This window comes from Kitasatospora sp. NPDC096128, assembly GCF_040303105.1.
Classification (GTDB): Bacteria; Actinomycetota; Actinomycetes; order Streptomycetales; family Streptomycetaceae; genus Kitasatospora.
In genome coordinates this window covers 1-56,022 of the sequence record NZ_JBEOSP010000030.1, presented here as the reverse complement: position 1 = coordinate 56,022, position 56,022 = coordinate 1, and the positions used below count along the sequence as shown (strand labels likewise).

Below are 56,022 nucleotides of genomic sequence, written 5' to 3'. Positions count from 1 at the left end.
CTGTGCATGGCTGCGGAGCCTACCGGTGGGTTTCGGGCGCGGTGACGGGCCGGGGTGTTCAGTGCTGGTGGTCGGCGGCGGGTGCCTCGGCGTCCGTGGTGGCGGTGAAGGCGGCGGTGCGGACGGTGCCCTGGTGCTGGAAGTCGAGGAAGAGGCGGTAGCTGCCGCTGCTGGGGGCGGTGGTGGTGAAGCCGATCCCGGGGCCCGGGGTGGTGGTGTCCGGGTGGACATGGAGGTAGGCGAGGTCGCCGGCGCGCAGGGCGACCAGGTGGCCGTAGGTGCCGAGGTAGGGCTGGAGGTCGGTGACGGGGGAGCCGTCCTTGCTGACGGTCAGGGTGAGGTGGCTGCTGCGGCCGGGGGTGAGGTCGCCGCCGAGGGTGACGGTGTAGCCGTCGGCGGTGACGGTCCGTCCGGTGTCGGGCAGCGGGGTGGGGCGCAGGTCGCCGGCGGCGTGGAGGTCGGCGCCGAGGGTGAGGCCCTCGCTCGCGCCGGCCGGGGTGAAGTCGGCGAGGACCCGGTACTCGCCGGCGGCGGGGACGGCGGTGGGGGCGCTCCAGGTGCCGTCGGCGGCCAGGGTGGGGTGCAGGTGCTGGAAGGTGGAGAGGTCGCGCGGGGCGACGATCAGGTGGAGTTCCTTGTCGTGCTGCTGCTGGTAGGCGGTGACGGGCCTGCCGTCCGCGTCGAGGATGCGGAAGCGCAGGTCGGTGGGGGAGCCGGCGGTGACGAAGGGGTGCTCGACGCTGAGGGTGTAGCCGCGCTCGGAGACCTGGAGCCCGCCGGGGAGGTGGTCGGCGGCGGCCGGCTCGCCCCCTGAGTCGTGTCCGGCGTCGTGCCCGGTGTGCCCGGCGTGGGCGGCGGCTGGCTCGGGCGCGGCGGGGCCGGTGCCGGTCGCGTGGCCGACGCCGAGGGCGAGGCCGAAGGCGGCGGCGAGGCCGGCGGTGAAGGTGGTGATGCGAAGGGCGGTGTTCACGGCGGTCTCCTTGGACGTTCGGGGGGAGGGGAAGGGCGGAGGGGCGGAGGGGGTTCAGGCCCGCATGAGCCGGGCGATGGTCTGGGAGGCCTCGGCGACCTTGGCGTCGGCCTCGGGGCGAGGTGGCCGTCGAGCAGATGCAGGGCCACGGACTGGAGGGCCTTGGTGACGGCCGCGACCTGGATGTGGCTTCCGGCGGGGGGGGTGAGTGCCATGAGTGAATACCCCGTGGGGGTATCACGTCAAGCGGTGGTCGCCGCCTGGAGAATACCCACTGGGGGTATTGGTCGGGGCTTGCTCCGGCTACCCCCTGGGGGTATAAATGAACCCGGCGCGGCTCGATACCCCTCCAGGGTATTGAGCCCGCCGGGCGGACCAGGTGGAACAACTCTCACGAGGAGCAACGATGACCACGCAGGCACCCGCCTCCACGGAGGTGGAACTCTCGATCGGCGGAATGACGTGCGCCTCGTGCGCCGCCCGGATCGAGAAGAAGCTCAACCGGATGGACGGCGTCTCGGCCAGCGTCAACTACGCCACCGAGAAGGCGAAGGTCACCTTCGAGGGCGAGGTCGGGGTGGCCGACCTGATCGCCACCGTCGAGGCCACCGGCTACACCGCCGCCCTGCCCAAGCCCCCGGTGACCGAGGGCGGCGCCGAACCGGCCGAGCCCGCCGACGGGTTGGCCCCGCTGCGCCAGCGCCTGGTCACAGCCCTCACGCTCGCCGTCCCGGTGATCGCGATGGCGATGGTGCCGGCCCTGCAGTTCGACAACTGGCAGTGGCTCTCGCTGACGCTCGCCGCCCCGGTCGTCACCTACGCCGCCTGGCCGTTCCACCGGGCGGCCTGGACCAACGCCCGGCACGGCGCCGCGACGATGGACACCCTGGTCTCGCTCGGCACCGGCGCCGCGTTCCTGTGGTCGCTGTGGGCGCTGTTCTTCGGTGACGCCGGGATGCCGGGCATGCGGCACGGCTTCGAGTTCACCATCGCCCGCAGCGACGGCGCCTCCAACATCTACCTGGAGGCGGCGGCCGGCGTCACCGCCTTCATCCTGGCCGGGCGCTACTTCGAGGCCCGCTCCAAGCGCACCGCCGGTGCCGCGCTCAAGGCGCTGCTGGAACTGGGCGCCAAGGATGTGACGGTGCTGCGCGGCGGAGCCGAGGTGCGGATCCCGGTCGCCGAACTCGTGGTGGGGGACCGCTTCGTGGTGCGGCCCGGCGAGAAGATCGCCACCGACGGCACGGTGGTCGAGGGCGCCTCCGCGGTGGACGCCTCGATGCTGACCGGCGAGTCCGTCCCGGTGGAGGTCGGGGCCGGGGACGGCGTCACCGGTGCGACGGTCAACGCGGGCGGCCGGCTGGTCGTCGAGGCGACCAGGGTCGGCGCCGACACCCAGCTCTCCCGGATGGCCAAGCTGGTCGAGGACGCCCAGAACGGCAAGGCCGCCGCCCAGCGGCTCGCCGACCGGATCTCCGCGGTCTTCGTGCCGATCGTGATCACTCTCGCGGTGGCCACCCTCGGCTACTGGCTGGGCACCGGTGAGGGCTGGACGGCCGCCTTCACCGCCGCCGTCGCCGTGCTGATCATCGCCTGCCCGTGTGCCCTCGGCCTGGCCACCCCGACCGCCCTGCTGGTCGGCACCGGCCGCGGCGCCCAGCTCGGCATACTCATCAAGGGCCCGGAGATGCTGGAGTCCACCCGCAAGGTCGACACCATCGTCCTGGACAAGACCGGTACCGTCACCACCGGCCGGATGGCCCTGCTCGCCGTGCACACCGCCGAGGGCGTCACCGAGGCCGAGGTGCTGCGCCTGGCCGGCGCCCTGGAGCACGCCTCCGAGCACCCGATCGCCCGGGCGGTCGCCACCGCGGCCGCCGACCGCCTCGGCGGGCTGCCGCCGGTCCAGGGCTTCGAGAACGTGCCCGGCCTGGGCGTCCAGGGCGTGGTGGACGGTCACGCGGTGGTGGCAGGCCGGGAGGCGCTGCTCGACGAGTGGTCGCAGCACCTGCCGGAGGCCCTCGCCGAGGCCAAGCGCGCGGCCGAGGCGGCCGGCCGTACTGCGATCGCGGTCGGCTGGGACGGTGCGGCTCGGGCCGTCCTGGAGGTGGCGGACGCGGTCAAGCCGACCAGCGCCGAGGCCATCGCCGAGCTGCGGGCCCTGGGCCTGACCCCGGTGCTGCTGACCGGTGACAACCGGCTGGTCGCCGAGGCGGTGGCCGCCGAGGTCGGCATCGCGGCGGAGCACGTGATCGCCGAGGTCATGCCGCAGGACAAGGTCGACACCGTCAAGCGGCTGCAGGCCGAGGGCCGGGTCGTGGCGATGGTCGGCGACGGCGTCAACGACGCGGCCGCGCTCGCCCAGGCCGACCTCGGCCTGGCGATGGGCACCGGGACGGACGCCGCGATCGAGGCGGGCGACCTGACCCTGGTCCGCGGCGACCTGCTGGCCGCGGCGGACGCCATCCGGCTCAGCCGCAAGACCCTCGGCACCATCAAGAGCAACCTGTTCTGGGCCTTCGGCTACAACGTCGCCGCCCTGCCGCTGGCGGCCGCGGGCCTGCTCAACCCGATGATCGCGGGGGCGGCGATGGCCTTCTCCTCGGTCTTCGTGGTCGGCAACAGCCTCCGGCTGCGCCGCTTCCGCTGAGGCCGTAGCCGAGGCCGTGGCTGAGGCCGTGGCCGAGGCCGTGGCTGAGTCCGCCGCCCGCAGGCTCCGGGGCCCCGGAACCGACAACCGGTTCCGGGGCCCCGGCGCGTCTTGGGCCGCTCCCGCACCCTCGGGGGTCGCTACCCAGCGTCACGAAGGCGAGGAGGTGAGGAGGCGCGCACGGAGTCCGGATCGCCTCCGGAGGTCGGCCACTACCAGCGCTTGGCGCTGGTTTTGCGGGTTCTTGGGGTTTCGCTCACCGAAGTCCTACCCTGTCGCGACCGGACCGAGATGTGACGCTCCGACACTTGTTAGGCAAGCCTTTCCTGCCTTAGGTTCTCGTGCCGTCGGGCCGTCGCCCCTCGTTTTCCGAGGGTGTCGGCGGCTGCTCCCTGCCCTTCCGGAGGACCCTCGCCATGCCCGGTACCGTTCGGCCCCTCGCCGGCCTGTCCCTCCTCGCCGCCTGCGCCCTGGCGCTCACCGCCTGCGGCAGCTCGGGCGGCGGCAGCGCCTCGCCCGAGGCCACCGGCACCGCCCTGGCCGGCCAGACCATCACCGTCTACAGCGGCCAGCACGAGCAGACCGTCAAGGCCCTGACCGAGGACTTCACCAAGCGCACCGGCATCAAGGTCGAACTGCGCTCCGGCGACGAGGCCGAACTGGCCAACCAGATCCTCCAGGAGGGCGACGCCTCCCCGGCCGACGTCTTCTACGCCGAGAACCCGCCCGCCCTCACCGTCCTCGACGACAAGGGCCTGCTCGCCAAGGTCGCCCCCGACACCCTCAAGTCCGTTCCGGCCGCCGACAGTTCCGGCAACGGCGACTGGGTCGGCGTCTCCGCCCGTACCTCTGCCTTCCTGGCCGGCACCGGCAAGGCCGCCGACACCGCGCCGCCCGCCTCCGTGCTCGACCTGGCCAAGCCCGAGTGGAAGGGCCGCCTGGGCATCGCCCCCAGCGAGACCGACTTCGCCCCGGTCGTCACCCAGGTCCTCAAGGCCAAGGGCGAGGACGCGGCCAAGCAGTGGCTCAAGGGCCTCAAGGACAACGCCAAGGTCTACGACAGCAACGAGAACCTCTCCGCCGCGATCAACAGCGGCGAGGTCGAGGGCGGCGTCATCGACCACTACTACTTCTACCGGATGCGCGACGAGAAGGGCGCGGCCGAGACCCACGCGACCCTGCACTACTTCCCCAAGGGCGACCCGGGTTCGCTGATCGACGTCTCCGGCGCCGGCGTCCTCAAGCACGGCAAGCACCAGGCCGCCGCCCAGGCCTTCCTCGGCTACCTCGCCTCCGCCCCCGCCCAGACCGTCATCGCCAACTCGGCCAGCTACGAGTACCCGCTGGTCGCCGGCGTCCAGGGCAAGCCCGAGCTGCCCGCCCTGGACGGCCTCGGCACCGTCGCCGACCCGGCCGCGCTCGGCGACGGCAAGCAGGCCCTGGCCCTGCTGCAGGACGCCGGACTGCTCCAGTGACGACCCCCCTGGCCCGGCGGCGGTGGCGGGCGGGCGGCCTGCTCGCCCCCGTCGCCGTCGCCGTCGTCGCGGTGGTCGCCGCACCGCTCGGCTTCGTCATCGCCCAGGCCGCCCAGGCCGGTTGGGACCAGACCCGGCGGCTGCTCGGCCGCCCGCTGATCGCCACCCTGCTCTGGCACACCCTCAGCCTGGCCGCCGCCGTCACCCTCGCCACCGCCGTCCTCGGCTTCGGCGCCGCCTACCTGGTCGAGCGCACCACCCTGCCCGGCCGCCGGGCCTGGACCGTCGCGCTCGCCCTGCCGCTCGCCGTACCGGAGTTCGTCCGCGGCTACTCCTGGGTCTCGCTGTTCCGCTCCGTCCACGGCTACTGGGGCGCGGTCCTGGTGATGACCTGCTCGCTCTACCCGCTGGTGTTCCTCCCGGTCGCCGCCGCCCTGCGGCAGGGCGACGCCGCCGCCGAGGAGGTCTCCCGCTCGCTCGGCCGCGGCCGGCTCGCCACCCTGTTGCGGGTCACCCTGCCGCTCACCCGGCCCGCGCTGGCCGGCGGCGTCCTGCTGGTCTCGCTCTACCTGCTCGGCGAGTACGGCGCCTTCGCGATGCTGCGCTACACCACCTTCGCCACCGCCGTGTTCACCCAGTACAAGCTCGGCTTCGACGCGGCCTCCGCCTCGCTGCTCACCCTGGTGCTGGTCGGCCTCGCCCTGCTGCTGGTCGCCCTGGAGGCCTGGGCGGGCCGCCAGGCGCGGATCACCCGGCACGGCGCCGTCGCCCGCCCCGCCGTACCCGTGCGGCTCGGCGGCTGGGCCGCCCCCGCGCTCGCCGCCCTGGCCGCGCTGGTCGGCGTCTCGCTCGGGGTGCCGCTGTACGCACTGGCGTACTGGCTGGTCAAGGGCAGCTCCACCACCCTGCCCTCGGCCTCCGTGCTCGGCGCCACCCTGGCCACCCTCGGGTACGCGCTCGGCGCGGCCCTGGTCGCGACCGCCGCCGCCGTCCCGGTCGCCCTGTACGGCTGGCGGCGCGGCACCCGGCCCGCCCGCGCGGTCGAGCGGATCGCCTACCTCACCCGGGCGCTGCCCGGCATCGCGGTCGCCCTCGCGGTGGTCTTCTTCGCCGTCCGTTGGGCCCGGCCGCTGTACCAGCAGCCGCCGATGCTGATCCTCGGCTACGTCCTGCTGTTCTTCCCGCTGGCCCTCACCGCCGTCCGCGCCGCCCTCGCCCAGGTGCCGCCCGGCGTCGAGGAGGCCGCCCGCTCGCTCGGCACCCGGCCGCTCGCCGTCCTCGGCCGGGTCACCCTGCCGCTGGTGCTGCCCGGCCTCGGCGCGGCCGTCGCGATGGTCGGCCTCACCGCCTCCACCGAACTGACCGCCACCCTGCTGCTGCGCCCGACCGGCACCCAGACGCTGGCCACCCAGTTCTGGGTCTACACCAGCGGCCTCGCCTACGGGGCTGCGGCGCCGTACGCGGCCCTGATGGTCGCGCTGTCGGTGCCGTCCGTCCTGCTGCTGACCCGCCGTAGCCTAGGGAGCACCCCGTGACCGGACTCTCCGTCGTCGACCTGCACGCCGCCCATGGACGCAGCCCCGTCCTGCACGGCATCGACCTGACCGTGCCGGACGGCGCCCTCGCCTGCGTCCTCGGCCCCTCCGGCTGCGGCAAGTCCACCCTGCTGCGGGTGCTGGCCGGCTTCCACCCGGCCGCCGCCGGACAGGTCGTGCTGCACGGCCGCGTCCTCGACGACGGCCGCGGCCGGCTCGCCGCCGAACAGCGGGGCATCGGCCTCGTCCCGCAGGACGGCGCACTGTTCCCGCACCTGAGTGTCGCCGCCAACATCGGCTTCGGACTGCCGCGTTCGCAGCGCCGGGCCCGGGTCGGGGAACTGCTCGACCTGGTCGGCCTGCCCGGCCTGGGGGAGCGCCGCCCGCACCAGCTCTCCGGCGGCCAGCAGCAACGCGTCGCGCTGGCAAGGGCGTTGGCGCCCCGCCCGCGCCTGCTGCTGCTGGACGAGCCGTTCGCCGCCCTGGACGCCGCGCTGCGGGCCGAACTGCGCCGCGAAGTCGCCGCCACCCTGCGGCAGTCGGGCACCACGGCGGTGCTGGTCACCCACGACCAGGACGAGGCGCTCTCCTTCGCCGACACCATCGCCGTCCTGCGCGACGGCCGGATCGCCCAGGCCGGCAGCCCGGACGAGCTCTACCACCGCCCGGCGGACGCCGCCGTCGCGGCCGTCCTGGGCGAGGCGAACCTGATCCCCGCCGAGGCCAAGGGAGTCGAGGCCCTGACCGCCCTCGGCGCGCTCCCGCTGGCGGGCTCCGCGGCGGGGTCGGCCGGTGCGCTGGCCCTGCTCCGGCCCGGCCAACTGCGGCTCACCGCCTCGCCGGTGGCGGGCGCCGTGCCGGCCAAGGTGCTCGGCAGCGACTTCCGGGGCCATGACCACCGGGTCGAACTCCGGCCCGAGGCGGCCGGGCTGCCGGAGGTCCTGATCGCCTCCGCCGACCGCCCCTGGCCGGTCGGCGGCGAGGCCTACCTGGCCGCCGTGGGCCCGGTCCACCTGCTGCCGGGGGACTGAGCCCGTACTCCCGGCCCGGCCGGCGGCGTGCTCCGGCCGGGGTCACTTGCCGGCGAGGCTCCACGAACCGTCGCCGGCCGCAGCCGTGTTGTTGAGCGCGGCCCACGGGGCGTGGTCGAGCGCGAAGGCGTCGAGGAGGTAGCCGGAGACGGCGTCGGCGACGAGGGCGACCCGGGCGGGGTCCTCGTCGGTGGTCTCGGCGACCGCCTCGCCGGCGATGCCGCCCAGGGTGTGCTCGCCCTCGGCGACGGTGAGCAGGCTCTTCGGGGACGGGCTGAGGTGGTAGGCGTCGGTGAACCACTCCGGCCCCCGGGTGGAGAGCTGCGACTGGTCCTTGCCGCCCGCGACGACCAGGGCGGGGGTGGTCATGGTGGAGTAGTCCGGCCGCATGAAGGGCAGGTGCTCGGCGGCGAACGGGGTGAGGGAGTCGCCGGTTCCGGTCGCGGCGAGCAGCGCGCCGGCCGAGACCGTGGGGTGGGAGAAGTCCTCGCCGGGAACGCCGTCGGCGTCGAGCACGCGCGCGCCGAGGACCGCGCCGACGGTCTGGGCGCCCCAGGAGTGGCCGACGGCCGCGACGCGCTCGCGGTCGGCGCGGGCCTCCAGGCCGCCGGCCTGGCGGAGGATGTCGCCGAGGTGGTCGAGGACGGCGTGGAGGTCGGCGATCCGCACGCGCCAGATGGTGGCGAATTGCGGGTCCTCCCACCCGATGCCGTTGCGGCGGGAGTCCGGGTGGGTGGGCTGCACCACGACGAATCCGGCCGCGGCCCACCGGTCGACGAGGGGCTCGTAGCCGTCGAGGGACCACGCGTTGCCGTGCGAGAACACGATCACGGGCAGGGCCCGGCCGGACAGCGGGGCGGTGACCTTCACCTGGAGGGCGGTGCCGCGGCCGGGTGCGGGGACGGTGATGGGCTTGACGGCGACGATCGGCCGGCCGGGGTGGCGAGTGGGCATGGGGGACCTACGCTTTCGCTCGCGGAGGGCTCTGCCATAATTTGGCGGAGCAGCGTTCCGTCAACTTAGCGGAACATTGTTCCGCGAGTAAAGGAGAAGCCCGTGCCGGAACAGGTCGGCGTGCGCCAGGCGCAGGCCCGGCGCACCCGCGACGGCGTGCTGGCGGCCGCGGCGGCGGTCTTCGTGGAGCAGGGGGTCCAGGCCCCCGTCCGGGACATCGCCGAACGGGCGGGCGTCGGCGTCGGCACGCTCTACCGGAACTTCCCCACCCGGGCGGACCTCGTCACCGCCGTCTACCGGCACCAGATCGACACCTGTGCGGCGCTCGCGCCCCGGCTCCTGGCGGAAGCGGCCTCCCCGTTCGCCGCCCTGACCGGCTGGGCGGAGGCGTTCGTCGAGTTCCTGGCGACCAAGCACGGCCTCGGCGCCGCGCTGGGCTCCGGCGACCCGGGGCTGGAGAACCTCCACGCCCTCATGCTCGACACCCTGGTCCCCGCCTGCACGGCACTGCTGGAGGCCTGCGCGGCTGCCGGCGAACTCCGTCCCGGCATCACGGCCTACCCGCTCATGCGGGCCATCGGGAACCTCTGCATCACCGGCCCCGACTACGGCCGGGCCGATGCCGGGCGCATGGTCGCCCTCCTCCTCGCGGGATGTCGGGGCGAGGGGTAGCGGCCGGAAGCCGGGCGGGGGTGGGCGGCCGGGAGGCCGGCCGCCCACCCCCGGGGCGTCAGGGCACGGCGAGCCGGTCCGCCAGCAGCTCCACCCCTCGTTCCGCCGAGCCGGCGGAGACGGCCCTCAAGGCCCCTCGGGCAGCTCCACCGCCTGCCACCGGTAGGCCGCGTCCTCCTGCCAGACCTGCAACTCGCCCTCCACCACCGCCGCCAGGCACAGCCGCCAGTCGTCCCCCATGGCGAGGGCGACCCGGGTGGCCGGGCGCAGGGTCGGCCGCCACCAGCGCGGCCGCCGGGAGGCCCCGCCGGGCGGCAGCCGCAGCCGGACGCCGCCCGCGCCGGCCAGGGCGACGGTGGGCCCGCCGCGGTGGCCGACCATGGCGATGCCGAGCGAGGGCTCCCCGTCGCCGATCTCGGTGCCCGAGGCGGCCGTCGGACCGAGGGTGTGCAACTGGGCGGAGCCGTCCGTCCGCAGGGTGGCGGCCTGCGGTCCGGCGGAGGCGCGGGCGAGCGCGCCGGCGCGCAGGGTGCCGGGCGGGCCGAGCGGGACGGGCGGTTCGCCGGAGCCCGGCCGCCAGAACAGCACCCGTTCGCGGTGCTCGACCAGGACCAGCCAGGCGCCGGGCCGCTCCTCCTCGGCGGCGAGCACCCGGTCGGCGGGGCAGCCGGGGTGCTCCTGGCCGGTGAGGGTGAGCCCGGGCGCCCAGCGGTAGGAGCGCAGGGCGCCCGCGGCGGCGGTCCACACGGTCAGTTCGCCGGCCGCGCCGACGGCTCCGGCCAGCCCGCTGACCCCGCGGGCGGCCTCCCACCAGCCGGTGGCGGTGCCCACCCACAGGGTGCCGGAGAGGTCCTCGGCGCAGACCGCCAGCTCGCCCTGGCGCCCGGCCCAGCCGGCCGTCAACTCCCGTACCGAGCCGGGCCCCTGGCCGGCGGGCAGCCGCTGGCCGGTGCGCCCGGGACCGGCCAGCGCGGTGCCGTCGGCGCCGGCGGTGACCACCAGCGGCCGGCCGGCCCGGTCGGGCAGTACGGCCAGGCCCTGGGTGCGCGCCACCGGGCGGTGGGCGCGCAGGAGTTCGCGGCCGCGGGCGGCCCACGGCCCGAGCGGGGCGGGGCGGCGGTCGGGCTCGCGGGCGAGCGGTTCGCAGGCCCAGCGCGCCAGTTCCTCGCCGTAGCCGGCCGCGAGCAGTTCGGCGCGGGCCTGTTCGGCGGCGAGCCGGTGGTCGAGCCGCCCGTGGTCGGGCAGCAGCAGGGTGCGGGCGAGGGTGCCGACCGCGAAGAGGTCCTTGGCGGTGGTGGGGAAGCCGCCGACCTGCTCGGCCTCCGGCGGCACGTGCCCGGGGGTGAACACGGCGACGGTCAGGGTGTGGTCGAGCGGGGCGAGGAAGGTCAGATCGATCAGTTTGACCAGGCCCTGGCCGTCCACCAGCACATTGGCGGGGGAGATGTCGCGGTGCACCCAACGCTTGCGGTGCAGCTCGTCGACGATCCGGCACAGCCGGGCCAGTACCTCGGCCACCGCGGCCGGCGCGCGTCTGCCGCGGGCCCAGGTGTGCAGCGGCACGCCGTCGACCCAGGGCGAGATCTGGTAGCCGAGCAGCCCGCCGGAGGGCACCGCGCCGGGCCGGTGCGGGGAGGGGCCGAGCAGGAAGCTGGGCACCACCAGGTCGTTGACGCCGAGCCGGTGGGCATTGTGCGAGACGTCGTCCCAGCGGCCGAGCCAGCGCCGCACCTCGGACGGGTCGCGCTCCAGCATGATCTTCGCGGCGACGAGTTCCTTGATCCCGTTGTGCCCGGTGCGCACCGCCCGCCACACCTCGGCCTCGCCGCCCCGGTGGTGGAACTCCAGCAGTTCGTACTGTTCGGGGTCGAACTCGGGCCCGAAGCGGAGCCCGGGCACCCAACGAGACTCGGACACACGACCCCCGACGCTTCCTCACCGCTGTGGACGCGCGACTGCCGTACAGCCTGCGCGCTGCCCAGGATAGTGCTCGTTCCTGTTCGTCCGCCCGGGGGAGGCCCTATTCTGATGGGCGCCCGAGCAACATCACGAAACAACGTCAACTCATGATCGTACGGGGAATGTTGATCATGACGTGGGACGACTTCAAGGCGCAGGGGGACGGTGCATGCTGCTGATCGCAGTGCTGCTGATCGTGGTGGCACTGGCCGGTGCGGCCGCCGTGCTGCTGGCCCGTGGGCGAACCGCCCTGGATCCGGCCGGAGTCGCCAAGGCCCTGGCCGCGGCCGCCGGACAGCTCGCCGCCGGCAAGGCCCCCCAGGCCCGCCGCCGCTACGCCCGGCTGGCCCGCCGACTCGCCACCGGGCCCGAGGAGTTGCGCCCCCAGCGCGGCCTCGCCCTGCTCGGCCAGGCCGAGGCCACCATCCCCACCGGCGACCAGCAGGCCACCCTCGCCCTGTATCGCGAGGCCTTCCCGCTGCTCACCGACCCGGCCCGGCAACTGCCCCGGTGGAGCCTGCGCCGCCTCGCCGAGGAAAGGATCCAGGCCCCGGACGGCGACCTCGGACCGGTCCTCGCCCACCTCCAGGCCGCCGCCACCGGCACCGAACCCGGCGAGGACACCGATTCCGCCGCCCGCAGCAGGCAGTGGCTCCAGCAGCTGTGCCGCGAGGGCAGCCCCGAACAGCGCGACCACGCCACCGCCCGGGCCCTGGCCGCCCTGCCCGGCCAGGACTGGCCGGTCCTCGCCCGGGCCGCCCTGCTGCGCGCCACCGGCCGCGCCGAGGAGAGCGAACCGCTGCTCGCCGCCGCGGCCCCCGGCGGCAGCGGCGAACTCTGGTTCCGCTGGGGCGCCCAGCTGTTCAGCGCGCACCGGGACGAACCCGCCGTCGCCGCCTTCGACGAAGCCCTGCGCCGCGGCCCCGGCGACCCCGGCCCCTGGGGCCGCGGCCCGGCCCTGCGCACCGACAGCCTGCTCTTCCGCGGCCTCGCCCGGCAGCGGCTCGGCGCCACCGACGCCGCCTGGGCCGACCTCGCGGCCGCCGCCACCGAGACCCCCGGCGACCCGCGTCCGCGCTACGCCCTCGGCCGGCTCGCCCTGCTGCTCGGCGCCGACGACCAGGCCGGCGAGCAGTTCAGCGCCGCGCTCACCGTCCAACCCTCCTTCGCCCCGGCCCGGTTCGGGCTCGCCCTGGTCCACGAACGGGCCCAGCGGCACGCCGAGGCCGCCGCCGACTACCGGGCCGGCCTCGACCAGGCCCCCGACTGGCGCCCCGCCCGGGTCCGGCTCGGCGCCGCCCTGACCGCCGCCGGCAGGCCCTCCGAAGCCGAGCCGCTGCTGCGCGCCGAGGCCGACAGCGAGCCCGACTCCCGCTGGAGCCGGATCGCCGCCTACCACCACGGCCTCGCCCTCGTCCGCGGCGGCGACCCGGCCGGCGCCCTCGCCCGCTGGGAACCGCTGGACGACCCCGAACTCCACGACCGCCAGGCCCTGGCCCGCGACCAGCTCGCCCGCACCCGGCTGGCCACCGACCCGGGCGCCGCCCGCGGGCTGTGGCAGCGGGCCGTCGCCGAACACCCCGGCGCCCCCGGCTACCGGTCCGCGCTGCGGGAGGCGGCCCTGCGCGAGGCCGCCCACCTGCTGGTCACCGGCCGCGACCGCGCCGAGGCACGCGAGCGGGCCGTCGCCGCGCTCGCCCTGGCCGACACCCTGCCCGGCGCGCTCACCCACCGGCAGTCCCGGCTGCGCGCCGCGCTCGCCCTCGCGGGCGGCGCCGACGGCGCCACCGCGCAGGTCACCGCCCTGCTCGACCCCGCCGCCGGACTCCGCGACCGCTACCACCTGGCCGCCGCCGCCCTGTTGGCGGGCCGTCCGGTGCAGACCATCGCCCTGCTCGGCCCGCTGCACCCCGATCCGGCCGGGGACCCGGCGCTCGCCCGGCTGCGGGCCCTGCTCGCCGAACGGGCCGGCAACTGGGCCACCGCACTGGACTGGTACCGGCACTTCCTCACCGCCCCTGCCCCCGCTGCCGCCGCCGACCCGGTCGGGGACTGCACGGCCTGCGCCCGCCCCGCCACCGGCTCCTGCGGCGGCTGCGGCCGCGAGGCCTGCGCCGACCACCTGCACGCCCCCGCCGGCGCCGACCACCTGCACGCCCCCGCCGGCGCCGGGACCCTTCGCTGCATACGCTGCGCCGGCCCCGCCCTGCGCGCCGTCCTGGACTGCGCCCGCCGGGCCGGCACCCCCGAACAGGCCGAACCCGTGCTGGCCGCCTGGGCCGAGGCGCTCGGCGACAGCGCCGACGCCGCGCCCGTACGACTCGACCTCGCCCTGCTGCGGGCCGAACTCGGCCGCCTCGACGAGGCCCTGGCCGATCTGCCGGAGGACGCCGAGGCCGCCCGGGCCGCCGTGCTGGTCCGAAGGGCGGGCGCCGCCCTCGCCGCCGGGGAGCCCGGCCGGGCCGCCGGTGACCTGCGCCGGGCCCTCGCCCTCGCCCCCGGCCACCCGCAGGCGGCCGGCGCGCTGGTGCTGCTCGGCGAGCACGAGGCCCACCAGCACGCCGTCGAAGGCCGTCACCGTGAGGCCTACCTGGCCTACCGCGACCTGCTGGTCAAGGACCCGGCGCACCCCCGGCTGCTGCACGCCCTCGGCCTGTCCGGCTACCGGCTGGCCGTGACCGTCGACGACGAGGACGTCTGGGCCTGGGCGATCGGCAGCCTGGTCGCCGCCCTGCACCAGCCCGACCTGTGGGACGAGAGCGCCCGGATCACCGGCCGCACCCCCGAACCCCAGCGGATGACGGCCGCCCGCACCGCGCTCGTCGACCGCCTGCGCGAGGACCTGCGGGCCCTCGACCGGGCCGCCGGGCGCGGCGGCGACGAGGTCGAGGCCTGGACGCTGCGGCTCGGCATGGAGGTGTACGCCGCCGACACCTTCACCGGACACGACGTCATGGTCGAGGTGCCCGGGCGGCCCGCCCGCCGCCTGGTGCTCGGCCCGCTGCTGCACGGGCTGCTCGCCGAGCAGCCCGGTCTCGTCCTCTGGCCGGAGATGTACGACAAGGCCGTGACCGACTACTGGGGTGACTGGCGCCGGCAGCCCCGGGGCCTCGAAGTGTTCGGCCGCTTCGGGGCGCAGCGCTACCTCCTGGCCCAGGGCCGGCCGGCCGTCGCCGTCGCCGCGCTGGACGCGGTGCCGGAGTCCGGGCGCGACTCGCGTTGGCGGGTGCTGCTCGGCGAGGCGCTGGTCAGCCAGGCCCGCGAGCACCACCGCAACCAGGACTGGCCCGAGGCGCTGGACTGCCTCACCCGGGTCCGGACCGTCCCCGGCGCGGAGCTGCCCGCCGACGTGGCCCGGATCGCCGCCGAGTCCGGCGTCCGGGCCGCCCGCGCGCTGTTGAAGGCCACCGCGGACGACCAGTCGGGCGCGGCCGAACTGCTGGAGAAGGCCTTCGCGTTGGCCCCGGACGACCCGGAGGTGCGCGGCGACCTGGGCGCGACCTACGCCCAGTGGGCCCGCAAGATCAACAACGAGGACAAGGACTACCGGCGCTCCATCGAGCTGCTGGCGAAGAGCCAGGAACTCGCCCCCGACGACCCGACCGCCCAGCGCTTCCTCCGGGCCGCCCTCGGCAACCTGGCCAGCCGGCTCAGCCACGCGGAGGCCTCCGACGCGGAACTCCAGGAGGCCGTCGGCCTGTGGCGGCGGCTGATCGAGCTCGACGACGACCCGGAGAACCGCCGGGGCCTCGCCTTCGTGCTGCGCCAACTGGCCCGCTCCGCCGCGTTCGCCGACGACACCGGCCGCGCCCTCGGGCAGATGATGGCGGCACTGACCTGGGACCCGGACTGGGAGGGCGACCCCGGGAAGGAGGCGGGGCGCCGGATCTCGGTGCTGCTCGCCAACCACGTCATCGACCACATGCAGAACAGCACCTTCCAGGCCCAGGCCGCGATGCTCCACAAGGCGAGGTCCTACGACGACTCGCCGGAGATCCGCGGCCTGATGGTCAGCGTCTGGCGCGGCCGGGCGATCTCGTTCTACGAGGAGCGGCTCTACGCCGAGGCGATCAGCCTGCTGCGGGAGGCGCTCGAACTCGCCGCCACGCCGGAGGACACCGCCAAGCTCAAGAGCGAACTCGGCATCGTCCTCAGCTCCTTCGCCGTCGCCCGGGCCAACGCCGGCAACCACCTGGAGGCCCAGGGGGCGATGGAACTGGCCCTCCAGCACAACCCCTACGACCGCGAGCTGCGCGCCCTGTCGGAGCGCATCAACAAGCTCGGCCGCCGCTACTGACCGGCCGCCCGGCAACCGCCGGGCGGCCGCCGTCGTCGTATCCCGTGCGCGCCCGTCCGGCCCCGCCGACCCGCGCACCGTCCGCACCAACCCCCGTGCCCCGTCAGGACCGTGAGGAGAGAGACCGCCCGCCATGCCACTGCACGAACCGTCGCCGTACGAGGTCCTGGGCATCCCGCTCACGGCCGGGGTGCGCGAGATCAACCTCTCGGTCGGGAAGGCGCTCAAGGCGGGCCGGTACAGCCGCCAGCAGATCCAGGACGCCGCGGCCCTGCTGCGCAACCCCGACCGGCGCCTGGAGGTGGACCTCCAGCAGCCGCTGCCGCCCGAACCGGTCGGCCAGGCCGCCGAGTTGCTCGCCCCCGCGCTCGCCGAACCGCTGCTGGTGATCGACCGCCCCGGCCTGCCGCCCGCTGCGGCCCTGCTCGCCCTCCACCGCGCCGAGGCCGCCGCCGACTTCGCCGAGCCCGCGCCCGGCGGCGCCGACCCCGAACCGCCCGTCCCCGCCCGCTACGCGGCCGACCTGTCCGTGCTGCCGCAGATCGAGGTCCCCGAATGACCGACGCACCGACCGCATCCCCGCTCGACGGATCCCCGATCGACGGCTCCCGGCCGGCCGGATCCCCGCCGGCCGGCCGCCGGCAACTGGAGGTCCCGCCGGGGGTGGAGGCCGTCGACCTGGAAGCGAAGTTCACCCAACTGCTGTTCCGGGCCTCACTGCTGGGCAACAAGCTGACCGAGCAGAAGCAGCAGGCGCGGGCCGAGCAGCGCGAACTGCTGGGCGTCCTGGTCGAGGTGGACGACGCGCTGGCCGCCCTCGGCCTGGACCGCGAGCTGGTGGCGCTCGGGCGCGGCGCCGGGCTGGAGGCGACCCGCCGACGGCTGCTCGGCCGGCTCGCCAAGGCCGGGGTGCGGCCGATGCGGCTGGAGGGGCTGGCGGCGGATCCGGCGCTGACCGAGATCGTCGGCACCGAGGTGCGGCCGGGGGTGGCGCCGGAGACGGTGGTGCAGACGGTGGTGACCGGGTTCTTCTGGGAGCAGGAGGTGCTGCGCCGGGCCCAAGTGGTCGTCGCCGCACCGGAGTCGGCTCCGGTTTCGACGGCGGAGCCGGCTCCGGTCGAGGATCCGCGGGTCGCGGAGCCCGAGTCCGCGGAGCTCAAGCCCGAGGAGCCGTCGGCCGACACGACCGACGCGGCCGACGCGGCCGACGCGACCGAGCCCGACGGGCCCCCGGCCAGGCCGGTTCCGCCCCGGGCCCGTCGGCACGCCAAGGCTCCGGGCCGGCCCGCCAAGCGCGCCAAGCGCAAGAAGTAGCCAGGACCACGAGGGGCAAGAGGGGAACGACATGTACCGCACACTCGGCATCGACCTGGGCACCACCAACTCCGTGGTGGCCCACCTGCGCCGGGGCGCGCCGGAGATCATCTTCAACCGGCAGAACCAGGAGGCCACGCCCTCCGTGGTCGGCAGCGGTCGCAAGGGCGAGCTGCTGGTCGGTTCGACGGCGCGCAGCCGGACCGCCATCGACGGCGCCAACGTGATCCGCTCGGTCAAGCGCTTCATGGGCCGCAAGTTCAAGGACCCGCAGGTCCAGGCGGCGCTCAAGGAGGTCGACTACAAGGTCACCGCGGGCACCGACGGGGACGTCAACGTCTGGTTCAACGGCCGCTCCTACACCCCGATCGAGATCTCCGCGATCATCCTGCACCGGCTCAAGCAGGACGCCGAGCAGCGCCTGGGCGAGCCCTTCCACCGGGCCGTGATCACCGTCCCCGCGTACTTCGGCGAGCGGCAGGTCGCCGCGACCCAGGAGGCGGGCCGGATGGCCGGCCTGCACGTGCTGCGGATCATCAACGAGCCGACCGCCGCCGCGCTCGCGTACGGGCTGGCGGGCGATGCCGGCGACGAGGGCCGCACCGTGCTGGTGTACGACCTCGGCGGCGGCACCTTCGACATCTCCATCCTGCTGCTGGTGCCCGGCTCGGTCTCGGTGCTCGGCATCGAGGGCGACAACCTGCTCGGCGGCGACGACTTCGACCGGGCGATCACCACCGCGCTGCTGGAGGACATCCGCGAGGAGTACGGCTCCGACTACCAGCCGGACCTGCGGGACCGTCCCAAGATCGCCTCCACCGCCGAGACGGTCAAGATCGAGCTGTCCAACCAGCAGTCCTCCGAGGTGATCCTGCCCGGCCTGGGCGCCGGACAGCTGGTGCTGGAGACGGAGTTCGAGCGCGCCCGCTTCGAGGAGCTGATCGAGGCCCAGATCGAGCGGACCATCGAGTTGACCCACAAGGCCATCATGCAGGCCAACCTGACCGTCGGGGACATCGACGAGGTGGTGCTGGTCGGCGGTTCGACCGCGATCCCGCTGGTCGAGCGGCGCCTCGGTGAGGTGTTCGGCACCCGGCGGATCAAGCGCGGCGTCAACCCGATGCAGTGCGTTGCGCTCGGCGCGGCCGTGCAGTCCGCCCTGGTCGGCGAGGTGGAGTGCCCGGAGTGCCGGGCCCCCGGGGACCTCTCGGCCTCCAACTGCGCCAACTGCGCGACCTCCCTGCTCGGCGGCGACCGGGTCTCCTGCCCGACCTGCCACGTCCCGGTCGAGGCCGGGGCCTCCACCTGCCCCAAGTGCGCCCAGCCGATGGACGGTTCGGCCGTCGGCGGGGCGGGCGCGTCCGCCGGCTCCGGTGCGACGATCCCGCAGCAGTCCCAGGCCACCACCGTGCTGCGGGTCGACAACTGCCCGCAGTGCGGCACCCCGGCCGCCCCCGGCGTCACCGCCTGCGAGTTGTGCGGCGAGGCCCTCAACTCGGCCGCCCCGGGCCACACCAGGATGTCCTCCACCGCCGCCGAGGACGTCGGCCTGCGCTGCGCCTCCTGCGCCGCGCTCAATCCGCCGGGCAGCGAAGTCTGCACGGGCTGCGGGGAGTTGATGCAGGTCACCAACCCCTTCGACATCACCCCGAAGAACCTCGGGATCGAGCTCAACGACGGCCGGCTGGCCGTCATCATCCCCAAGAACACCAGCTACCCGACCAGTTCGCCGGTCAGTCGGGAGTTCGTGGTCTCCGGCAGCGGCCGCCAGCGCCTGGAGATCGCGGTCTACGAGGGCGAGCACGAGATCGCCCAGCAGAACGAGCTGATCGGCCACCTCACCCTGCGCCTGCCCGAGGGCCTCGGCGGCCGCACCCCGGTGGAGGTCTCCTTCGGCCTGGACCGCGACCGCACCATCACCCTGTCGGTGCGGATCCAGGGCGGCGCCGAGAAGACCGTCAAGCTGGAGCGGGTCACCCTCGACCCCGAGCTGAAGGTGCAGGTGGAGGAGCAGCAGCGGCAGATCGAGTCCTTCACCGACCGCTGGGGCGGCGAGCTGACCGAGGCCGAGATGCGCGAGGCGCAGCGGCTGATGGACACCCTGGACGACCTGGCGGCCGGGCAGACCCGCGGCCAGTCGGTGGACGAGGCGCTGGAGCGGGCGCAGCGCCAGCTCAAGGCGCAGCGCTGGGTGCGCGGCTCGGAGGCGTACCTGAGCCTGTTCATCCACTACTGCGAGAAGCACCTGGACCCGAGCGACCTCGACCGGCTGCGCTCGGTCGCGGCCGAGCTGCGGTTGCGCCGGGAGGCGGCCGACTGGGAGGGCGCGATGCGCGCGGCCCAGAAGGCGGACGAGCTGTGCGACTCGCTCGGCCACACCTTCCGGATGCTCACCATGTGCAACGTCTACGTCAACCAGAACATGGTCTCGCCGGCCCTGGCGCAGCGGATCATGGCGGAGCTGCGCGGGCTGGACGAGGCGGTGGAGGCGCCCAACATGGAGGCGGTCAACACCCACATGTCGAACCTGCTGGCGCTGTACGCGCAGGCGCAGCGGGAGCTGGGCAACGAGCCGGCCGCGGAGTCGCTCGGCCCGGTGCGTCCGGAGGAGGCCGGTCCGCGATGACCACTCCCGCGAGGACCACTCCCGCGATGACCGCTCCCGACCTGCCGGAGGTCCGGTGCCCGCTGTGCAAGGTCCCGGCGGACCGGCAGTCGTTGGCCTGCCCGTCCTGCCGGGAGGACCTGAGCGCGCTGTTCCGGCTGCGTTACGCCGGTCGGATCGATTACAACCGGGCTCTGGCGGCACTGGAGGCGGGGGACGGGGCGTTCGCGCTCGGTCTGCTGCGCCGGGCCCTGGAGGCCGAGCCGGGGCTGGAACCGGCCCGGGAGCTGCTGGGATCACTGAGTGTGGCCGGGGCAGGCGGTGCCGCGTCCGGGCCGGGGGCCGGGGCGGGGGAGGGCGACACGCCCTCTTAGTGACCAATTCGGACGCTTCCGGCCTGCCGTGGAGTTCGATCGGTGCGAGTGTGATCGTCACACGGAGTTCCGCCACCCTCTCAAGGAGTGACGCAATGCGTATTCGCACCACCCTCGCCGCCACCGCGCTCGCCGCGGTCGCCGTCCTGGCCGGTGCCGGCACCGCCTCCGCCGGCAGCGCGACCGCGAACGGTGTCGCCTTCGGTTCGCCCGGTGTGCTCTCCGGCAACCAGATCCAGATCCCGATCAACCTCGAGGCGAACGTCTGCGGCAACTCGATCGGCATCATCAGCATCCTCAACCCGGCCTTCGGCAACACCTGCATCAACGCCTGACCCGCGCTCCGGGGCCGTCCGTCGCATCCGACGGGCGGCCCCGGAGCCGTGCCGGTACCCCCGTTCGGGGGTGGCGGCACGGGCCCGGGACCGCGACCATGGTCCCCTGTCCCGCGCCGTCACACCGCCGCACCCAGGAGCCAGCCCGTGCCGACACCGCCCGCCCCGCGCAGCTACGCCTCCGGAACCGCGGACGTCCCGCTGCTGGGCGACACCATCGGGGAGAACCTCGACCGCGCGGTGCGCGCCTTCCCCGACCGTGACGCCCTGGTCGACCGGCCCACCGGCCGCCGCTGGACGTACGCCCAATTCGCCGCCGACGTCGACGCGCTGGCCCTCGGCCTGCTGGGGCTCGGCATCGCCAAGGGCGACCGGGTCGGCATCTGGGCCCCCAACTGCGCCGAGTGGACGCTCACCCAGTACGCCACCGCCAAGCTCGGCGCGATCCTCGTCACCGTCAACCCGGCCTACCGGGCGCACGAGTTGGAGTACGTGCTGAACCAGGCCGGGATCCGGCTGCTGGTCGCCGCGGAGCGCTTCAAGACCTCGGACTACGCCGGGATGATCGGGGAAGTCAAGCCCCGCTGCCCGGAGTTGGAGCGGGTCCTGCTGCTCGGCAGCCCCGCCTGGGACGGTGTGCTGGCGGCGGGCCGCGCCGCCGACCCGGCCCCGCTGGCCGCCCGCCAGGGCGAGCTGGCGCCCGACGACCCGATCAACATCCAGTACACCTCGGGCACCACCGGCTTCCCCAAGGGCGCCACCCTCTCGCACCACAACATCCTCAACAACGGTTACTTCGTCGGCGAGTTGCTCGACTACACCGAGCAGGACCGGATCTGCGTCCCGGTGCCCTTCTACCACTGCTTCGGCATGGTCATGGGCAACCTCGCGGCCACCTCGCACGGCGCCTGCATGGTCATCCCGGCCCCCTCCTTCGAGCCCGGCGCGACCCTGGCCGCCGTCGCCGCCGAGCGCTGCACCTCGCTGTACGGCGTGCCGACCATGTTCATCGCCGAGCTCGCCGACCCGGACTTCGCCCGCTACGACCTGGGCAGCCTGCGCACCGGCATCATGGCCGGCTCGCCCTGCCCGACCGAGGTGATGAAGGAGGTCATCGAGCGGATGGGCATGGCGGAGGTGTCCATCTGCTACGGCATGACCGAGACCTCGCCGGTCTCCACCCAGACCCGCACCGACGACCCGGTGGAGCGCCGGGTCTCCACCGTCGGCCGGGTGGGACCCCACCTGGAGGTCAAGGTCGTCGACCCCGCCACCGGCCGGACCGTCCCGCGCGGTGAGCCCGGCGAACTGTGCACCCGCGGCTACTCCGTCATGCTCGGCTACTGGGACGAGCCCGAGCGCACCGCCGAGGCCGTCGACGCGGCCCGCTGGATGCACACCGGGGACCTCGCCGTGATGGACGGGGACGGCTACCTCGCCATCACCGGCCGGATCAAGGACATGGTGATCCGCGGCGGGGAGAACCTCTACCCGCGCGAGATCGAGGAGTTCCTCTACACCCACCCCGACGTCCTCGACGTCCAGGTGATCGGTGTCCCCGACCCCAAGTACGGCGAGGAGCTGATGGCCTGGATCCGGATGCGGGAGGGCGCCGAGCCGCTCACCGCCGAGGCCGTGGCCGCCTACTGCGCCGGGCGCCTGGCCCACTTCAAGGTCCCGCGCTACGTGCACGTGGTCGACGAGTTCCCGATGACCGTCACCGGCAAGATCCGCAAGGTCGAGATGCGCGAGCAGGCCGTCCGTATCCTCGGCCTCTGACGGCGGCCTCTGACGGCGGCCTCCGACCCGCGGACGGATCGACGGAGCCGTCGGCCGGTGAGCGACTCCTCCGGCCCTGTGCCGGAGGCGCACCGGGCAGGGGCTCAGGCGTCGGGGCTCAGGCGTCGGCGAGGCGCTCGGAGACGGCGCGGAGGATCGGGACCTGGTGGTGGATCAGGTAGAAGTGGCCGCCGGGATAGATGTCGAGCGAGTGGGCGCCGGTGGTGTGGTCGGCCCAGGCGGCCGCCTCGTCCTCGGTGACCATCGGGTCCTCGGTGCCGGTGAACACGTGCACCGGGCAGTTCAGCTTGGGGCCGGGCCGGTACCGGTAGGTCTCGGCCGCCTTGTAGTCGTTCCGGATGGCGGGCAGAGCCATCCGCAGCAGCTCCTCGTCGCCGAGCACCTGTTCGTCGGTGCCGCTGAGCTCCCGGAGCTTCGCGATCAGTTCGCCGTCGTTGCGGAGGTGGACGGTGCCGCCCTCGCGGAGGCGGGAGGGCGCGGTTCCTCGGCCGTGATCTCCGCATAGCGGCGGCGGAGTTCGGCCAGAACCGGGTGATCCATCACAAAAGGTACGGCGCCGATGGCGGAGATCGGCCGGACGCCTACGGCGGCGTTGGTGGCAAACGCCGCTTCCGTGGAAGGAAGGTGGTCCAGCATCACAGTCAGTAAAAAGAAGCTCTCATGAGCCTGCGTCAGCAGCGAATCGGTCACGCCGGGCAGGTGCTCCCCCTGCGGCCAGACCAGCCGGCGGCCGTCGAAGAAGCCCACCTTCCAGGTGGCTCCCTCGGAGATCCACAGCTCGTCACCGTGGAACAACGCGTCGTCTAAGCCCTTGAGTTGAGCCGCGCGTCGCAGGTGCCGGCTGTCGAAGAGCCCGGTGTGCTTCACCCCGGCCACCTGGCGCAGGTGCCTGACGGGCCGGACGCGCAGCGGTCCCTGCGGAGGTTCCGGTGCGGGCCGCGTGGTGACGAGGATCCGCGGTGCGGCCGGACCGGCCGGGTGAGTGAGGCTCAGATCCGGGTCGAAGACGGTGATCCGGGCGACGACGTCATTCTCATTGCCCGTCAGATCCAGTCTGCGGGACAGTTTTTGACGAACGTGGTCCACGTCCAGTTCGGTGCCGAAATCAGCCCGGCAGTCCCGGGCCAGCCGGGCGAAATGCAGTGCGAGTCCGCGTATTGCGCCGCCCTCGACGCGCATGGTTGTGAAATGGTCGTAACCGGTCAGTGTGAGCGAAGTGATCTCGTCGACACCCACCTGTCGCCCGTCGAGCTCTTCCATGGAGCACGGCGTCCCACCTGCGAGGTTTTCGACGGGAGTGATGATCATCACTCCCCGGGAAGGCATTGTCGCGGGCCGTGAACATCTGGCAGGATCACGACCGCTCGCCGATGAGTAACCGTCACCGGTGTCGGCGTTATCTCAGACTGGAACCGGGGGGGCATCAGTTGTTCGAGAAGTTCGAGCGCGCAGCCGAGGAAGCTGGTTTCGTTCTCGACGCCTCGCAGACCGCTGCGGCCGAGCGGCTTTCCGTACTCGCCGCCGAGTTGTCCGGCCGCCGCCGTTTCTTCGGCGGAAAACAGCCGCGCGGCATCTACGTCTGGGGACCGGTCGGGCGCGGCAAGAGCTGGCTGACCGGAGTCTTCTACGAGGCGTTGCCGGTGCGGAACAAGCGCCGGGTGCACTTCCACGAGTTCTTCCGCGAGTTCCACGCCGTCTACGCCCGGCACCGCAAGGAGCGGAACGCGTGCGACTTGGCCGTCGCCGAGCTGCTGAGCGACTGCCGGCTGCTGTTCTTCGACGAGTTCCACGTGCACGACCCAGGCGACGCCATGATGATGGGCCGCGTCCTGACCTCGCTGTTCGACCAGAAGGTCACCCTGGTGACCACCTCGAACTACCCGCCCGACGGCCTGCTGCCGAACCCGGTCTACCACCACATGTTCGAGCCGACCATCAAACTGCTCGAAGGCAACCTGGACGTCCTGGAGGTCGCGGGCCCGCAGGACTACCGGGCGGAGAGCACCGCCGGAGCGGCCCGTTCGCAGTTCCAGCGCGGCGCCTACATCTGGCCCGGCACCGAGCAGCAACTGCGCGACGCCGGACTCGAACCGCCGGCCGACGGCGAGCGGCAGCGCATCGACATCGGCGGCCGGGACCTGGTCGCCCGCGCCGTGCGCGACGACCTCGTCTGGTTCGACTTCCACGAGCTGTGCGACGAACGCACCTCGACCATCGACTACCTGGGCCTGGCCGACCGGTTCGGCACCTGGGTGCTCTCAGGGCTGCCGGAGCTCACGTCCGGCAGCAGGGACGCGGCGCAGCGCTTCGCCAACCTCGTCGACGTCCTGTGCGACCGGGACGCGAAGCTCTACCTCGTCGCCGACGGCCCCCTGGCCGACTGCCTGCGGGGCGATGCCCTGCCCATCGACATCAACCGGACCGCCAGTCGCCTCATGCTCCTTCCCGGCTCCGCCACGCCGGGTGCGACGCAGGCGACCAGACAGGCGTGAACGAGAGCCGGACGGCGGCCCGAGGCCGCCGTCCGGCTGTGGCGTTTCCCGTAGAAGGAGCAAGACCATGGCGGCTGAACAGAAGCTGCGCGACTATCTGAAGCGGGCGACCGCCGAGCTTCGCAACGTCCGACAGCAGCTCCAGGAGGCGGAGGACTCCGCCCACGAGCCCATCGCGATCGTCGGGATGAGCTGCCGGTACCCGGGCGGGGTCGGTTCACCGGAGGACCTGTGGCGACTGGTCGCCGACGGCACCGACGCGATCTCCCCCTTCCCGGCCGGGCCGGCATCGACGCGGCGACGCTGCGCGGCAGCCGAACCGGGGTCTTCGCCACGGTGATGTACCACGACTACGAGGGCCTGTTCGAAGGCCAGGACGAGCTCGCCGGCTACGTCATCAACGGCAGCGCCGGCAGCATCGCCTCCGGGCGCATCGTGAGCTCGCCGAGCTGATCGACGGGCTCGAAGATCCGCGAGTTCTCCGGCGGCGAGGACGTCGACATCGTCTTCGAGCACCCGGGCCGGGAGACCTTCGGCTACATGCACCAGTACGACAACCGCTACCTGTGGATGTCGCTCAAGCGGATCGTCGGCTCGCACTTCGCCAACTATCGCGAGGCCTTCGAGGCCAACCGCCTGGTCGCCAAGGGCGGGATCCACCCGACCCTGTCCAAGGTCTACTCCCTGGAGGAGACCGGCCAGGCCGCCCTCGATGTGCACCACAACAAGCACCGGGGCAAGGTCGGCGTGCTCTGCCTGGCCCCCGAGGAGGGCCTGGGCGTGCGCGACCACGAACTGCGCGCCAAGCACCTGCCCGCCATCAACCGCTTCCGCGAACACCCGCACGGATAGTCCCTCCCGCACAGGAGAGGGCCGCGAGCCGTGCCGAGCTCTACCGAGTCCTCGACGCCATCCAGAATCTAATACGGGCCTGGGCTCGCGAATGCCCCACCCGCGACCACGAGTCACCTGCCACCCGCTGGACAAGAGTCCGCTTCCGGCTGCCGCTGACGCGGGCCGGAACAGCAAGGACTGATGGCCGACGAGGATCTCCACCCTCGTCGGCCATCGCTGCTTGTGGTCACCGGCTAGTAGGTGCCCCATTCCTTGTCGGTGGAGACGATCTCGCGGCCGAGCGGCATCAGCGAGATCGGGATCATCTTGAGGTTGGCCCAGCCGAAGGGGATCCCGATGATCGACAGGAACAGCGGGATGCTGGTCACCAGGTGCCCGAGGGCCAACCACCACCCGGCGAAGACGAACCAGATCACGTTGCCGACGCAGGACGCCGCCCCGGCGTCGCGGCGCTCGACGGTGGTCCGCCCGAACGGCCACAGTATGAAGCCGGCGATCCGAAACGAAGCAATGCCAAATGGGATGGTGATGATGAGTACGCAGCAGATGATTCCGGCGAGCACGTAGGCAAGAGCCATCCAAATGCCGCAGAAAAGCAACCAGATGACATTGAGGATGAACTTCACTGCACTCATGCTCGGTACCTTCTCATGACCCGTGGTTGGACTACGACCTTGGCATGCCCGCTGACGAGCGTGTCCACCCCCTTAGGGGTGGATTCTCAGGGATCGATCCGGGTTGGCGAGCTGGAGATGGGAGTTCCTTCGGCCTCAACGCCGGCCGAGGACGGCCAGGTGCCCGACAACCGACTCGGAAAGACCGTCGAGTATTGCCTTCCCCTTCGTTGCGGTGCCGAGTGAGCAGTGTGCATCGTCGAATAGCAGGTCACGGGCCTGGTGTGCGTCGGCGTCGGGGTGCTCACGCTGGTTGCGGGCGGATGACTTCGGCGAAGACCTGGACCGGACCGTCGGCGGCCCGTGCGATCGCCAGGATCTTGCGGTAGTCAGCAGGCAGGGCGGCCTCGTCGGGGCTCTCGCCGCGGTGCGGAATCAGCAGCACCGTCCGCCCCGCCACCCGGGCAGGAACCGGGGCGGGTGTGACCGGGCCGGGTGCGGCGCCACTGGTGCATCTCAATGGCCGTTCCGGGTTGCGTGGTGTGGGGCGCACCTTTCAGTCTGGCAATAGTCCTTGTACGTACCGACTGTGGGGCTCAGCGTAACCGCGCACGCGTCCGCCCGAACCGCCGGCTCGGCGAACCCTTCCCGGCCGGGAATCGTCCCTCCACCGATCCCCGGGAACGTCGCGGCGGCCCGACCGGAGCGGCGACGCGGAGCGGCTGCGGCGATCGCCCCCCGCCCCGCCCCGAAGACCCCGGAGGTCCCCATGAAATTCACCCTGCCACGCCATGTCCGGTGGGCAGCGATGGCAGCCGCGCTGCTGGCACTCGCCGCCGGCACGGCCGCCGCCACGCCCGTCACCGCCTCCGCACCCCGAGGCGGGACCGCACGCCATGCCCCTGCGGAGGTCTTCGTCGGCCAGAGGTCCGACTACAAGACCTTCTCCGGCCTCTCGGTCGAGATCCCGCCGAACGGCTCCGCGTGGGCGGTCGCCTACTGCCCGCAGGGGACGCGGCCCTCCGGCGGCGGCGGGAACAGCGACGGGTACACCAGCGGGAACAACGTGTACCTGGTGACCTCCCTGCCGAGCATGGAGCTGGGCAGCTGGCACGTCCAGTTCGCCAACACCAGCCCGGACACCCGAGCGTACGGCTGGGCCGAGGCACGGTGCACGAACGCCGAGTCCTACGCGCACGAGGCGATGTTCCAGCTGGTAGGCGCCGGCCAGGAGAAGAGCATGACGAGCTGGTGCGCGCCGGGCGAGCGGCTCAGCGGCATCGGCTTCCGCTCCTACGACCCCTTTCTGCGGGTCCTCGACGCGTACCCGGAAGACGAGGTCACCGTGCGGGTGCGCAGCCTCAACACCAGCGATGACACGCTGGCCCGGATGAGTGCCGTGGCCGTGTGCGGCCGGGACAACTACATCGTGCACAACGCCTACACCACCCTCCAGTCGCAGGAGACGAGGCAGGTCGGTGCGAACTGCCCGCAGGGATGGACTCCCACCGGCGGCGGCGTCGTCTCGGGCGGCTCCGCCACCTACCGCCAGAGCAGCGAGCCGACCGCGTACGGCTGGCAGGCGGACGTCAGAAACACCAGCTCCTCCCAGGTCACCGTCGGCGCGTACGTGGTGCGCGCCGTGCCGAGCTGACCGCGATCCTGGTCCGCGAGGACAACGCCAAGCTCTCCGACCTCGTGGGCATCCACGCGGTCGTGATCGAACAGCCGGCGACCGACCTCGCCCAGATGACAGGGCACCTGGCCGTCCACATCGCCGGCATCCTCATCTGGGCTGCCCGGTGATCCACAGGAAACATTCCTGTTCCCTCCCTGGCTGCTGTTCTGCTGAGTCGATCCGTGGATGAAGGCTGTCGGGGGCCGTCCAGTGGCCGGCCCCCGACAGGACGGGCTATCGCTGAGCCGGTCCTGCAGCGACCGTTTCTCGCTGTTCAGGTCCTGGACAGTCCGGGTGAGGGCCGCGTGCTCCGTCATGATCCGGACTACGTCCTGCTCCTGCCACGGTGTGCTCAGGTCGCATGTCAGTGCTGCGGCACGATGGGCCTGCGGGCCGGCAGCTCGAGGCCCTCAACGGCCGAGGCCAGGTTGGATTACCAGCCGTGCAGGGCCTCGGTGATCAGGGCGCGGGCGCCGGGCCCGTAGACGGTGGACTCCTGGAGCAGCCGGAACGCCCGGTGGAAGAGGGCGACGCGCTTGGGGTCGGTGATGGTCTCGCATCCGCGGTAGCCCTCCACCTCCACGCGGGTGCCGTCGTGGATGCCGAAGCCGTCGCCGGGGTAGACGTGCAGGCGGGCTCGGGCCGGGATGATCCCCAGCCGCAGCCCCGGCGTGTCGAGGGAGGCCAGCAGGTGCTCGAGTTGGGCGCGCATCACCTCCGGTCCGCCGATGCCGGTCAGCAGGGCCTGTTCGCCGAGCAGGACGTGGTAGGTCCGGCCGTCCTGTCCGAGGTAGCGGGCCCTGGCGGTGCGTTCGGCGGCGCCGGCCGCCGAGTCGTCGGGGAACTGGTGCAGGTTGGCGACCATGCGCAGGACCTCCTGCGCGTACGCGGGGGTCTGCAGGTTGCCCCAGATGAGGTCGGGGCTGTGCCCGGCGTAGTCGCTGGTGGCGGCGGTGAGTTCGTGGAAGGCGCGCTGGATGTGCTCGGTGCCGCGCTCCAGCAGGTCCTCCCACGAAGGGGCGGCGGACGGCTGCGGTGTCTCGGACGGGGTCGGTGCACTCACTGGCTTCTCCCTGCTGGTCGGCTCGGATCGGCTCGGATCGGCTCGGATCGGATCGGGGACGGCCGGGCGGTCGGGTCAGGCGCCGGCGGTCGTCGGCGTGTTCTGGTGGGGCAGGCGGTCGCCGAGGTCGTACTGGGCGGCCTGGAGGAGGTAGGACTCGCGGTAGCGCGTGGCCGGTTCCTGGGCCATCAGCTCGGAGTGGCTTCCCTGCTCGATGAGGCGGCCGTGGTCGAGGACGAAGATGCGGTCGGCCTTGGCGGTGGCGCCGAGGCGGTGGGTGATGAGGACGACGGTGACGCCGAGGGAGGTGAGCCGGCGGATCTGCTCGAACGCCTCGACTTCGGTTTCCGGGTCCATCGCGGACGTCGGCTCGTCGACCACCACGAGGGCGGGGAGCCGGCCGTGGGCGTCGGGCGTGGTCAGGCGCAGGTGGGTGCGGGCGAGGGCGACCTTCTGCCACTGGCCGCCCGAGAGGCCGACCCCGCCTTCGAAGCCCTTGGCGACGAGGGTGTCCCAGCTGCGGGGCAGCTCTTCGATCACCGGGTGGAGGTCGGCGTAGTCGGCGGCGGTCTCCAGCTGCCGCTGGTCGCACGGGACTTCGGGGCGGCCGAGGAGCAGGTTGGCGCGCAGGGTGAAGGACCAGCGCTGGAAGTTCTGGGCGAGCAGGGCGACGCTGCTGAAGAGCTGGTCGCGGTCGGCGGTGGCGGTGTCGACGCCGTCCCACCGGACGTGGCCCTGGTGCGGCTGGTAGACCCCACACAGGATGTTGGCCAGGGTGGACTTGCCCGAACCGTTGGCGCCCACCAGGGCGATGACCTTGCCCCGGGGGATCGTCAGGGTGACCTTGTCCAGCGCGGGGGCGTCGCGGCCGTCGTAGGTGAAGGAGACGTCCTCGACAGTGATCGTCTCGGGTCGCTCGGGCAGCGGTGCGCCGCCGGTGGGGATGGCCCGGCGGTGGCCCTCGCGGCGCAGCTGGTCGAGGTCGCGGACGAACAGGCTCTCCTCGTACAGGCCGTTGATCTGGGAGACGAGGCCGCCGATGCTGGCCGAGCCGGTGCGGATGGCGACCACGGCGGTGCCGGCGGCGGCGAGCGGGATCGTGCCATTCATGACGAGCGAGCCCAGGAGGGCGAACGCACCGAGGAGGGCGGCGCCGGCCAGGGCGGCGGAGAGCAGGTCGGTGCGGGCCTTCGCTCCGGCGAGGCGGGCCTGCTCCTGTTCGGCGGCGCGGGCCATCTGCTCGTAGTGGTGGAGGATGAACGGCCCGGCGGCGTGCACGCGCTGCTCGGCTGCGGAGTAGGGGCGGATCAGCATGTCCGCGAGCAGGGTGCTGGCCCGGTTGTGCTGGATCCAGGCCCGGGTCGAGGCGTAGTGGCGGCGGGCGGTGCGTACCGCGCCCCATCCTCGCGGGGCGGCGATCAGCACCAGCATGGGCAGCAGGGCGGGGTGGAGGACGGACAGGACGCCGGCGGCGGAGACCAGGCCGAAGGTGGCGGTGAGGACGGAGGTGGCCTGGCCGATGATGCTCTGCAGCGACATCGCGCCCCAGCGGGCGCTGTCCACCTCGGCGAGGAACGCCGGGTCCTCGATGGCCTCCAGTTCGGAGCGGCTGACGATGCCGAGGAACTCCAGCGTCGCGCGGCGGAAGACCGCCGGCTTGAGGCGCTCGCCCGCCCAGCCCGAGGCTGCGGACAGCACCGAGGACAGGCCCGCGATCACCCCGACCGCGACGATCGCCGGCGTCGCGGCCCGCAGCACGTCGGCGACCTCGCCGGGAGCGAGCAGCGCCGTCAGCGCGTGGTTGGTGGCGATCAGCGCGACGGCGGCGGCCAGGCCGCGTAGCAGCTCGGCGCCGACCAGGGTCACCAGCGCCACACGGTCGGCGTCCCAGGCCATCCGCCCGGCCAGGCGCAGGAAGCCCGGCATCTGCCGCGCCACCGCCCAGAACGTCACCTTGCCGCTGGCCATCTCATGCTTGGCCCAGCCGTAGTCGTAGCGCATCGGCCCGCCGAACAACAGCTGCTCGCTGTCCGGCACCGGGCCCGTCGAGGACTTGGGCGTGCTGGTCACATACTCCCTTTCGCAGAGGGGGAATCGCGGTGGTCGGGCGCCGGTGCCGTCAGGTCTCGACGAGCCGGCGCCCGCCGGAGGCGGGGCCGAAGCCGTGGGTGGAGAATGCGGGCCCGCCGGCCAGGTATGCCTCCACCGCGGCCTTGGAGGTCGGGAACGCCGGGCTGGGCAGGACCTCGGCGGCGGGGTGCCAGCGCACCTCCAGGTGTTTGTCCGGTTCGACGTTGACCAGCTCGCCCGTGAACTTGCTGGTGGCGAAGACGAACAGCACGAACCCGCCGCGCCCGTCCCAGCCGTCCTTGGCCTGGATGGTGTGCACCAGGCGAAGGTCGCACGGCCGGGCGATGAGCCCGGCTTCCTCACGCAGTTCCCGGGCGGCGGCGTGGGCGATTTCCTCCCCGGGGTCGACCTTCCCGCCGGGGATCGTCCACGCCGGGCCGGGGGTCCAACTGCGCTGGCCGTAGTGGACGGTGGCGATCCGGTCAGTGTTCAGGTCGTGGGCGATGACGCCGGCCGACAGCCTGCTCGTCTCGTGCATCCGGGTGCTCCTGGGTGAAGGTTGAGGGGGAAACGGAGGGGACGCGACGGTCGGGCGACTGCTTCTGGGTGTCGCGCGGGGGCAACTCCGAGAGCGCGGTGTCGCGCATGATGCGCTCGACCGTGTCGTGGAGGGTGCTGTCGCAGCCGATGACGGTCTCGATTCCGCCGGGAAGAACGTCGTGCTCGCGGTACCAGTCGCGCAGATCCCGCTCGGTGACGGCCGCCGCCAGGTACTCGGGATCGGTTTTCGAGGCGTGGCGGACCAGCGTTTCGTCGATCGGGATGTCGAGGTAGTAGCAGCGGGTGATGCCGCGGTGGTCGCCCACCAGGCGTTGGAGCATCTCGCCATAGTGGTCGGCGCACAGGATGCCTTCGACGACGACGTGGTAGCCGGCGCCCAGCGCGTACCGGGCCACCGTGTCGATCAGGCCGATGTTCGCGCCGCCCGGCCGGTCCCGTTCGCGCAGCACGATGCGGCGCAGGTTGTCCTGGGCGACCACGGCCAGGCCCCGGCCGAACCGGTCCCGAATCCCCGCCGCCGCCGACGACTTGCCCGACGCCGAGTTTCCCCGGACGACAATGAGCCGGGTCTCCGCGCTCCCCGCAGGCGTCCCGGCGGCCGGGAGCCTCGGGTGGTTCGTGGTGCTCATGCCGGCCATCCGACGACGGACAGCGGGTGGCCGGCGGTGATCTGCGCGAGCGCGTCGGCGGTGTAGCCGACGATCGGCTCCGGAAGCCCGTCCAGCGGCCAGAAGCGCAGGTCGGTGCACTTGTCCGGTTCGCGGTTGGTGATCTTCCCGGTGTACGCGCGGGCGGTGAAGAACAGCTGGAGGCGTCCGGTCCCGTCGTCGGCGTCGAGGTGGTGGAGGGTGTGCACCAGGTCGAGGTCCTCCTCCCGGATGGTGATGCCGAGTTCCTCCTCGGCCTCGCGGGCCATGCCGGCGAGCACGGACTCTCCCGCTTCGAGGTGGCCGGCCGGCAGGTGCCACTTGCCGTTCGCGTAGGCGGTGTTGCGCCGCCGGCCGAGGAACACGGCGCCGTTGTCGAGGAGGACGAGGTGAACGCCGACGACCAGGGTCAGTGGATCAGTCCCGGACGCGGGGGCCGCGATGGCGGCCGGTCGGTGGGCGTCATCGAGCGGATTCATGCTGTCCTCCAGGGCAGGCCGGCCGCGTCGGCGAGCATCGGCAGGTAGTGCTGCATGTAGGGCGGGACCTTGAGGGAGAGGACCTCGTCGAGGGGGACCATGCGTACGGCCAGGCCCTCGTCGCCGAGCCGCAGGTCGCTCTCACTGAACCCGCTCCTCGCAGTCGAGGGCGGGCACGGCCGAACGGTAGGCCAGTACGGTGCCGATGGGGTTGTCCATGAAGACCTCCAGACACGGGTGGTGTTCGAGCACGCCAAGCCGCGCATCCGCCTCCATGTCAGGCAAGTGCGCTTTCAGGGAGTCGAGTTGAGATGCTGCGTGGAAGCGGAGACGACTGATGATGGTGCTGTTCGATTTCGCTGTTCAAGCGGATTTCCTCCGGGCGAGCCCGGGTCGAACGGGGACGTTTCGAGCACCTTCCGGGCATGGGTCAACGCCTCCTCCAGGAGGCTGCGCAGGGCATCCGGCAGGGTGGCCGAGCCCAGCGCGCAAGCGGCGAGAGCCCGGTCGAGAGCTGCCCGCCGGACCGGGGCGAGGTGCTGCCGGACGCCCTCGTGGCGGAGGAGGTCCTGTAGTGCGTAGCCGTCGCCGGATTCACCCGTTCGGCTGGTCAGCCGGGCGAGGAGGTTTCGGCTCTCGGGGGTCTCCGAGCCAGCCGCGTCGAGTGCGGTCAGCACGAGGCGGGTGGTGAAGACGGCCAGGCCATCGTCGGGTTCGAAGGCGAGGCAGTGGTCGATCGCCGTCTCGGCGGAACCGTCGCGGTGGCACAGCTCGCGCGCGCAGTCGGGAAGGCCGACGCCGGAGACGAGGAGGGCGGCCTGGTTGAAGACGGTGGAGGCCAGGACCGGGTCGGTCTGCCGGGAGGCTGTGTCGGCCGGCTGCTGGAGCCGGCCGACACGGGCGTCGAGGGGCCGGCACGCGGGCCGGATTCGGGCGACCAGCGGGAAGCGCCGGGCTATGGGTCCGGTCGGGTGCACGCGGCTACTCCCGGATGACGGTGATGGGGTGACTGGGGCGGTCCAGGACGAACCGGCCGGCGGCCGGATCGGCGACGGCGGGAGCGTCCGGAAGCTCGAAGCGGAGGGTCCGGTCACGGAAGCCGATCGGGCGAGGCGTTCCGCGGAGCGAAGGGGGCGTATCGGACCTTCAGCCTCCGGAGACTGTTGGGTGCATTCTTCGAGAGGGCCGCTCGGGCCCGGCTCTCTTGTTGAGGTCGCCGAAGCCCCTGGCCCCACGCTGGGGCCGTATCGCGGCTGCATTCGGGCAGATGACGGAACCGGCTCGGTGCGGCACGAAGGTGACGGACAGTCAATGAGCGTCGCGGCAGGGGCGGGTGGCGGTGCAGAGGGAGAGGGTGAGCGGTCGGCCGGTCGCGGGGATGCGGTAGTGGTAGGCGGCGAAGGTGACGAGGTGGCCGGCGCCGAGGTCCACGGTGCGGTGGCGGACGGGGCTGACCAGGTGGTCCGGGTCGCCGGAGACCGTGATGTCGCCGACCTGGCCGCGGTAGGCGGTGAAGGCGTAGGAGTCCACGCCCGCCGTGGTGTCGGCGGGCATGGGGGTGCGGGGGATGAGGTCCTCGATGGCGGCGAACCAGATGGTGGTGGGGGACTCGCCCCGGTGGTTGATGACGGCGTAGCAGACGTCGAGGTTGTCCACCAGCCAGAACGCCACCGCCCGGTCCTGGCCGTCGCTGTCGAGGACGGCCAGGGCCGGCAGGGTCGGCTTCGGGCACTGGGGCGGGGTGTTGAGCGTGGCGACGAGGTCCACGATCCACTGGGCGGACGCCGGGGCGGGTTCGGGGAGCGGGACCGGGTGGCGGTAGGTGCTGGGGTCGAGGGCCGGCTCGCAGGCGGTGACCGCGGTCAGCGCCGTCATCAGCGCCGTCGTCAGCGCCAACGCTGAGCAGAGGACCCCGAGGCGGCGTCTCATCGTCTCCCCTCCCTCTCGGTACGACGGGTGGGCCCCAGGATGCGCCCCGCCCCGGGCGGCGGCAAGGCTCCGGGGCTGGAAAGGCTCCGGCGTGGAAAGGCTCGGGCGCTGGACGCCCTGCTCCGGGAGAACAGCGTGACCCGGGCCGCCGAGCGGCTCGGCACCTCACCGGCGGCGGTGAGCCGGATGCCGGCCCGGCTGCGCCGCGCGGTCGGCGATCCACCGCCGGCGCGGGCCGGGCAGGGGCTGGTGCCGACCCCGCGGGCGCTAGAACTGCGGGAGGGAGGTGGCGGAGTTGCCGCGGGGCTGCGAGAACGTGCTGCCGCCCGGGGCGGGTTTCGACCCGGTGCACCTGGAGCGGACCTTCACCGTGCAGTCCGCCGACGCGGTGCTGCCGGCCCGGGACACCGACCTGGTGACGCTCGGGGCCGCGGACTGGCTGCCGGAGACCTTCCAGGCGCTGGGCCTGCGCGGCTTCCCGATCCCGCTCGAACTCCCGCCGCTGGAGCTGGGGATGGCCTGGCAGCCGCGCAACCCGGCTGACCCGGCGCACCGTTGGTTTCGCGCGCACCTGGCGGCGGCGGTGCGGCAGGAGTAGGGCAGGTGTGGCGGCAGGGGCCGCACCCGGTGAACAGGTACGGCCCCTGGACGCTTGCGCCGATGGCCGGATGGCCGGATGGCCGCTACTTGCCCGCGATGACCTGCCCCATCGCGGCGAGCGTCGGCGAGCCGTTGTTCCAGTAATCGGAGTGCCCCGCGTTGGGGTCGACGGGCATGACGTTCGCGCCGAACTGGGGGGTCGTGGTCTGGCGGCCGTGGATCAGGTGGTGGTCGCCGTCGCCGAAGCCGAAGTCGGACTTGACGTTGTCCCAGGCGTTGTCCGCCAACCCGCCCGGGTCGACGGCGGCGGCCATGCCGATCATGTCGGCCGGGCTCTGTGCCGCGTACACGTGGGACGGGTCGATGCGCAGGTCCTGGGCGGTGTCGACGCCGGCGCCGGGGCTGGCGATGAGGACGACGTTGTCGACCGGGAGCCCGTGGTCCTTCATGGTGTAGCCGATCGTCGTGGTGCCGTAACTGTGCCCGAGGATCGTGTTGTTGGCGATGTTCCCGTTGTGGGTGGCGTGCAGCCCGTTCTCGAAGCTGACCAGGTTCTTCTCCGCGTTCTTCGCGTACGAGTCGTCCGCGGCCTCGGGGACGATGTTCTGCGGGGCGTCGTAGCCGATCCAGGTGATGGACGAGGTGGTCTTGCCGGTGCCGGCGGCGTTGGCCGCGGCGACCATCGCGTCCGAGCGGCTGATGTCGCCGTCGACCTTGCCGAGCCGGGCGCCGGTGCCGGGGACGTACGTCGACACGTTGTCCGCGGTGTCCGGGTTGTTGATCGCGACGATGGCGTGGCCCTTGCCGTTGGTGTCGAAGCCCAGCAGGTACGCGGGCGGGTGGGCGGAGTCGACCTGGGTGCCCAACCGGCCCTCGATGGCGTTGATGCCGTTCATCTTCTCGGTGAGGTCGTCGTGCTTCTTCCGCCACTCGTCCAGCTTGCCGTCCTGGATCGGTATGCCGTTCATGTCGGCACCCGTCGGGATGTCGAGCGGCTCCGGACCGAGCGCGTCGAGCTGGTGCTGGATGTCCGTCTTGGCCCGGGCGAGGTTGATCCGGTTGGCCTGGTCCCGGCCGGTGGCGGGGATGCCGTCGAGGTTGCCGAGCTGGTCGGGGTGGTTGAGGATCATCCGGTGCTGCTGCTCGTCGGTGAGGCTGTTCCACCAGGCCTGCACGCTGTTCGGGTCGGTGCCCGCGGCGGGGACCTGTTCCAGCGCGTTCGCGGCGGCCGTGTCGTTGGTGGCGACGGTGGAGTCCAGGCCGGTGCCGTTGGTCGCGTTGGTGGTCAGGTGGGCGAGCCGGCTGCTGATCGTCCGGTCCGCGTGGTCGGCCTCGGTGAGGGCGGCGCTGATCCGGTCCCGGATGTCCTTGGCGTGTACGGGGGCGCCGTGCCCGGCGAAGGTCAGCGAGTTGGGGTTGTTGTCCCAGGTGATGCCGCCGTCGGGGGCGACGGTGAGCCCCTGGGCCTTGGCGTCGTCGAGGGCGCTGATCAGGTGTGCCTGGGCGGCGGCGAAGCCTTCGGAGGCGTCGTGGAGAGCCCGGCTGATCAGGCCGATCTCCTGATGGGCGGCCACGAGTTCGTCGTGCAGGGACTTGATCCGGGTCTGGGCGTGACCGCCGGCCGTCCCGGTCCACTGGGAGTTGTTGAGCCGGTCGACGACGTCGTGCTGCCAGTTCTCCACGTGCTGGCCGAAGGCGGTGGAGAGGGTGTCGAAGGCCGTCTTGGCGATGGCGAGGTTGCAGAAGTCGGCGTCGTGGAGCGTCTTGATGTCCATCGGCTACTCCGCCGCCCTCGCGCTGCGCGGCTTCACCGGGCCGGGAACGATGGTGGTGCCGAAGGGGTCGGGCTCGTTGGTGGTCGGGACCGGTACGTCCGGGTGGATCATGTTGTTGTGGATGTCCTGCTCGACCTGGCGGTAGTAGGCCGCCGAGGTGCCCAACTTGGTGCCGAGGTCGCCCATGTCGCTGCCGAGCTTGTCCAGCAGGGTCTTCCAGCTGCTGCCGCAGGTGGTCAACGCGGCGGCGGTGAGCCAGCCTTGCATGGTGCCGGCGGCCTGGCTGCACGGGTCGGTGATCTTCGCGGTCTCGCCGGGTATGAGGCCGCCGATGTGTTGCGCGCTCTGTCCGCAGCCGTCCAACTCGGACGGTTTGACCTTGAATGCCAGGCCTGCGTCGGGTTCTGCCATTGCTTCGTTCCCCCGTCAGTTCCGGACCGGTTGCTGGGCCGGTCCGAGCGGTAACTGACGACGCATGCTAGCGGATCGTCAAGTACGGACAAGTGGTTTGACCAGGGCGTATGCGAAGGGGCCGCACCTCGGCAAAGGTACGGCCCCGAACGGGAGTTGGGGTACTTGGGCTGCTCGGACTTCTCGGGCTGCGCGGGCTTCTCGGGCTACTCGGGCTGTTCCGGCTACTTGGGTGGAGTGCCGTCGGGCCAGATGCAGGGCGAGCTGACCTGGAGGGTGAGGTCGTGACTGGAGTCGGAGGTTCCGTTGAGGATCGCGAGGAACTGGTTCTGCGGGTTCTTCATCCGGACCCAGTCGGGATGTGATCCGGCGGCGTCCGGCACCGCCTGGAAGCCCTGCCCGCTCAGGTAGCTGCGGTAGTCGGTCACCGTCTTGGCCTTGACATCTGACGGTACGTCACCGAAGTCGTAGCCCCGACTGCTCTGCTTCCGGCCGTGCGGGCCGACGTCGTTGGCGTCGCACTCCAGATCGCTGAACGCGGGCGGCAACGAGACTGCCTGGACCGGAAGTTGGGACTGGATGGCGGCGAGGTAGCCGTCGATCCGGGTCCTGGCCTGGTCCAGGGTGATCGTGGGCTTCGCGCGATCCTGGAGGGTGTCCGCCCCGCAGGCGCCCAGGGTCAGCGCGGTGACCGCCAGCACGGCCGCGACGGTCACCCGCCCGAGCGCGGAGGCGGGTGCTGCGGCGCTCATCAGGACCCCTTCCCGGCCATGATCTTCCCCATCGAGACCAGGGTGGGCGAATCGGCGTTCCAGTAGTCGGAGTGCCCCGCGTCGGGGTTGGTGGGCAGCACGGTCGCGCCGAACTGGGGGGCGGTGGTCTGTCGGCCGTACATCAGGTGGTGGTCGCCGTCGCCGAAGCCGAAGTCGGTCTTGACGTTGTCCCAGATGTTGTCCCCGACGCCGCCGGGGTCGGTGGCGGCGGCCCAGCCGATCGCGTCGGCCGGACTCTGCGCCGCGTACACATGGGACGGGTCGATGCGCAGGTCCTTGGCGGTCTCCACGCCGGCTCCGGGGCTGGCGATGAGCACGGCGTTGTCGACCGGGAGGCCGTGGTCGCGCATGGCGTAGCCCACGGTCGTGGTGCCGTAACTGTGGGCCAGGATCGTGTTGTTCCCGATCTTCCCGTCGTGGGTGGCGTGCAGCCCGTTCTCGAAGCTGACCAGCTTGTCCTCGGCGTTCTTGGCGTAGGTGTCGTCCGCGGCCTCCGGGATGATGCTCTGCGGCGCGTCGTAGCCGACCCAGGTGATCGACGAGGTGGTGCTCTTGTCGCCCGCCTGCCGGTTGGCGTTGTCCGCCGAGGCGACCATGACGTCCGAGCGGTTGATGTCACTGCCGATGCTGCCCAGCCGGGCTCCGGTGCCGGGGACGTACGTCGACACGTTGTTCGCGGTGTCGGGGTTGTTGACCGCGACGATGGCGTGGCCGTGCCCGTTGGTGTCGAAGCCCAGCAGGAAGGTCGGCGGGTGGGTGGCGTCGACCTTGGTGTTCAGCCGGGCCTCGATCGCGTTGATGCCGCCCATCTTGTCGGCGAGGTCGTCGTGCTTCTGCTGCCACTCCGTGTAGGCGGGGTTGGGGCGGATGAACCGTCCGCTGCCCAGGGTCGCCGCAGGCGCGGGGCCGAGGCCGTCCAGCTGGCGCTGGATGTCCTGCTTGCCGCGCGCCAGGTTGATCAGGTTGGCCTGGTTGCGGTCGACGGCGGGAATGCCGTCGAGGTTGCCGACCTGGTCCGGGTGGTTGAGGATCATCCGCTGCTGCTGGTCGTCGGTGAGACCGTTCCACCAGGCCTTGACGCTGTTCGGGTCGGTGCCGGCGGCGGGGATCTGGCTGAGCGCGTCCGCGGCGCTCTGGTCGGCCTTCGCGGTGGCCGAGTCCAGGCCGGTGCCGTTGCTCGCGTTGGTGGCCAGGTGGCCGAGCCGGGCGTTGATGGTCTGGTCGGCGTGGTCGGCCTCGTTGAGCGCGGCGGTGATCCGGGCCTGGATCTGCTGGGCCTGCGTGGCGGCGTCGTTCCCCGCGAAGTTCGGGGAGTTGGGGTCCTTCTCCCAGGTGATCCCACCGTCGGCGGCGACCGTCAGCTTGTGGGTCTTGGCATCGTCCAGGGCGTTGACCAGGTGCGACTGGGCGGCGGCGAAGCCGTCGTAGGCGTCCTGCAACGCACGGCTGACCAGGGCGAGTTCCTGCTTGGCGGCCTGGAGCTCGTTCTGCAGGAACTGGATCCGGGTGTTGGCGTGGCCGGCGGCCGTCCCGGTCCACTCGGAGTGGTTCAGCCGGTCGACGACCTCGTGCTGCCAGTTCTCGATGTGCTGGCCGAAGGCGGTGGCCAAGGCGTCGAAGGCGTTCTTCGCGGTGGTGATGCCGATGACGTCGGCGCCCTGGAGGGTCTTGATGTCCATCGGTTACTCGGCCGCCTTCGCACTGCGGGGCCTGACCGGGCCGGGGGTGAAGTCGGTGCCGAACGGGTCCGGCTCCGGCCCGCTCGGCGCGGGCGCGTTCGGATTCCGCATGCTGTTGTGGGCGTTCTGCTCGGCCTGCCGGTAGTACGTGGCCGAGGTGCCGAGCTTGGTGCCGACGTCGCCCATGTCACCGCCGAGCCTGTCCAGCAGGGTCTTCCAGTTGGTGCCGCAGCTGGTTATCGCACCGGCGGTGAGAAACCCCTTCAGGCCCCCGGCCGCCTGGCCGCACGGATCGTTCAACTTCGCGGTCTCGCCCGGTATCAGGCCGCCGATGTGCTGTGCGCTCTGACCACAGCCGTCCAGTTCGCCCGGCTTGACCTTGAACTCCAAGCCCGCGTCTTGTTCTGCCATGCTTCGTTCCCCCGTCAGTTCCGGACCGGCTGCTGGGGCGGTCCGGGATGATCGAAACTGGGGACGCATGTTAGCGGATCATTGATACAGACCAGCACGAAGGCGGACCAGCCGGACGCGAAGTGGCCGCACCCCCGGAAGGTGCGGCCCCGAACGGGAGTTGGGCTACTTGGGCGGGGTGCCGTCGGGCCAGACGCAGGGGGAGCTGATGTTCAGCTGGAACGAGCGGCTCACGTCGGTGGCGCCGTCCAGGATGGCGACGAAGTCGTCCTTGGGGTTTCGCATCTTCACCCAGCCGATGTGGACGCCCGGCTCCGATACCAGCTGGAACCCCTGTCCGGTGAGGTAGGTCCGGAAGGCGTCCGCAGCCTGCGCCCTGCCTGGCAGAGGGAGATTCTCGAAGGAGGCGGTCCTAGCGCTCTCCTTCCGGCCGTGTGGGCCGATGTCGTTGAGGTCGCACTCCAGGTCGCTGAACGCCGGCATCTCGGTAGGCTGGACGGGCATATGCGCCAGGGTGGTCGTCAGATAGCTGTCGATCTGCTTCTTCGCCTCGTCGAGCGTGATCGTGGGTTTCGACCGTTCCTGCAGGGTGTTCACCCCGCACGCGTTCAGGGCCAGTACGGCGACCAGCATCGTCGTGGTGGCGGTGACCCGCCTGATGAGGGGGGCGTGTTCGGGTGTGTTCATGGATCGGCTTTCCGGCGATGACGCGCGGGGGCCACACCCCGGAGGGTGCGGCCCCGAACGGGAGTTGGGCTACTTGGGCGGGGTGCCGTCGGGCCAGACGCAGGGGGAACTGACCCGGAGGGAGAGATCGTGGCTGGAGTCGGAGACCCCGTCCAGGGTGGCCAGGAAGTCGTCCTTGGGGTTCTTCAGCCTGATCCAGTCGGAACGTGAACCGGCGGCGTCCGGATCCGGTGCGAAACCGCGGCCGGTCAGGTACTCGCGGAAGGCCTTCACGGCCTCGGCCTTGGGCACGGGAGGGACATCGCCGAAGTCGTACTCCCGGCGGCTCTGCGTCCTGCCGTGCGGGCCGATGTCGTTGGCGTCGCATTCCAGGTCGCTGAAATCACCCGGGCTCTTCGCGGGCTTGACCGGCAGTGCGGCCAGAACGTCCGTGAGGTAGGTGTCGATCTGCTTCTTGGCCTGGTCCAGGGTGATCGTGGGCTTCGACCGCTCGCCCAGGGTCCCCGCTCCGCAACCGTTCAGAGTCAGTACGGCGGCCAACACCATGGTGGTGGCGGTGACCCGCCGGATCAGGGAGGCGGGTGCGGCGGTGCTCATGAGATCGGCTTTCCGGCGATGACCTCGCCCATGGCCGGCAAGGTGGGTGAGTTGTCGTTCCAGTAATCGGAGTGGTCGCCCTTGGGGTTGGTGGGCAGGATGTGCGCGCCGAACTCGGGGACGGTGGTCTGCCGACCGTGAATCATGTGGTTGTCGGTATCGACTCCTCCGACGTGTACGCCGTTGGCGTCCACGCCGGTGTAGTAGTTTCCTACACCCCATATCTCGGCGTAGTAGTCGCGGATGTTCTTCGCCATCCCCTTGGGGTCGGCGGCATCGGCCCAGCCGATCGAGTCACCGTCGCTCTGCGCCGCGTACACGTGGGACGGGTCAATTCCCAGGTCCCTGGCGTGTTCGACCCCGGCGCCGGGGCTGGCGATGAGGACGACGTTGTCCACCGGGAGGCCCTTGTCGCGCATGGTGTAGCCGACGGTCGTGGTGCCATAGCTGTGGGCCAGGACGGTGTTGTTGTCGATCTTTCCCTCGTGGGTGGCGTGCAGCCCGAGTTCGAAGCTGTGCAGCTTGTCCTCGGCGTTCTTGGCGTAGGTGTCGTCCGCGGCCTCGGGAATGATGCTCTGCGGCGCGTCGTAGCCGACCCAAGTGATCGATGAGGTGGTGCTCGGGTCTCCCGCCTTCTGGTTGGCCTTGTCGGCGGAGGCGACCATCAGGTCCGACCGTTCGATGTCGCTGCGGAGACTGTCGCCGAGACGGGCACCAGTACCGGGGACGTAGGTCGACACGTTGTTCGCGGTGTCGGGGTTGTTGACCGCGATGATGGCGTGGCCGTGGCCATTGGTGTCGAAACCCAACAGGAAGGCCGGCGGGTCTTTCTTCTGCAGTCGGCTCTCGATGCTCTCGATGCCGTGCTTCTTGTCCTCCAGTTCGTCACGCTTCTTCTTCCACGCCGTGTAATCGGGGTTCTCGACGGGCCCGCCGTTGGTCTCGGCGACGCTCAGCATCTTCTTCGGTTCGGGGCCGAGGCCGTCGAGCTGGCGCTGGAGGTCTGCTTTGCCTTGCTGCAAGTTGATCAGGTTGGCCTGGTGCCGGGCGGTGGCGGGGATGCCGTCGAGGGCGCCGACCTTGTCGTGTTCGGTCTGGATCATGTGCTGCTGCTGGGCGTCGGTGAGCCCGTTCCACCAGGCCTTGACGCTGTTGGGGTCGGTGCCGGCGGCGGGGACCTGACTGAGGGCGTCAGCCGCAGTCTGGTCGGCCTTCGCCGTGGCGGCGTCGAGGCCGGTGCCGTTGGTGGCGTTGGTGGCGAGGTGGCCGAGCCGGGCGTTGATGGTCTGGTCGGTGTGGTCGGCCTCGTTGAGCGCGGCGGTGATGCGCTTGCTGATCTCCTTGGCGGTGGCCTCGGCCTTGTCCCCGGCGTAGTTCGGGGAGTTGGGGTCCTTGTCCCAGGTGAGGCCGCCGTCGGGGGAGACGGTCATCTTGTTGTTCTTGGCGTCGTCCAGGGCGCTGATCAGGTGGGACTGGGCCGCGGCGATGCCTTCGGCGGCGTCGGCGAGGGCCTTGCTGATGAGGCCGAGTTCCTGCTTCGCGGCCTGGAGCTCGGTGCTGAGGAACTGGATCCGGGTGTTGGCGTGCCCGGCGGCCGTCCCGGTCCACTCGGAGTGGCCGAGGCGGTCGACGACGTCGTGCTGCCAGGACTCGATGTGCTGGCCGAATGCGCTGTAGAGGGCGTCGTAGGCGTTCTTCGCGATGGTGATGTTGTTGATGTTGGCGTCGTAGAGGGTCTTGATGTCCATCGCTACTCGGCCGCCTTCGCGCTGCGGGGCTTGACCGGGCCGGGGACGACGGTGGTGTCGAAGGGGTCCGGCTCGGGTCCGTTCGAGGCGGGCGCGTTCGGGTTCCGCATGCTGTTGTGGGCGGCCTGTTCGGCTTGGCGGTAGTAGGTCGCCGAGGTGCCGAGCTTGGTGCCGACGTCGCCCATGTCGCTGCCGAGCTTGTCCAGCAGGGTCTTCCAGTTGGCGCCGCAGTTCTTGATGGCGGTCGCCGTCTGCCAGCCCTGGAGGGTGCCGGCGGCCTGGTTGGACGGTTCGGTGATCTTCGTCGTTTCCCCCGGTATGAGACCGCCGATGTGCTGGGCGCTCTGTCCGCAGCCGTCCAGTTCGGCCGGTTTGACCTTGAACTCCAAGCCGGCGTCTTGTGCTGCCATGGTGCCCCCCCATGTATGCGGCCCGGCCGGCGGCCGGGCCGTGTGTTCGAAAACTAGTGACGTATGCTAACGGATTCGATACGGAGGAAGATCGGCGGACATGTGGGGGTGGTGTGGCGGCTGCCCGCCCGTCGTCCGGGATACCCTGCGGGGGTAAGCGGACGGGCGGAGGCGGCCGGGAGGCGGGGCGATGGCGCAGCAGCGGCCGTACGGTGTCCCGCTGCCCGGGGCGCTGCGCCTGCTGCTCCTTGCCGCGCTGCTGCTCGGCATCGTGACGATGCACACGCTCGGGCATCCGAGCGGTGGGCACGGTGGGGGCGAGCGGCAGGGCTCACAGGTGATGGCGGTGCACCAGCCGTCAGGGCACGGCACGACCGCCGATCCCGCCGCCGCCGACGGGATGGACCCGATGACGGTCTGTCTCGCCGTGCTGGCCGGCTGGACCGTGGTGCTGCTGCTCGCCGGGCCGCTGCTGCGCCGTAGTGGTGATGCCGCCGCCGAGGTGCGGGCGCGGTTGTTGCGGGCCGTGCGGGCGCTGCCGCCGCCCGGGGGTGGGCGGATCCTCCTCAACAGGCTGTCGGTGCTGCGTCAGTAGGCGCGCTCCGGCCGTTCCGTGCCCGCTCGCGCGCGTTCGCGCCCGCGCACGGAGTGGCTGACGCGCCGTCCTGTACGCCCACACCACCCCTGTATGAGGTGCACTCCGTCATGCGCACACCCACCCGTCGTACCGTCCTCGGCGCCGCGCTCGCCGCCGCCGGGACCGGCCTGCTCACAGCCTGTTCCTCCGGCTCGGACTCGATGAAGGGCATGGACCACTCGTCCATGGGCCGTTCCCCGGTGAACGGCTTCGTCGCCCCGAACGGCCCCGAGGTCGCCGCCGCCGAGGCGCGGCGCAGGCCCGGGCCCGAGCGCAAGGTCGCGCTCACCGCCACCGAGACCGCCCTCGACCTGGGCGGACGCACCGTCCGCAGCTGGGCCTACGGCGACCGCCTGCCCGGCCGGGAGGTGCGCGCCACCGTCGGCGACACGCTCGCGGTCACCCTCGCCAACCACCTGCCGCAGCCCACCTCGTTGCACTGGCACGGCCTCGCGCTGCGCAATGACATGGACGGCGTGCCGGGCGTGACCCAGGAGGCTGTCCGGGCGGGCGCCTCCTTCGACTACCGCTTCGCCCTCGCCCACCCCGGCACCTACTGGTTCCACCCGCACTCCGGGGTCCAGCAGGACCGCGGCCTGTACGCCCCGCTGATCGTCGAGGATCCGAAGGAGCCGCTGAGCTACGACAAGGAGTGGGTCGTCGTCCTGGACGACTGGGTGGACGGGGTCGACGGAAGCACGCCGGACGCCGTCCTCGCCGAACTCGCCAAGGGCATGGGCGGCATGGGCAGCGCGGGCGGTATGGGCGGTATGGATCACTCGGGGCATGGCATGCCCGGCATGGGCGCCCCCGCAGCCCCCACCGCCCCCGCCGGCCCGTCCCGGATGCTGATGGGCGCCGCCAGCCCGCTGCTCGGCGGCGACGCGGGCGACGTCTCCTACCCGTTCCACCTGGTCAACGGCCGCCTGGCGAGCGCCCCCGAGACCTTCGCCGCCAAGCCCGGCGACCGGATCCGGATCCGGCTGATCAACGCGGGCGGCGACACCGCCTACCGGGTCGCCCTCGGCGGGCACGAGCTGACCGTCACCCACACCGACGGCTTCCCGGTCGAGCAGGCCACCACCCAGGCGCTGTTGCTCGGCATGGGCGAGCGCTACGACGTGCTGGTCACCGTCAAGGACGGCGCCTTCCCGCTGACCGCCCTGGCCGAGGGCAAGAACGCCACCGCGCTGGCCGTGCTGCGCACCGGCGGCGGCGCGGCGCCGGACGCCTCGACGCGCCCGGCCGAGCTGGACGGCCGGCTGCTGACCGCCGGGCAGTTGAAGGCGGACCGGAGCGTCCGCCTGCCGGACAGGGCGCCGGACCGCACGGTGGCGCTGGAGCTCACCGGCGGCATGGCGAAGGCCGATTGGGCGTTCAACGGCCGCAGGTACGACCCGGCGCAGCGCTACCCGGTCGCGGCGGGGGAGCGGGTGCGGCTGGAGTTCCGCAACAGTACGAGCATGTGGCACCCCGTCCACCTGCACGGACACACCTTCGCGCTGGGCGCCGACGGCCCGCGCAAGGACACCGCGATCGTGCTGCCGGGCACGACCCTGGCGGTGGACTTCGACGCCGACAACCCGGGCCTGTGGATGGTGCACTGCCACAACGTGTACCACGCGGAGACCGGCATGATGACGGTTCTCGGTTACCGGGCGTAACCTCGTCCGGTCCGTGAGACGCCGGGGCGGGCGGATCGCCGCCCCGCCCCGGCGGTCGCCGCCGCCGATCCCCGCCACCTGCCCCGACCTGCGGAGCCATGACGTTTTCTTAACGCGGGCCGATGACGACTCCTTAACGCATGTCGCATAGCCTGGCGCACTGCCGTCGCCCGACGGCGCTTTTACGGGGTCTTTAAACAAGAGGTGCAAGGTGGTTTCGTCGGGTTCGACGGAGACGACGACGGAGGACCCGTCGTCGGCGCGAATACGGCTCCGCAGCTGGCTCCTGGAGGACATGTCCCCGGAGAAGGCCGCCAGGGACGCCGCCGCGAAGGCGCAGCAGGACGGCGCGGAGCCGGGGGACTCCGCCGCCGAGGCCGGTCACGCTGCGCACACGGGCCAGTCGTGGTGGCGCGTGATGTGCCTGACCGGTCTGGACTACTTCTCGACGCTCGGCTACCAGCCGGGCATCGCCGCCCTCGCGGCCGGCCTGCTCTCGCCGATCGCCACGATCGTGCTGGTGCTGGTCACCCTGCTGGGCGCGCTGCCGGTCTACCGGCGGGTCGCCCAGGAGAGCCCGCGGGGTGAGGGCTCGATCGCGATGCTGGAGCGGCTGCTGTCGTTCTGGAAGGGCAAACTGTTCGTCCTGGCGCTGCTGGGCTTCGCGGCGACGGACTTCATCATCACGATCACCCTCTCGGCCGCCGACGCGAGCGCCCACCTGGTCGAGAACCCGCACCTGACCGCTGCCCTCGGCGGCAAGCAGATGCTGATCACGCTGATCCTGGTCGCCCTGCTCGGTGCCGTCTTCCTCAAGGGCTTCAGCGAGGCGATCGGCCTGGCCGTCGGGCTGGTCGCGGTCTACCTGGCGCTCAACGTGGTGGTCGTGGCGGTCGGCATCTGGAAGATCATCCAGGCGCCGCACGTGGTCACCGACTGGTCCAACGCGCTGACCACCCAGCACGGCAACGTCTTCGTGATGATCGGCGTCGCGCTCGTCGTCTTCCCGAAGCTCGCGCTCGGCATGTCCGGCTTCGAGACCGGCGTCGCCGTGATGCCGCACATCAAGGGCGACGCCGACGACACCGAGGCGAACCCGGTCGGCCGGATCCGCGGCACCCGCAAGCTGCTCACCACCGCCGCCGTGATCATGAGCACCTTCCTGATCGCGACCAGCTTCATCTGCACCCTGCTCATCCCGGCCAAGGAGTTCGAGAGCGGCGGCCAGGCCAACGGCCGCGCCCTGGCCTTCCTGGCGCACGAGTACCTCGGCGGCGCCTTCGGCAGCGTCTACGACCTGTCGACCATCGCGATCCTGTGGTTCGCCGGCGCCTCCGCGATGGCGGGCATGCTCAACCTGCTGCCCCGCTACCTGCCGCGCTACGGCATGGCCCCGCACTGGGCCCGCGCCGTGCGCCCGATGGTGATCGTCCTGACCATCGTCGGCTTCCTGATCACCTGGCTGTTCGACGCCAACGTCGACGCCCAGGGCGGCGCCTACGCCACCGGCGTCCTGGTCCTGATCAGCTCGGCGGCGATCGCGGTCACCATCGCCGCCTACAAGAAGCGCCAGCGCGGCTGGACCATCGCCTTCGGGGTCATCGCGGCGGTGTTCCTGTACACCACCGTGGTGAACACCATGGAGCGCCCGGACGGTGTCAAGATCGGTGCCTGCTTCATCGCCGGCATCATCCTGGTCTCGCTGCTCTCCCGCCTCAAGCGCGCCTTCGAGCTGCGCGTCACCGAGGTGGTGCTGGACGACACGGCCGAGCGGTTCATCCGCGACTACGCCCACCGCCCGCTGCGCCTGATCGCCAACGAGCCGACCAACCGGGACGTCGCCGAGTACCGCGACAAGATCCGGCAGATCCGCGCCGACAACGACATCCCCGGCGAGGACGACCTGGTCTTCGTCGAGGTGACCGTCCGGGACGCCTCGGACTTCGAGTCCGAGCTGACCGTCCGCGGCGAGGTGCTGCACGGCCGGTACCGGGTGCTCACCCTGGAGAGCTCCAGCATCCCGAACGCGATCGCCGCGCTGGCGCTCACCGTCCGGGACCGCACCGGGCAGCGGCCGCACCTGTACTTCGAGTGGACCGAGGGCCACCCGTTCGCCCAGTTCCTGCGGTTCATCCTGTTCGGTCAGGGCGAGGTCGCGCCGGTCACCCGTGAGGTGCTGCGCGAGGCGGAGCCGGACCGGACGAAGCGTCCGCGGGTCCACGTCGGCTGACGACCGCCGCCGCCCGTAGCGCCCCGGCCCGTCCGGTCCACCAGGACCGGGCGGGCCGTCGGCGTTCCGGTGGGGGGCGCTCCGCCGCTCCACGGCTTTGTGAGCCCCCCTAGAGTGCGATCGGACCATCGGACTATCGGACCATCGGATCGCGAGAAGGGGCCCAGCCCGTCATGAGCACCGCACCCGAGCACTACGACCGTCTCCTCGCCGCCCACTACACCTGGATGCTGGGCGGCGACGTCCCCGCCCTCGCCGCGGCGCAGGCCGCACTGCTGGCAGGCCTCGGGGTCGAGCCCGGGGCCGCCGGCCGCACCGCCGTGGACCTCGGTGCAGGCCCCGGCACCCAGACCCTGGCACTGGCCGCCCTCGGCTTCGACCCCGTCCTCGCGGTGGACACCAGCGCCCCGCTGCTCGCCGAACTGCGAGAGTCCGCCGACAAGGCCGGGTACGCCGGGGCCGTCCGCACCGTCGAGGCCGACCTGCGCGGCGCGCTGCCGCGGCACACCGGGCCGGGCACGGTGGCGGCCGTGCTCTGCATGGGCGACACCCTCACCCACCTGCCCACCCGCGCGGACGTCGCGGCGCTGCTGCACGACGCCGCCGACGCACTCGCCCCGGGCGGGCGGCTGGTGCTCTCCTTCCGCGACCTCACCCGCCCGCTGACCGGCACCGACCGGTTCCTTCCGGTGCGCGCCACCGCGGACCGGATCATGACCTGCTTCCTGGAGTACCCGGACGGGGAGACCGCCCTGGTCCACGACCTGGTCCACACCCGCGCCGGCGAGGGCTGGACCCAGCAGGTCAGCAGCTACCCCAAGCTGCGGCTGGCCACCGGGTGGGTCGCGGAGCAGGTGCGTGCGGCGGGCCTGGAGGTGAGCCACGACGAGACCGGCGCGCGCGGGCTGCACGTGCTGGCGGCCGTCCGGCCGTAGCCGGCGCCCGGTCGTAGCGGTACCCGGTCGTAGCGGTACCCGGTCGTAGCGGTACCCCGGTTGTAGCGGTACCCGGTGACCCCTGGGCGCACTGCTGCGCCGACGTAGGAGCCGCTGGCGACGGCCGCCGCCCACGCCGGGATACGGCGTGGGCGGCGGATGGTGCCCGGGGGCGGCTCAGGACGGGAGGCGCAGGACCAGTCCGGGCTGGATGAGGTCCGGGTCCTCGCCGACGGCGTCGTGGTTGAGCGCGTACAGCGCGGGCCAGCCGCCGGGGACGCGCAGGGTGGCGGCGAGCTGGTCCAGGGTGTCGTCCTCGCGGACGGTCCACCGGCCGTCCGCGCCCGCGCCCGCGCCCGCGTCTGGGGCGGGCGGCGGCAGGACGGCGTCGCGCCCATGGTCGCGGGTGGCCTCGGCGGCCCCCTGGTAGCGGGTCCGGCCCCGGGCCCCCTCGCGGGCGTCCTCCCGGGCCTCGTCGCGGTCCGGGGTGGCCGTCTGGTGGGTGCGGCCGCCGAGGGCGCGGGAGCCGCAGACCGGCCAGGGGGCGAGGCCGCGCCGCTCGGCGAGGTGCTGGGCCACCTTCACCTGCTGCTCGCGGCTGGCGAGGTCGGGGCGCGGGGCGTAGGCCAGGCCGCCGTTCTCCCGCCAGGTCGGCTGGTCGAACTGGAGGCCGCCGAAGTAGCCGTTGCCGCTGTTGATGTGCCAGTTGCCGCTGCTCTCGCAGTCCGCCACCCGCTCCCAGTCGTACCGGCTGCCGTCCGACCTCCCGCCGGGGTCGGTCCCGCTGTCGCCGCCCGGGGGTGCGGCGTGGGCCGCGGGGGCGGCGAGGGCCACGGCGAGGGCGCAGAGTGCGGTGGGGACGAGGCGGCGGAGTCGAGCGGTGGGAGGCATGGGCGGCTCTCAGGTCCGGGGACAAGGCGTGCGCCGTCCGGAGGCGGCGCGTTCCAACCCAGGCACGCCGGATGGGGCGCGCCGCTGCCGACACGTCCGAGAGGTCACCCGCTCGGCCGTCCCGCACCACCCCCGTGGCCCGCGGCCATCCGGCCGTACCCCCCCCGGGTGGCAGTCGGCTCCTGGAGCGGCCGGGACGCCACGCGACGAAGGGGACGGAAGGACGATGACGGTCGATCAGGACACCGCACGGGCCGAGCTGGGGGTGATCGGCGGTTCGGGGCTGTACGCGCTGCTGGACGAGGTGGTGGAGGTGCGGGTGGAGACCCCGTACGGGCCGCCGAGCGATGCGCTGTTCGTGGGGGAGGTGGCGGGGCGTCGGGTGGCGTTCCTGCCGCGGCACGGGCGGGGGCACGGGCTGCCGGAGGCGGATCCACGCTGAGCGACTGGTCTGGACCAGCGTTCAACTGCCGTTCGCCGTAACCTCGGTTGGCGGTGGTGTGGACGTACCCTCCGGCTGGGAGCCTCCTCGGCGCATCTCGGAGCCCAGGAGGCGGCAGTGGCACATCCCCCGGCACAACTTCCGGCACAACCCCCGGCACGACCTTCGCGCAGAACGGTCCTTCGGACGGGGACGGCAGCCGGCGCGCTCGCCGCGCTGCCCGCGTCCGCCCTGCTGTGGACCCAGCCGGCCGTCGCCGGCACCCCCGGACCGGAGCAGATCCACCTCCAGTGGGGCAACGAGCCGTCCCGCGAGATGACCGTCTCCTGGGCGACCGGCGCCTCCGTGAAGCGCCCCCGGGTGCGGATCGGCACCCCGCGCGGCGGCGCGGGCCGCAGCGTCGACGCCAGCAGCCGCAGCTACGTCGACGGCCTCAACAAGGTGGAGACATTCACCCACCACGCCCGCCTGGACGGGCTGCGCCCCGACACCACGTACGTCTACGAGGTGCTGCACGACGGGGCCCAGCCCGTCCGCGGCACCTTCCGCACCGCGCCCGCCCGCGGCCGCGCCGCCTTCCGGTTCACCAGCTTCGGCGACCTCGGCACCGGCGACAACGTGTTCAAGAAGTCGTCGATCCACGGCGCCGCCGCCGTCCGCCAGGTCGAACAGTTCAACCCGCTGTTCCACCTGCTCAACGGCGACCTCGCCTACGCCAACAACAACCCGCAGCTCCAGCCGCAGGCCTGGAACGCGTTCATGAACAACCTGTCCACGTCCGCCGGCAACCGCCCCTGGATGCCGGCCCCCGGCAACCACGAGGTCGAGGCCGGCGGCGGCGACCTCGGGTACGCCTCCTACCTCACCCGCTTCGAACTGCCCGACAACGGCACCCGCGACCACTGCGGCAACTGGTACAGCTTCCAGGTCGGTTCGGTGCTGTTCGTCAGCCTGGACGGCAACGAGATCGCGGTCGAGGACGACGCCAGCCTCGACCCGGCCACCGGTCAGTCCATCTACATCAGCGGGTACAGCGAGGGCTCCCAACTCCGTTGGCTGGAGCGGGTCCTGTCGCGTGCCAGGGGCGGGAGCGCGGTCGACTGGATCGTCGTCAACCTGCACCAGTTCGCGATGTCCTCCTCCGCCGCCAGCCACGGTGGCGACATGGGCATCCGGGAGAAGCTGCTGCCGCTGCTCGACCGCTACTCCGTCGACCTCGTGCTGGCCGGCCACGACCACGACTACGAGCGCACCCACCCCGTCCGCGGCACCGAGCCGGGCGGGCTGCTCACCCCCGCCGTCGTGGACGACGACCTGCGGCAGATCGACACCTCCGAGGGCACCGTCCACCTCATCCTCGGCGGCGGTGGCACCGCCGGCCACGACGACGTCTACCTGCCCGCCGACGAGGACGGCGTCCGGCAGGCCAGCGTCCGAACCCAGCGGCTCACCTTCAAGGCCGACCCGGACGCCAAGGAGAAGGCCCACTGGTCCGCCGTCACCGACCCCGACACCAAGTACCCGTACGGCGTCGCCGTGTTCGACGTCGACCCGGGCCGGTACCCCGGTGACCGCACCACCATCACCGTCTCCTACTACCACTCGGTGCCCGCCACCGCAGCCAACCCGCTCCCCACGCCCGTCCTGTACGACCGCTTCACGCTCTACCGAGACCGCAGCGACGGCTGGGGTGACGACACCGACGACCGGGACGAGAACGGCGACGCGCGGGTGGCCGCCGGCCGGCGGTAGCACCCTCGCCGGGGAGGGCCCGCCGTTGCGGGTGGGCCCTCCCCGCGCCGCCTCCCGCGGGAATCCCCTGCCGTCGAGCGTGGTTGCCGCCGACGGCCCCGCCGCTTCGTCGCCGTGTAGGGCGCCGGTGCTGGCCGGGGTGCGGGGCGGCGTGCGGGGCGGGGAAGCCGCCGGGTCATCCGCGCGAGTGTCATCCGTACTGCGTACACACTCCGGCCGATGCGGCGGTCCGAGGGCTCGCCCGGCGGGCTGATGTGAGGTCGGCGGTCGGGCTGGAACCGTGGGCCGGGTGAGAGAACTCAGTCAAGTCATGCTTCCGATACGGCGATTGGCGGCGGTCACCGCCGCGCTCTGTCTGCTCGCGGTCCCGACCGCCGCCTCGGCCGAGAGCCCGGAGGGGAACCTGGTGGGCGACCACGGGTACTCGGCCCGGATCCAACGGACCGAGTACGGGATCCCGCACATCCGGGCGGCCGACTTCGGCGGCCTGGGTTACGGTTACGGCTACGCGTTCGCGCAGGACAACCTGTGTGCCATGGCCGACCAGGTGCTGACGCTCCGGGGCGAGCGCTCGCGGTACCTCGGCCCGACCGCCACCTCCAACGACGTGCTGGCGCACGGTCCCACCAACCTGGCCGGCGACGCCTACCACCAGGGCCTGCGGCAGTCGGGTACCGTCCGGCGGCTGCTCGACCGCCCGGCGCCGCTCGGCCCGACGGAGCAGGTCCGCCGACTGGTCGACGGCTATGTGGCCGGCTACAACCGCTATCTGCGCGACACCGGAGTGGCGAACCTGCCGGACCCGACCTGCCGGGGCAAGGACTGGGTCGGCCCGATCACCGCGCTGGACGTCTGGACCGGCGTGTACGAGTTCGGCCAGGTGGAGGGGGTCACGGCGTTCCGGCAGGACATCGCCACCGCGACCCCACCGGCGCCGACCGCCGGGGCGTCCGGTGTCGGGGCGTCCGGTGTCGGGGCGCCGCGCGCGGAGGCCCTCCCGTCCCTCCCGAAGATGCTCGCGGACGAAACCGGCAGCAACGGCTGGGCGCTGGGCCGCGACGCGACCCGAGCCCACGACGCGATGCTGCTGGCCAACCCGCACCTTCCGTGGACAGCCAACGCCCGCCTCTACCAAGTCCAGTTGACGGTCCCCGGGGTGCTGGACGTCGCCGGCGCCGGCTTCTACGGCTCGCCGGTGGTGGAGCTCGGCCACAACCGGAGCCTGGCCTGGACGCACACCGCCGACCACTCGCAGCACGCCTCCGTCTACCGGCTCTCCCTCGTCCCGGGCGATCCGACCAGCTACCTGGTCGACGGCAAGGCCGTGCCGATGACCCGGCAGACCGTGCCCGTCACCGTCCGGGGAGCCGACGGGAAGCTGTCTACCGTCACCAGCACCCTCTACGCCTCCCGCTACGGCCCGGTGCTCGGCACCGGCTGGACGGCCACCACCGCGTACGCCGTCCGGGACGCCAACGCCGACAACCTGCGTTCGGTGAACGAGTGGCTGGCGATGGGCACTTCACAGAACCTCGCGCAGTTGCAGAGCGCCCAGCACACCTACCAGGGCATGCCGTGGATGTACACGTTCGCGGTGGACACCAGCGGCACGACCTACTTCACCGACTCCTCCCGCGTCCCGCACCTCACCGACGCGCAGGGCGGGCGCTGCATCCTGCGGGCCGACCCGGAGCGGGCCGACATCGTCGACGGTTCGACGGCGGCCTGCGACTGGGGCAGCGACCCGGACGCGGTCGAGCCCGGCGTCTTCGGGCCCGGCAGCGCCCCGACCCTGACCCGGACCGACTACCTGGCCAACTCCAACAACAGCCCGCTCTACACCAACCCCGCCGCGCCGCTCACCGGCTACCCGGGCGTCTACGACAGCCGTTCCCAGCTGGAACTGCGGCCCCAGCTCGGACTGCAGATGATCGCCGGCCGGCTGGACGGCGGTGACGGACTCGGCGCGCCGGGCTTCACCCTGCCCACCCTCCAGGCGGCGATGTTCGGCGACCGTAACTACAGTGGCGAGTTCGGCCGGGACGCCGTGGTCGCCCTGTGCCGGGCCGACCCGGCGCTCACCGCGAGGGACGGCACGACGGTCGACGTCCGCGCGGCCTGCGATGCCCTCGCCGGCTGGGACCTGCGGGACGGCACCGACAGCCATGGCGCCGTGCTGTGGGCGGCCTTCTTCTCGCACCTGGTCGAGGACCTCCCGTCCACCTGGTGGCAGGTCCCGTACGACCCGGCCCACCCGGTCACCACCCCGCGCGGCATCAACGGCGACGACGTGAAGGTGCGGACGGCCCTGGCCGACGCCGTGCAGGGGCTCACCGCCCGCAAGGTCCCGCTCGATGCCTCACCCGGCAGCCTCCAGCGCTGGGCCGGGATCCCGCTGCCGGGCTGCGGCGAGGAGCAGGGCTGCTTCGACGTCGTCGCGGCCTCGCCGACGTCGGGCCACGCGGGCGGAGTCGAGCTCAGCGGCGGCAACCTGGCGCAGGGCACCAGCTTCGTGATGGCCGCCGAGCTGACGCCGGGCGGCCCCCGCACCCGCACGGTGCTGTCCTACGGCGAGTCTGCCAACCCCGCCTCGCCCCACTACTCGGACCAGACCGTGCTGTTCTCCCACCGGCAGTGGGTCACCGAACGGTTCACCGAAGCCGAGATCACGGCCGACCCGCAGCTGCGGACCACGACCCTGCACGGTTGACGGCACGGCGACAACGCAGACACACCCTGCACAGGAAGTTGCCCGGCCGACTTCCTGTGCAGGGCCGCGGCCGTCAGTCGGAGTTCTCCCAGACGAGGACGCCGGGGCCGTCCGGGGTCAGCACCGGGACCCAGGCCTCGTCGGCCTCGGACAGGCGGGACTCGTCGAGTGCCAGCGGGGCGGGGAACGCCTCGTCGCGGTTGGTGGAGCCGTAGAGGTGGAAGCCGACGGCCGCCCGGAGCCGGTCGAGCAGCTCCGGCGGCCAGTCGAGTCGGCGCGACCCCTGCATCTTCAGCGTACGGACGAAGATCGACTGCAGCTCGTCGTCCAGGTCGCGCCCGAGGATCGGGATGAGGTAGCCCTCCTGTTCGTACTGGACGCAGCCGAGCCCGCCGCCCTGGTTCTGGTAGACCACGCCGGTCGGGGCCGCCACGATGACGAACATCCAGCCCCGGCCGGTGCCGGAGCCGTCGGGATCCAGGAAGACGTACCGCTTGCCGTCGTTCGCATCAGCCATGGGCGGGAGCCTCGCACGGGACGTTCGGGCGCCGCACCGGGTTTTCAGGGGGCGTCGGCCCGGTCGGCGGAGCGGCGGTGGTACTGTCGCCGGCCGTGACAATGCCCACGACAGAGCCGCTTCCCGTGTTCCCGTACCATCCCGACCCGGTGGGCACCGGCGCCGTCGTCCGGTCCGAGGTGGAGTGCAGCTGCTGCCACCTGGCCCGCGGCCACATCTACACCGGCCCCGTCTACGCGGTGGAGAACCTCAGGGGCCGGCTGTGCCCCTGGTGCATCGCGGACGGCAGTGCGGCTGACCGCTTCGAGGCCCTGTTCACCGACGTCCTCGATGACGTCCCGATGGACCGGCTCCTCGCGATCACGCAACGCACGCCGGGCTTCAGCGGATGGCAGCAGGAGCGCTGGCTGGTCCACTGCGGGGACGGTGCGGCCTTCCTGGGCGCCGTCGGAGCCGCTGAACTCGCCGACCACCCAGAAGCATGGACGTCACTTCGGGAGGAACGGGGTGACGGACCCTGCTCCTCGTCACGGGCTGAGCAGTACCTGATGGCGTTGACCAAGAACGGTCAGCCGACCGCCTACCTCTTCCGCTGCCGTGCCTGCGGCACGCACCTCGCCTACTCGGACGCCACGTAGACCCGGAACACCCGGTCGAGCTGCTGTACAGGAAGTCGGCCGGACCGACTTCCTGTACGGAGGATGCTCTTATGGATGTCAAGCAGCGGTGGTGAGCTGCTCGGCGGTGATGGATGTAGTGCTGGGTGCGGTCAGGACCTGGTAGATCTCGCGGGC

At 72.4% G+C, this 56,022-nt stretch carries 47 protein-coding genes and 5 pseudogenes (1 of these 52 only partly in view); 26 read left to right on the top strand and 26 right to left on the bottom strand.

Annotated elements, in window-relative coordinates:
• Both ABTY61_RS28740 and ABTY61_RS28735 read right to left on the bottom strand, forming a co-directional pair.
• Window positions 1-8, bottom strand: partial view of a hypothetical protein gene (locus ABTY61_RS28740; protein WP_350508006.1) — the 5' portion only. It extends 343 nt beyond the left edge of the window; 8 of the gene's 351 nt are visible here — the first part of the coding sequence; its start codon is at window positions 6-8; its stop codon lies beyond the left edge, outside the window.
• A 50-nt stretch (window positions 9-58) separates the two neighbouring features.
• Window positions 59-970, bottom strand: coding sequence for a DUF8832 domain-containing protein (locus tag ABTY61_RS28735; protein WP_350508005.1), 912 nt, complete (start codon window positions 968-970; stop codon window positions 59-61).
• Between the two features lie 406 nt (window positions 971-1,376).
• Here ABTY61_RS28735 and ABTY61_RS28730 point away from each other — a divergent pair, with 406 nt between their 5' ends.
• From ABTY61_RS28730 to ABTY61_RS28715, 4 genes are all read left to right on the top strand, one after another.
• Window positions 1,377-3,620 carry a heavy metal translocating P-type ATPase gene (locus ABTY61_RS28730; RefSeq protein WP_350508004.1) on the top strand — a complete coding sequence of 748 codons (2,244 nt, stop codon included), beginning with the start codon at window positions 1,377-1,379 and terminating at the stop codon, window positions 3,618-3,620.
• A 416-nt stretch (window positions 3,621-4,036) separates the two neighbouring features.
• Entirely contained in the window at window positions 4,037-5,095 is a 1,059-nt protein-coding gene (locus ABTY61_RS28725) for an iron ABC transporter substrate-binding protein (protein WP_350508003.1), read from the top strand.
• Window positions 5,092-6,630, top strand: a complete 1,539-nt coding sequence (locus tag ABTY61_RS28720; RefSeq protein WP_350508002.1) for an ABC transporter permease — start codon at window positions 5,092-5,094, stop codon at window positions 6,628-6,630. Before ABTY61_RS28725 ends, ABTY61_RS28720 begins: the two co-directional genes overlap by 4 nt.
• Window positions 6,627-7,661, top strand: a complete 1,035-nt coding sequence (locus ABTY61_RS28715) for an ABC transporter ATP-binding protein (RefSeq protein ID WP_350508001.1) — start codon at window positions 6,627-6,629, stop codon at window positions 7,659-7,661. Before ABTY61_RS28720 ends, ABTY61_RS28715 begins: the two co-directional genes overlap by 4 nt.
• Window positions 7,662-7,703: 42 nt before the next feature.
• On the opposite strand, the gene ABTY61_RS28710 is transcribed toward ABTY61_RS28715, so the two are convergent.
• Window positions 7,704-8,615 carry an alpha/beta hydrolase family protein gene (locus ABTY61_RS28710; protein WP_350508000.1) on the bottom strand — a complete coding sequence of 304 codons (912 nt, stop codon included), beginning with the start codon at window positions 8,613-8,615 and terminating at the stop codon, window positions 7,704-7,706.
• 102 nt (window positions 8,616-8,717) lie between these two features.
• Here ABTY61_RS28710 and ABTY61_RS28705 point away from each other — a divergent pair, with 102 nt between their 5' ends.
• Window positions 8,718-9,287 (top strand): TetR/AcrR family transcriptional regulator, encoded by a 570-nt coding sequence (locus tag ABTY61_RS28705; protein WP_350507999.1) that lies wholly within the window; start codon window positions 8,718-8,720, stop codon window positions 9,285-9,287.
• 126 nt (window positions 9,288-9,413) lie between these two features.
• Here the strand turns inward: ABTY61_RS28705 and ABTY61_RS28700 are convergent, their stop codons facing one another.
• Window positions 9,414-11,186, bottom strand: coding sequence for a serine/threonine protein kinase (locus ABTY61_RS28700; protein WP_350507998.1), 1,773 nt, complete (start codon window positions 11,184-11,186; stop codon window positions 9,414-9,416).
• 229 nt (window positions 11,187-11,415) lie between these two features.
• Between ABTY61_RS28700 and ABTY61_RS28695 the strand changes: the two genes are divergently transcribed.
• The 7 genes from ABTY61_RS28695 to ABTY61_RS28665 all read left to right on the top strand — a co-directional run bounded on the left by ABTY61_RS28695 (window position 11,416) and on the right by ABTY61_RS28665 (window position 21,950).
• Window positions 11,416-15,543 (top strand): hypothetical protein, encoded by a 4,128-nt coding sequence (locus tag ABTY61_RS28695; RefSeq protein ID WP_350507997.1) that lies wholly within the window; start codon window positions 11,416-11,418, stop codon window positions 15,541-15,543.
• Between the two features lie 133 nt (window positions 15,544-15,676).
• The gene (locus ABTY61_RS28690; protein WP_350507996.1) at window positions 15,677-16,102 is read left to right on the top strand and encodes a hypothetical protein; all 426 of its coding nucleotides are present in this window, start codon (window positions 15,677-15,679) and stop codon (window positions 16,100-16,102) included.
• The gene (locus ABTY61_RS28685; RefSeq protein ID WP_350507995.1) at window positions 16,099-16,857 is read left to right on the top strand and encodes a nucleotide exchange factor GrpE; all 759 of its coding nucleotides are present in this window, start codon (window positions 16,099-16,101) and stop codon (window positions 16,855-16,857) included. The genes ABTY61_RS28690 and ABTY61_RS28685 overlap by 4 nt, the downstream gene beginning before the upstream one ends.
• A 31-nt stretch (window positions 16,858-16,888) precedes the next feature.
• Window positions 16,889-19,483: an Hsp70 family protein gene (locus ABTY61_RS28680; RefSeq protein WP_350507994.1), complete on the top strand. Its 2,595-nt coding sequence runs from the start codon at window positions 16,889-16,891 to the stop codon at window positions 19,481-19,483.
• On the top strand, window positions 19,480-19,836 hold the full coding sequence (locus ABTY61_RS28675) for a hypothetical protein (RefSeq protein ID WP_350507993.1): 357 nt from the start codon (window positions 19,480-19,482) through the stop codon (window positions 19,834-19,836). Before ABTY61_RS28680 ends, ABTY61_RS28675 begins: the two co-directional genes overlap by 4 nt.
• 95 nt (window positions 19,837-19,931) lie before the next feature.
• Complete coding sequence (locus ABTY61_RS28670; RefSeq protein WP_350507992.1) at window positions 19,932-20,171, top strand: chaplin; 240 nt, start codon at window positions 19,932-19,934, stop codon at window positions 20,169-20,171.
• A gap of 147 nt (window positions 20,172-20,318) precedes the next feature.
• Complete coding sequence (locus ABTY61_RS28665; protein WP_350507991.1) at window positions 20,319-21,950, top strand: AMP-binding protein; 1,632 nt, start codon at window positions 20,319-20,321, stop codon at window positions 21,948-21,950.
• Between the two features lie 118 nt (window positions 21,951-22,068).
• Here ABTY61_RS28665 and ABTY61_RS28660 read toward each other — a convergent pair whose 3' ends face one another.
• Together ABTY61_RS28660 and ABTY61_RS28655 are read right to left on the bottom strand one after the other, a co-directional pair.
• On the bottom strand, window positions 22,069-22,392 hold the full coding sequence (locus tag ABTY61_RS28660; protein WP_350508048.1) for a thioesterase II family protein: 324 nt from the start codon (window positions 22,390-22,392) through the stop codon (window positions 22,069-22,071).
• The gene (locus ABTY61_RS28655; protein WP_350507990.1) at window positions 22,392-23,231 is read right to left on the bottom strand and encodes an aminotransferase class IV; all 840 of its coding nucleotides are present in this window, start codon (window positions 23,229-23,231) and stop codon (window positions 22,392-22,394) included. The genes ABTY61_RS28660 and ABTY61_RS28655 overlap by 1 nt, the downstream gene beginning before the upstream one ends.
• 167 nt (window positions 23,232-23,398) lie before the next feature.
• On the opposite strand from ABTY61_RS28655, the gene zapE reads away from it, so the two are divergent.
• The 3 genes and pseudogenes from zapE to ABTY61_RS28635 all read left to right on the top strand — a co-directional run.
• A complete protein-coding gene (gene zapE, locus ABTY61_RS28650) occupies window positions 23,399-24,463 on the top strand; it encodes a cell division protein ZapE (protein WP_350507989.1) in 1,065 nt (354 codons plus the stop codon).
• Between the two features lie 67 nt (window positions 24,464-24,530).
• Window positions 24,531-24,898, top strand: a pseudogene (locus ABTY61_RS28645) (beta-ketoacyl synthase N-terminal-like domain-containing protein); the annotation flags it as partial.
• A 24-nt stretch (window positions 24,899-24,922) separates the two neighbouring features.
• Window positions 24,923-25,315, top strand: a pseudogene (locus tag ABTY61_RS28635) (crotonyl-CoA carboxylase/reductase); the annotation flags it as partial.
• A 236-nt stretch (window positions 25,316-25,551) separates the two neighbouring features.
• Here ABTY61_RS28635 and ABTY61_RS28630 read toward each other — a convergent pair.
• Window positions 25,552-25,953 carry a YccF domain-containing protein gene (locus ABTY61_RS28630; protein ID WP_350507986.1) on the bottom strand — a complete coding sequence of 134 codons (402 nt, stop codon included), beginning with the start codon at window positions 25,951-25,953 and terminating at the stop codon, window positions 25,552-25,554.
• 283 nt (window positions 25,954-26,236) lie between these two features.
• Entirely contained in the window at window positions 26,237-26,377 is a 141-nt protein-coding gene (locus tag ABTY61_RS28625; protein ID WP_350507985.1) for a hypothetical protein, read from the bottom strand.
• A gap of 363 nt (window positions 26,378-26,740) precedes the next feature.
• Between ABTY61_RS28625 and ABTY61_RS28620 the strand changes: the two genes are divergently transcribed.
• Window positions 26,741-27,586, top strand: coding sequence for a hypothetical protein (locus ABTY61_RS28620; protein WP_350507984.1), 846 nt, complete (start codon window positions 26,741-26,743; stop codon window positions 27,584-27,586).
• Window positions 27,587-28,043: 457 nt separating this feature from the next.
• On the opposite strand, the gene ABTY61_RS28615 is transcribed toward ABTY61_RS28620, so the two are convergent.
• From ABTY61_RS28615 to ABTY61_RS28585, 7 genes and pseudogenes are all read right to left on the bottom strand, one after another.
• Complete coding sequence (locus ABTY61_RS28615; RefSeq protein ID WP_350507983.1) at window positions 28,044-28,673, bottom strand: DUF5753 domain-containing protein; 630 nt, start codon at window positions 28,671-28,673, stop codon at window positions 28,044-28,046.
• A 75-nt stretch (window positions 28,674-28,748) separates the two neighbouring features.
• Window positions 28,749-30,743, bottom strand: a complete 1,995-nt coding sequence (locus tag ABTY61_RS28610) for an ABC transporter ATP-binding protein (protein ID WP_350507982.1) — start codon at window positions 30,741-30,743, stop codon at window positions 28,749-28,751.
• 49 nt (window positions 30,744-30,792) lie between these two features.
• Window positions 30,793-31,281: an NUDIX domain-containing protein gene (locus ABTY61_RS28605; RefSeq protein WP_350507981.1), complete on the bottom strand. Its 489-nt coding sequence runs from the start codon at window positions 31,279-31,281 to the stop codon at window positions 30,793-30,795.
• Window positions 31,282-31,351: 70 nt separating this feature from the next.
• Window positions 31,352-31,933: pseudogene (locus ABTY61_RS28600) on the bottom strand (P-loop NTPase family protein); the annotation flags it as partial.
• The gene (locus ABTY61_RS28595) at window positions 31,930-32,430 is read right to left on the bottom strand and encodes an NUDIX hydrolase (protein ID WP_350507980.1); all 501 of its coding nucleotides are present in this window, start codon (window positions 32,428-32,430) and stop codon (window positions 31,930-31,932) included. The pseudogene ABTY61_RS28600 and the gene ABTY61_RS28595, both read right to left, overlap by 4 nt.
• 293 nt (window positions 32,431-32,723) lie before the next feature.
• Complete coding sequence (locus tag ABTY61_RS28590) at window positions 32,724-33,407, bottom strand: hypothetical protein (protein WP_350507979.1); 684 nt, start codon at window positions 33,405-33,407, stop codon at window positions 32,724-32,726.
• Window positions 33,408-33,738: 331 nt separating this feature from the next.
• Entirely contained in the window at window positions 33,739-34,359 is a 621-nt protein-coding gene (locus tag ABTY61_RS28585; protein WP_350507978.1) for a hypothetical protein, read from the bottom strand.
• 39 nt (window positions 34,360-34,398) lie between these two features.
• Here ABTY61_RS28585 and ABTY61_RS42025 point away from each other — a divergent pair.
• Both ABTY61_RS42025 and ABTY61_RS42020 read left to right on the top strand, forming a co-directional pair.
• Window positions 34,399-34,566: pseudogene (locus ABTY61_RS42025) on the top strand (helix-turn-helix domain-containing protein); the annotation flags it as partial.
• 79 nt (window positions 34,567-34,645) lie between these two features.
• Complete coding sequence (locus ABTY61_RS42020) at window positions 34,646-34,957, top strand: hypothetical protein (RefSeq protein ID WP_502895451.1); 312 nt, start codon at window positions 34,646-34,648, stop codon at window positions 34,955-34,957.
• Window positions 34,958-35,042: 85 nt separating this feature from the next.
• Here ABTY61_RS42020 and ABTY61_RS28575 read toward each other — a convergent pair whose 3' ends face one another.
• From ABTY61_RS28575 to ABTY61_RS28535, 9 genes are all read right to left on the bottom strand, one after another.
• Window positions 35,043-36,734, bottom strand: coding sequence for an alpha/beta hydrolase (locus tag ABTY61_RS28575; RefSeq protein ID WP_350507977.1), 1,692 nt, complete (start codon window positions 36,732-36,734; stop codon window positions 35,043-35,045).
• Between the two features lie 3 nt (window positions 36,735-36,737).
• Window positions 36,738-37,145, bottom strand: coding sequence for a hypothetical protein (locus ABTY61_RS28570; RefSeq protein ID WP_350507976.1), 408 nt, complete (start codon window positions 37,143-37,145; stop codon window positions 36,738-36,740).
• A gap of 224 nt (window positions 37,146-37,369) precedes the next feature.
• Window positions 37,370-37,897, bottom strand: a complete 528-nt coding sequence (locus ABTY61_RS28565; RefSeq protein WP_350507975.1) for a hypothetical protein — start codon at window positions 37,895-37,897, stop codon at window positions 37,370-37,372.
• Window positions 37,897-39,597, bottom strand: a complete 1,701-nt coding sequence (locus ABTY61_RS28560) for an alpha/beta hydrolase (protein ID WP_350507974.1) — start codon at window positions 39,595-39,597, stop codon at window positions 37,897-37,899. The genes ABTY61_RS28565 and ABTY61_RS28560 overlap by 1 nt, the downstream gene beginning before the upstream one ends.
• 3 nt (window positions 39,598-39,600) lie before the next feature.
• Window positions 39,601-40,008 (bottom strand): hypothetical protein, encoded by a 408-nt coding sequence (locus ABTY61_RS28555; protein WP_350507973.1) that lies wholly within the window; start codon window positions 40,006-40,008, stop codon window positions 39,601-39,603.
• A gap of 165 nt (window positions 40,009-40,173) precedes the next feature.
• Complete coding sequence (locus ABTY61_RS28550) at window positions 40,174-40,695, bottom strand: hypothetical protein (protein WP_350507972.1); 522 nt, start codon at window positions 40,693-40,695, stop codon at window positions 40,174-40,176.
• 69 nt (window positions 40,696-40,764) lie between these two features.
• Complete coding sequence (locus tag ABTY61_RS28545) at window positions 40,765-41,292, bottom strand: hypothetical protein (protein ID WP_350507971.1); 528 nt, start codon at window positions 41,290-41,292, stop codon at window positions 40,765-40,767.
• On the bottom strand, window positions 41,289-43,040 hold the full coding sequence (locus ABTY61_RS28540; RefSeq protein WP_350507970.1) for an alpha/beta hydrolase: 1,752 nt from the start codon (window positions 43,038-43,040) through the stop codon (window positions 41,289-41,291). The genes ABTY61_RS28545 and ABTY61_RS28540 overlap by 4 nt, the downstream gene beginning before the upstream one ends.
• Window positions 43,041-43,042: 2 nt before the next feature.
• Window positions 43,043-43,450 carry a WXG100 family type VII secretion target gene (locus ABTY61_RS28535; protein WP_350507969.1) on the bottom strand — a complete coding sequence of 136 codons (408 nt, stop codon included), beginning with the start codon at window positions 43,448-43,450 and terminating at the stop codon, window positions 43,043-43,045.
• 190 nt (window positions 43,451-43,640) lie between these two features.
• Between ABTY61_RS28535 and ABTY61_RS28530 the strand changes: the two genes are divergently transcribed.
• The 4 genes from ABTY61_RS28530 to ABTY61_RS28515 all read left to right on the top strand — a co-directional run bounded on the left by ABTY61_RS28530 (window position 43,641) and on the right by ABTY61_RS28515 (window position 48,916).
• Window positions 43,641-44,045, top strand: coding sequence for a DUF6153 family protein (locus ABTY61_RS28530; RefSeq protein WP_350507968.1), 405 nt, complete (start codon window positions 43,641-43,643; stop codon window positions 44,043-44,045).
• A 110-nt stretch (window positions 44,046-44,155) separates the two neighbouring features.
• Window positions 44,156-45,751, top strand: a complete 1,596-nt coding sequence (locus ABTY61_RS28525; RefSeq protein WP_350507967.1) for a multicopper oxidase family protein — start codon at window positions 44,156-44,158, stop codon at window positions 45,749-45,751.
• Window positions 45,752-46,046: 295 nt separating this feature from the next.
• The gene (locus ABTY61_RS28520; RefSeq protein ID WP_350507966.1) at window positions 46,047-47,981 is read left to right on the top strand and encodes an APC family permease; all 1,935 of its coding nucleotides are present in this window, start codon (window positions 46,047-46,049) and stop codon (window positions 47,979-47,981) included.
• A gap of 173 nt (window positions 47,982-48,154) precedes the next feature.
• Window positions 48,155-48,916: a class I SAM-dependent methyltransferase gene (locus ABTY61_RS28515; RefSeq protein WP_350507965.1), complete on the top strand. Its 762-nt coding sequence runs from the start codon at window positions 48,155-48,157 to the stop codon at window positions 48,914-48,916.
• 177 nt (window positions 48,917-49,093) lie between these two features.
• Here the strand turns inward: ABTY61_RS28515 and ABTY61_RS28510 are convergent, their stop codons facing one another.
• Window positions 49,094-49,807 carry a transglycosylase family protein gene (locus ABTY61_RS28510; protein WP_350507964.1) on the bottom strand — a complete coding sequence of 238 codons (714 nt, stop codon included), beginning with the start codon at window positions 49,805-49,807 and terminating at the stop codon, window positions 49,094-49,096.
• 226 nt (window positions 49,808-50,033) lie between these two features.
• On the opposite strand from ABTY61_RS28510, the pseudogene ABTY61_RS28505 reads away from it, so the two are divergent.
• From ABTY61_RS28505 to ABTY61_RS28495, 3 genes and pseudogenes are all read left to right on the top strand, one after another.
• A pseudogene (locus ABTY61_RS28505) lies at window positions 50,034-50,231 on the top strand (5'-methylthioadenosine phosphorylase); the annotation flags it as partial.
• Between the two features lie 135 nt (window positions 50,232-50,366).
• Window positions 50,367-52,001, top strand: coding sequence for a purple acid phosphatase family protein (locus ABTY61_RS28500; protein WP_350507963.1), 1,635 nt, complete (start codon window positions 50,367-50,369; stop codon window positions 51,999-52,001).
• A 328-nt stretch (window positions 52,002-52,329) separates the two neighbouring features.
• The gene (locus ABTY61_RS28495; protein WP_350507962.1) at window positions 52,330-54,711 is read left to right on the top strand and encodes a penicillin acylase family protein; all 2,382 of its coding nucleotides are present in this window, start codon (window positions 52,330-52,332) and stop codon (window positions 54,709-54,711) included.
• A 73-nt stretch (window positions 54,712-54,784) separates the two neighbouring features.
• Here the strand turns inward: ABTY61_RS28495 and ABTY61_RS28490 are convergent, their stop codons facing one another.
• Entirely contained in the window at window positions 54,785-55,228 is a 444-nt protein-coding gene (locus tag ABTY61_RS28490; RefSeq protein WP_350507961.1) for a DUF6210 family protein, read from the bottom strand.
• A 101-nt stretch (window positions 55,229-55,329) separates the two neighbouring features.
• Between ABTY61_RS28490 and ABTY61_RS28485 the strand changes: the two genes are divergently transcribed.
• Window positions 55,330-55,866, top strand: coding sequence for a CbrC family protein (locus ABTY61_RS28485; RefSeq protein WP_350507960.1), 537 nt, complete (start codon window positions 55,330-55,332; stop codon window positions 55,864-55,866).
• Window positions 55,867-56,022 lie beyond the last annotated feature (156 nt).

What these genes read in the sequence shown, in the direction of transcription:
- ABTY61_RS28690 (WP_350507996.1), top strand. Translation starts at nt 15,677, where the DNA reads ATGCCACTGCACGAACCGTCGCCGTACGAGGTCCTGGGCATCCCGCTC.
- ABTY61_RS28730 (WP_350508004.1), top strand. Translation starts at nt 1,377, where the DNA reads ATGACCACGCAGGCACCCGCCTCCACGGAGGTGGAACTCTCGATCGGC.
- ABTY61_RS28595 (WP_350507980.1), bottom strand. Translation starts at nt 32,430, where the DNA reads ATGAATCCGCTCGATGACGCCCACCGACCGGCCGCCATCGCGGCCCCC.
- ABTY61_RS28630 (WP_350507986.1), bottom strand. Translation starts at nt 25,953, where the DNA reads ATGAGTGCAGTGAAGTTCATCCTCAATGTCATCTGGTTGCTTTTCTGC.
- ABTY61_RS28655 (WP_350507990.1), bottom strand. Translation starts at nt 23,231, where the DNA reads ATGGAAGAGCTCGACGGGCGACAGGTGGGTGTCGACGAGATCACTTCG.
- ABTY61_RS28605 (WP_350507981.1), bottom strand. Translation starts at nt 31,281, where the DNA reads ATGCACGAGACGAGCAGGCTGTCGGCCGGCGTCATCGCCCACGACCTG.
- ABTY61_RS28510 (WP_350507964.1), bottom strand. Translation starts at nt 49,807, where the DNA reads ATGCCTCCCACCGCTCGACTCCGCCGCCTCGTCCCCACCGCACTCTGC.
- ABTY61_RS28545 (WP_350507971.1), bottom strand. Translation starts at nt 41,292, where the DNA reads ATGAGCACCGCCGCACCCGCCTCCCTGATCCGGCGGGTCACCGCCACC.
- ABTY61_RS28680 (WP_350507994.1), top strand. Translation starts at nt 16,889, where the DNA reads ATGTACCGCACACTCGGCATCGACCTGGGCACCACCAACTCCGTGGTG.
- ABTY61_RS28550 (WP_350507972.1), bottom strand. Translation starts at nt 40,695, where the DNA reads ATGAACACACCCGAACACGCCCCCCTCATCAGGCGGGTCACCGCCACC.
- ABTY61_RS28685 (WP_350507995.1), top strand. Translation starts at nt 16,099, where the DNA reads ATGACCGACGCACCGACCGCATCCCCGCTCGACGGATCCCCGATCGAC.
- ABTY61_RS28710 (WP_350508000.1), bottom strand. Translation starts at nt 8,615, where the DNA reads ATGCCCACTCGCCACCCCGGCCGGCCGATCGTCGCCGTCAAGCCCATC.
- ABTY61_RS28565 (WP_350507975.1), bottom strand. Translation starts at nt 37,897, where the DNA reads ATGAGCGCCGCAGCACCCGCCTCCGCGCTCGGGCGGGTGACCGTCGCG.
- ABTY61_RS28570 (WP_350507976.1), bottom strand. Translation starts at nt 37,145, where the DNA reads ATGGCAGAACCCGACGCAGGCCTGGCATTCAAGGTCAAACCGTCCGAG.
- ABTY61_RS28520 (WP_350507966.1), top strand. Translation starts at nt 46,047, where the DNA reads ATGTCCCCGGAGAAGGCCGCCAGGGACGCCGCCGCGAAGGCGCAGCAG.
- ABTY61_RS28560 (WP_350507974.1), bottom strand. Translation starts at nt 39,597, where the DNA reads ATGGACATCAAGACCCTCCAGGGCGCCGACGTCATCGGCATCACCACC.
- ABTY61_RS28515 (WP_350507965.1), top strand. Translation starts at nt 48,155, where the DNA reads ATGAGCACCGCACCCGAGCACTACGACCGTCTCCTCGCCGCCCACTAC.
- ABTY61_RS28525 (WP_350507967.1), top strand. Translation starts at nt 44,156, where the DNA reads ATGCGCACACCCACCCGTCGTACCGTCCTCGGCGCCGCGCTCGCCGCC.
- ABTY61_RS28535 (WP_350507969.1), bottom strand. Translation starts at nt 43,450, where the DNA reads ATGGCAGCACAAGACGCCGGCTTGGAGTTCAAGGTCAAACCGGCCGAA.
- ABTY61_RS28530 (WP_350507968.1), top strand. Translation starts at nt 43,641, where the DNA reads ATGGCGCAGCAGCGGCCGTACGGTGTCCCGCTGCCCGGGGCGCTGCGC.
- ABTY61_RS28725 (WP_350508003.1), top strand. Translation starts at nt 4,037, where the DNA reads ATGCCCGGTACCGTTCGGCCCCTCGCCGGCCTGTCCCTCCTCGCCGCC.
- ABTY61_RS28540 (WP_350507970.1), bottom strand. Translation starts at nt 43,040, where the DNA reads ATGGACATCAAGACCCTCTACGACGCCAACATCAACAACATCACCATC.
- ABTY61_RS28585 (WP_350507978.1), bottom strand. Translation starts at nt 34,359, where the DNA reads ATGAGACGCCGCCTCGGGGTCCTCTGCTCAGCGTTGGCGCTGACGACG.
- ABTY61_RS28485 (WP_350507960.1), top strand. Translation starts at nt 55,330, where the DNA reads ATGCCCACGACAGAGCCGCTTCCCGTGTTCCCGTACCATCCCGACCCG.
- ABTY61_RS28575 (WP_350507977.1), bottom strand. Translation starts at nt 36,734, where the DNA reads ATGGACATCAAGACGCTCCACGACGCCGACTTCTGCAACCTCGCCATC.
- ABTY61_RS28620 (WP_350507984.1), top strand. Translation starts at nt 26,741, where the DNA reads ATGGCAGCCGCGCTGCTGGCACTCGCCGCCGGCACGGCCGCCGCCACG.
- ABTY61_RS28670 (WP_350507992.1), top strand. Translation starts at nt 19,932, where the DNA reads ATGCGTATTCGCACCACCCTCGCCGCCACCGCGCTCGCCGCGGTCGCC.
- ABTY61_RS28490 (WP_350507961.1), bottom strand. Translation starts at nt 55,228, where the DNA reads ATGGCTGATGCGAACGACGGCAAGCGGTACGTCTTCCTGGATCCCGAC.
- ABTY61_RS28695 (WP_350507997.1), top strand. Translation starts at nt 11,416, where the DNA reads ATGCTGCTGATCGCAGTGCTGCTGATCGTGGTGGCACTGGCCGGTGCG.
- ABTY61_RS28555 (WP_350507973.1), bottom strand. Translation starts at nt 40,008, where the DNA reads ATGGCAGAACAAGACGCGGGCTTGGAGTTCAAGGTCAAGCCGGGCGAA.
- ABTY61_RS28675 (WP_350507993.1), top strand. Translation starts at nt 19,480, where the DNA reads ATGACCACTCCCGCGAGGACCACTCCCGCGATGACCGCTCCCGACCTG.